General features: G+C 72.8%; 51 protein-coding genes and 1 pseudogene (1 of these 52 cut by a window edge). 22 read left to right on the top strand and 30 right to left on the bottom strand.

The window, feature by feature from the left end; translation table 11 throughout:
* The 8 genes from ACZ6H8_RS05640 to ACZ6H8_RS05605 all read right to left on the bottom strand — a co-directional run.
* Positions 1-1403, bottom strand: a 1403-nt coding sequence (locus tag ACZ6H8_RS05640) for a serine/threonine-protein kinase (RefSeq protein WP_464145317.1), incomplete at its 3' end; no start/stop codon positions are given.
* An 87-nt stretch (positions 1404-1490) separates the two neighbouring features.
* Positions 1491-2567 carry an L-glyceraldehyde 3-phosphate reductase gene (mgrA, locus tag ACZ6H8_RS05635; protein WP_464145316.1) on the bottom strand — a complete coding sequence of 359 codons (1077 nt, stop codon included), beginning with the start codon at positions 2565-2567 and terminating at the stop codon, positions 1491-1493.
* Between the two features lie 72 nt (positions 2568-2639).
* Positions 2640-2990, bottom strand: a complete 351-nt coding sequence (locus ACZ6H8_RS05630; protein WP_464145314.1) for a nuclear transport factor 2 family protein — start codon at positions 2988-2990, stop codon at positions 2640-2642.
* A gap of 73 nt (positions 2991-3063) precedes the next feature.
* Positions 3064-4641 carry an alpha,alpha-trehalase TreF gene (treF, locus tag ACZ6H8_RS05625; protein ID WP_464145328.1) on the bottom strand — a complete coding sequence of 526 codons (1578 nt, stop codon included), beginning with the start codon at positions 4639-4641 and terminating at the stop codon, positions 3064-3066.
* Positions 4622-5950, bottom strand: a complete 1329-nt coding sequence (locus ACZ6H8_RS05620) for a dihydrolipoamide acetyltransferase family protein (RefSeq protein ID WP_464145312.1) — start codon at positions 5948-5950, stop codon at positions 4622-4624. The genes treF and ACZ6H8_RS05620 overlap by 20 nt, the downstream gene beginning before the upstream one ends.
* 7 nt (positions 5951-5957) lie before the next feature.
* Positions 5958-6923: an alpha-ketoacid dehydrogenase subunit beta gene (locus ACZ6H8_RS05615; protein ID WP_464145326.1), complete on the bottom strand. Its 966-nt coding sequence runs from the start codon at positions 6921-6923 to the stop codon at positions 5958-5960.
* Between the two features lie 30 nt (positions 6924-6953).
* Complete coding sequence (locus tag ACZ6H8_RS05610; RefSeq protein ID WP_464145310.1) at positions 6954-8081, bottom strand: thiamine pyrophosphate-dependent enzyme; 1128 nt, start codon at positions 8079-8081, stop codon at positions 6954-6956.
* Positions 8078-9136 (bottom strand): histidinol-phosphate transaminase, encoded by a 1059-nt coding sequence (locus ACZ6H8_RS05605; protein WP_464145308.1) that lies wholly within the window; start codon positions 9134-9136, stop codon positions 8078-8080. Before ACZ6H8_RS05605 ends, ACZ6H8_RS05610 begins: the two co-directional genes overlap by 4 nt.
* Before the next feature lie 108 nt (positions 9137-9244).
* On the opposite strand from ACZ6H8_RS05605, the gene ACZ6H8_RS05600 reads away from it, so the two are divergent.
* Positions 9245-9652, top strand: a complete 408-nt coding sequence (locus tag ACZ6H8_RS05600; protein ID WP_464145306.1) for a phage holin family protein — start codon at positions 9245-9247, stop codon at positions 9650-9652.
* Positions 9653-9795: 143 nt separating this feature from the next.
* Entirely contained in the window at positions 9796-10743 is a 948-nt protein-coding gene (locus tag ACZ6H8_RS05595) for an NADP-dependent oxidoreductase (RefSeq protein ID WP_464145304.1), read from the top strand.
* Positions 10744-10756: 13 nt separating this feature from the next.
* Here ACZ6H8_RS05595 and ACZ6H8_RS05590 read toward each other — a convergent pair whose 3' ends face one another.
* Positions 10757-12211 carry a hypothetical protein gene (locus ACZ6H8_RS05590; RefSeq protein WP_464145301.1) on the bottom strand — a complete coding sequence of 485 codons (1455 nt, stop codon included), beginning with the start codon at positions 12209-12211 and terminating at the stop codon, positions 10757-10759.
* A complete protein-coding gene (locus tag ACZ6H8_RS05585) occupies positions 12208-12480 on the bottom strand; it encodes a hypothetical protein (RefSeq protein ID WP_464145300.1) in 273 nt (90 codons plus the stop codon). The genes ACZ6H8_RS05590 and ACZ6H8_RS05585 overlap by 4 nt, the downstream gene beginning before the upstream one ends.
* A gap of 115 nt (positions 12481-12595) precedes the next feature.
* Between ACZ6H8_RS05585 and ACZ6H8_RS05580 the strand changes: the two genes are divergently transcribed.
* Positions 12596-13114, top strand: a complete 519-nt coding sequence (locus ACZ6H8_RS05580; RefSeq protein ID WP_464145324.1) for a low molecular weight protein-tyrosine-phosphatase — start codon at positions 12596-12598, stop codon at positions 13112-13114.
* 23 nt (positions 13115-13137) lie between these two features.
* Here the strand turns inward: ACZ6H8_RS05580 and ACZ6H8_RS05575 are convergent, their stop codons facing one another.
* Complete coding sequence (locus ACZ6H8_RS05575; protein ID WP_464145299.1) at positions 13138-13677, bottom strand: CGNR zinc finger domain-containing protein; 540 nt, start codon at positions 13675-13677, stop codon at positions 13138-13140.
* Between the two features lie 26 nt (positions 13678-13703).
* Here ACZ6H8_RS05575 and ACZ6H8_RS05570 point away from each other — a divergent pair, with 26 nt between their 5' ends.
* From ACZ6H8_RS05570 to ACZ6H8_RS05555, 4 genes are all read left to right on the top strand, one after another.
* On the top strand, positions 13704-13925 hold the full coding sequence (locus tag ACZ6H8_RS05570) for a hypothetical protein (protein ID WP_464145297.1): 222 nt from the start codon (positions 13704-13706) through the stop codon (positions 13923-13925).
* Between the two features lie 52 nt (positions 13926-13977).
* On the top strand, positions 13978-15357 hold the full coding sequence (gene purB / locus ACZ6H8_RS05565; protein WP_464145295.1) for an adenylosuccinate lyase: 1380 nt from the start codon (positions 13978-13980) through the stop codon (positions 15355-15357).
* Positions 15354-15956 carry a GNAT family N-acetyltransferase gene (locus ACZ6H8_RS05560; protein ID WP_464145292.1) on the top strand — a complete coding sequence of 201 codons (603 nt, stop codon included), beginning with the start codon at positions 15354-15356 and terminating at the stop codon, positions 15954-15956. The genes purB and ACZ6H8_RS05560 overlap by 4 nt, the downstream gene beginning before the upstream one ends.
* Positions 15957-16102: 146 nt before the next feature.
* Positions 16103-16270, top strand: a complete 168-nt coding sequence (locus ACZ6H8_RS05555; protein ID WP_464145290.1) for a hypothetical protein — start codon at positions 16103-16105, stop codon at positions 16268-16270.
* A gap of 15 nt (positions 16271-16285) precedes the next feature.
* Here ACZ6H8_RS05555 and ACZ6H8_RS05550 read toward each other — a convergent pair whose 3' ends face one another.
* From ACZ6H8_RS05550 to ACZ6H8_RS05540, 3 genes are all read right to left on the bottom strand, one after another.
* Entirely contained in the window at positions 16286-17017 is a 732-nt protein-coding gene (locus ACZ6H8_RS05550; protein WP_464145289.1) for a hypothetical protein, read from the bottom strand.
* A gap of 76 nt (positions 17018-17093) precedes the next feature.
* Positions 17094-17675 carry a dihydrofolate reductase family protein gene (locus ACZ6H8_RS05545; protein WP_464145287.1) on the bottom strand — a complete coding sequence of 194 codons (582 nt, stop codon included), beginning with the start codon at positions 17673-17675 and terminating at the stop codon, positions 17094-17096.
* 78 nt (positions 17676-17753) lie between these two features.
* Positions 17754-17924: an SRPBCC domain-containing protein gene (locus ACZ6H8_RS05540; protein ID WP_464145285.1), complete on the bottom strand. Its 171-nt coding sequence runs from the start codon at positions 17922-17924 to the stop codon at positions 17754-17756.
* On the opposite strand from ACZ6H8_RS05540, the gene ACZ6H8_RS05535 reads away from it, so the two are divergent.
* Entirely contained in the window at positions 17908-18471 is a 564-nt protein-coding gene (locus tag ACZ6H8_RS05535; RefSeq protein ID WP_464145283.1) for a TetR/AcrR family transcriptional regulator, read from the top strand. The two genes, ACZ6H8_RS05540 and ACZ6H8_RS05535, sit on opposite strands and share 17 nt — an antisense overlap.
* A gap of 21 nt (positions 18472-18492) precedes the next feature.
* On the opposite strand, the gene ACZ6H8_RS05530 is transcribed toward ACZ6H8_RS05535, so the two are convergent.
* Together ACZ6H8_RS05530 and ACZ6H8_RS05525 are read right to left on the bottom strand one after the other, a co-directional pair.
* Entirely contained in the window at positions 18493-19155 is a 663-nt protein-coding gene (locus ACZ6H8_RS05530) for a cache domain-containing protein (RefSeq protein WP_464145281.1), read from the bottom strand.
* Positions 19152-19970 carry a FadR/GntR family transcriptional regulator gene (locus ACZ6H8_RS05525; RefSeq protein WP_464145279.1) on the bottom strand — a complete coding sequence of 273 codons (819 nt, stop codon included), beginning with the start codon at positions 19968-19970 and terminating at the stop codon, positions 19152-19154. Before ACZ6H8_RS05525 ends, ACZ6H8_RS05530 begins: the two co-directional genes overlap by 4 nt.
* Before the next feature lie 33 nt (positions 19971-20003).
* Between ACZ6H8_RS05525 and ACZ6H8_RS05520 the strand changes: the two genes are divergently transcribed.
* The 4 genes from ACZ6H8_RS05520 to ACZ6H8_RS05505 are packed head-to-tail and all read left to right on the top strand — an operon-like array spanning position 20004 to position 24005.
* The gene (locus tag ACZ6H8_RS05520; RefSeq protein WP_464145277.1) at positions 20004-21077 is read left to right on the top strand and encodes an ABC transporter ATP-binding protein; all 1074 of its coding nucleotides are present in this window, start codon (positions 20004-20006) and stop codon (positions 21075-21077) included.
* A gap of 24 nt (positions 21078-21101) precedes the next feature.
* Positions 21102-22277, top strand: coding sequence for an extracellular solute-binding protein (locus ACZ6H8_RS05515; RefSeq protein WP_464145276.1), 1176 nt, complete (start codon positions 21102-21104; stop codon positions 22275-22277).
* 28 nt (positions 22278-22305) lie between these two features.
* On the top strand, positions 22306-23199 hold the full coding sequence (locus tag ACZ6H8_RS05510; protein WP_464145274.1) for an ABC transporter permease: 894 nt from the start codon (positions 22306-22308) through the stop codon (positions 23197-23199).
* An 8-nt stretch (positions 23200-23207) separates the two neighbouring features.
* Positions 23208-24005, top strand: a complete 798-nt coding sequence (locus tag ACZ6H8_RS05505) for an ABC transporter permease (RefSeq protein ID WP_464145271.1) — start codon at positions 23208-23210, stop codon at positions 24003-24005.
* Between the two features lie 21 nt (positions 24006-24026).
* Here ACZ6H8_RS05505 and ACZ6H8_RS05500 read toward each other — a convergent pair whose 3' ends face one another.
* Entirely contained in the window at positions 24027-25022 is a 996-nt protein-coding gene (locus ACZ6H8_RS05500) for an alpha/beta hydrolase (protein ID WP_464145269.1), read from the bottom strand.
* Positions 25023-25166: 144 nt separating this feature from the next.
* Here ACZ6H8_RS05500 and ACZ6H8_RS05495 point away from each other — a divergent pair, with 144 nt between their 5' ends.
* From ACZ6H8_RS05495 to ACZ6H8_RS05485, 3 genes are read left to right on the top strand one after another with little or no spacing between them, the layout of a single operon-like run.
* Positions 25167-25889 carry a WXG100-like domain-containing protein gene (locus tag ACZ6H8_RS05495; RefSeq protein WP_464145266.1) on the top strand — a complete coding sequence of 241 codons (723 nt, stop codon included), beginning with the start codon at positions 25167-25169 and terminating at the stop codon, positions 25887-25889.
* A gap of 2 nt (positions 25890-25891) precedes the next feature.
* Positions 25892-26461, top strand: coding sequence for an HNH/ENDO VII family nuclease (locus tag ACZ6H8_RS05490; protein WP_464145264.1), 570 nt, complete (start codon positions 25892-25894; stop codon positions 26459-26461).
* Positions 26462-26506: 45 nt separating this feature from the next.
* Complete coding sequence (locus tag ACZ6H8_RS05485; protein WP_464145262.1) at positions 26507-26851, top strand: DUF2185 domain-containing protein; 345 nt, start codon at positions 26507-26509, stop codon at positions 26849-26851.
* A 78-nt stretch (positions 26852-26929) separates the two neighbouring features.
* On the opposite strand, the gene ACZ6H8_RS05480 is transcribed toward ACZ6H8_RS05485, so the two are convergent.
* The 8 genes from ACZ6H8_RS05480 to ACZ6H8_RS05445 all read right to left on the bottom strand — a co-directional run bounded on the left by ACZ6H8_RS05480 (position 26930) and on the right by ACZ6H8_RS05445 (position 32348).
* Positions 26930-27469, bottom strand: coding sequence for a hypothetical protein (locus tag ACZ6H8_RS05480; protein WP_464145260.1), 540 nt, complete (start codon positions 27467-27469; stop codon positions 26930-26932).
* 111 nt (positions 27470-27580) lie between these two features.
* Positions 27581-28396, bottom strand: coding sequence for a sulfurtransferase (locus tag ACZ6H8_RS05475; protein WP_464145259.1), 816 nt, complete (start codon positions 28394-28396; stop codon positions 27581-27583).
* Complete coding sequence (locus ACZ6H8_RS05470) at positions 28393-28992, bottom strand: hypothetical protein (protein WP_464145258.1); 600 nt, start codon at positions 28990-28992, stop codon at positions 28393-28395. The genes ACZ6H8_RS05475 and ACZ6H8_RS05470 overlap by 4 nt, the downstream gene beginning before the upstream one ends.
* Positions 28993-28996: 4 nt before the next feature.
* On the bottom strand, positions 28997-29230 hold the full coding sequence (locus ACZ6H8_RS05465; RefSeq protein ID WP_464145256.1) for a hypothetical protein: 234 nt from the start codon (positions 29228-29230) through the stop codon (positions 28997-28999).
* Complete coding sequence (locus tag ACZ6H8_RS05460; protein WP_464145254.1) at positions 29227-29832, bottom strand: hypothetical protein; 606 nt, start codon at positions 29830-29832, stop codon at positions 29227-29229. Before ACZ6H8_RS05460 ends, ACZ6H8_RS05465 begins: the two co-directional genes overlap by 4 nt.
* Before the next feature lie 64 nt (positions 29833-29896).
* Positions 29897-30472, bottom strand: coding sequence for a pyridoxal 5'-phosphate synthase glutaminase subunit PdxT (gene pdxT, locus ACZ6H8_RS05455; RefSeq protein WP_464145252.1), 576 nt, complete (start codon positions 30470-30472; stop codon positions 29897-29899).
* Complete coding sequence (gene pdxS / locus ACZ6H8_RS05450; RefSeq protein ID WP_464145251.1) at positions 30469-31368, bottom strand: pyridoxal 5'-phosphate synthase lyase subunit PdxS; 900 nt, start codon at positions 31366-31368, stop codon at positions 30469-30471. The genes pdxT and pdxS overlap by 4 nt, the downstream gene beginning before the upstream one ends.
* A gap of 128 nt (positions 31369-31496) precedes the next feature.
* The gene (locus ACZ6H8_RS05445) at positions 31497-32348 is read right to left on the bottom strand and encodes a thioesterase family protein (protein WP_464145249.1); all 852 of its coding nucleotides are present in this window, start codon (positions 32346-32348) and stop codon (positions 31497-31499) included.
* Positions 32349-32456: 108 nt separating this feature from the next.
* On the opposite strand from ACZ6H8_RS05445, the gene ACZ6H8_RS05440 reads away from it, so the two are divergent.
* Complete coding sequence (locus tag ACZ6H8_RS05440) at positions 32457-32936, top strand: VOC family protein (protein ID WP_464145247.1); 480 nt, start codon at positions 32457-32459, stop codon at positions 32934-32936.
* Positions 32937-32939: 3 nt separating this feature from the next.
* Here the strand turns inward: ACZ6H8_RS05440 and ACZ6H8_RS05435 are convergent, their stop codons facing one another.
* Together ACZ6H8_RS05435 and ACZ6H8_RS05430 are read right to left on the bottom strand one after the other, a co-directional pair.
* Positions 32940-33506, bottom strand: a complete 567-nt coding sequence (locus ACZ6H8_RS05435; RefSeq protein WP_464145245.1) for an NUDIX domain-containing protein — start codon at positions 33504-33506, stop codon at positions 32940-32942.
* Positions 33507-33529: 23 nt separating this feature from the next.
* Entirely contained in the window at positions 33530-34411 is an 882-nt protein-coding gene (locus ACZ6H8_RS05430) for a DNA-formamidopyrimidine glycosylase family protein (protein ID WP_464145243.1), read from the bottom strand.
* 111 nt (positions 34412-34522) lie between these two features.
* On the opposite strand from ACZ6H8_RS05430, the gene ACZ6H8_RS05425 reads away from it, so the two are divergent.
* The 6 genes from ACZ6H8_RS05425 to ACZ6H8_RS05400 all read left to right on the top strand — a co-directional run bounded on the left by ACZ6H8_RS05425 (position 34523) and on the right by ACZ6H8_RS05400 (position 39096).
* Entirely contained in the window at positions 34523-35629 is a 1107-nt protein-coding gene (locus ACZ6H8_RS05425) for a type III polyketide synthase (protein WP_464145241.1), read from the top strand.
* Positions 35626-36321, top strand: coding sequence for a methyltransferase domain-containing protein (locus ACZ6H8_RS05420; RefSeq protein WP_464145239.1), 696 nt, complete (start codon positions 35626-35628; stop codon positions 36319-36321). Before ACZ6H8_RS05425 ends, ACZ6H8_RS05420 begins: the two co-directional genes overlap by 4 nt.
* Positions 36318-36653: a hypothetical protein gene (locus ACZ6H8_RS05415; RefSeq protein WP_464145238.1), complete on the top strand. Its 336-nt coding sequence runs from the start codon at positions 36318-36320 to the stop codon at positions 36651-36653. Before ACZ6H8_RS05420 ends, ACZ6H8_RS05415 begins: the two co-directional genes overlap by 4 nt.
* A 9-nt stretch (positions 36654-36662) precedes the next feature.
* Positions 36663-37487, top strand: a complete 825-nt coding sequence (locus ACZ6H8_RS05410; protein WP_464145236.1) for a nitroreductase family protein — start codon at positions 36663-36665, stop codon at positions 37485-37487.
* Between the two features lie 9 nt (positions 37488-37496).
* Positions 37497-37769 (top strand): YciI family protein, encoded by a 273-nt coding sequence (locus ACZ6H8_RS05405; RefSeq protein WP_464145235.1) that lies wholly within the window; start codon positions 37497-37499, stop codon positions 37767-37769.
* Between the two features lie 85 nt (positions 37770-37854).
* Positions 37855-39096 (top strand): amidohydrolase, encoded by a 1242-nt coding sequence (locus ACZ6H8_RS05400; protein WP_464145233.1) that lies wholly within the window; start codon positions 37855-37857, stop codon positions 39094-39096.
* A 6-nt stretch (positions 39097-39102) separates the two neighbouring features.
* Here ACZ6H8_RS05400 and ACZ6H8_RS05395 read toward each other — a convergent pair whose 3' ends face one another.
* The 3 genes and pseudogenes from ACZ6H8_RS05395 to ACZ6H8_RS05385 all read right to left on the bottom strand — a co-directional run.
* A complete protein-coding gene (locus ACZ6H8_RS05395; protein WP_464145232.1) occupies positions 39103-39564 on the bottom strand; it encodes a nitroreductase/quinone reductase family protein in 462 nt (153 codons plus the stop codon).
* A gap of 45 nt (positions 39565-39609) precedes the next feature.
* Positions 39610-40941, bottom strand: coding sequence for an FtsX-like permease family protein (locus tag ACZ6H8_RS05390; protein WP_464145230.1), 1332 nt, complete (start codon positions 40939-40941; stop codon positions 39610-39612).
* A gap of 230 nt (positions 40942-41171) precedes the next feature.
* Positions 41172-41215, bottom strand: a pseudogene (locus ACZ6H8_RS05385) (ABC transporter ATP-binding protein) (its annotated part continues 625 nt past the right edge of the window); the annotation flags it as partial.

Below are 41215 nucleotides of genomic sequence, written 5' to 3'. Positions count from 1 at the left end.
GTGGGCGGCTGCGTGGGCTCCTGCGTCGGCTGCTGCGTCGGCTGCGGTGCGGGCTCGCTCGTCGCGGGGGTCGTCTCGGTCGGCGTCGGGTCGGTGGAGGGCGACGGGTCGAGCGTCGGGGCCGGCGAGGGCGACGCCGGCTCGGACGGCGTCGACGAGGGTGACGCGGGGGCATCCGTCGGCACCTCGGCGACGTCTGCGGGCGCGCTCGGGGTGGGATCGCCGCCGGGGAGCGCCTGCAGCGCCACGACCCCGAGCGCGACGACGACGACCGCGGCCGCCCCCACGAGCGCGCCGACGAGGATGCGGCGTCGACGGCGGGCCGCGGGGTCGACGCCGTCGGCGTCGACGACGGGAAGCACGCCCGTCGGCGAGTCGCCCTCGAGCGGCCGGGCGAGGTCGGGCACGGTCGCATGAGCCGTCGCGACACCCGCAGCGGCGCCCGCTCCGAGCGCGGCCGTCTGGCCGGTGGGCAGCGGCAGCGCCGCGGTGACGCCGGTGGTCGTCGCCACGTCCGAGCCGGCGATCGGGACGACGCGCGTCGGCACGCGGTCGGTCGCGAGCGCGGCGAGCTGCGTGCGCAGCGCATCGGTCGTGGGGCGCGCGTTCGGATCACGCGACGTCATGGCGCGCAGCAGCGCCGCCCACCGCTCGTCGACCGTCGGCGGGATCACGGGGTCGCGCAGCATGCGCGCCGTGAGCGCCTCGATCGCGGGCCCCGGGAACGTGCGCTCGCCCGTGATCGTCTCGAGCAGCACGAGGCCCAGCGCGTAGACGTCTGCGGACGGCCCGACGTCGCCGCCGGTCGCCTGCTCCGGGCTCAGGTAGGCGGCCGTGCCCAGCACGGCGCCGGTCGCGGTGATGCGATCGCCGCCGTCGACTGCGGCGATGCCGAAGTCCGCCAGCCGCGCGTCGAACTCGTGCTCTGGCAGTGACGATGGCGCGAGCAGGATGTTGGAGGGCTTCACGTCGCGGTGCACGACGCCTGCGGCGTGCACGACGGCGAGGGCCTCGGCGAGGTCCTGCGCGAGACGCAGCAGCTCGGCGTCGGCGATGGGCCCATCCGCCCGTCGCTGGCCGAGGGTGGGCCCGTCGACGAGCTCCATGACGAGCACGATGGCGTCGAGGCCGTCGGACGTCAGCGGCACGGCGTCGTAGATCGTGACGAGCGCGCGATGGCTGAGCGTCGCGAGCAGGTCGATCTCGAGGCGCTCCCGCTCGCGCGTGGCGGCGTCGGAGCCCGCACCCGCGACGACCTTCAGCGCGACGTCGCGGCCGAGCACCTCGTCGCGCGCGCGGTGCACGGTCGCCGAGCCGCCGCGGCCGATGCGCTCGCCCACCAGGTAGCGGTCGGCGAGCAGCGCTCCCGGCGCGAGCGGATGCGACGCGTCGCGCATGTCCATCGGCGAGTCCTCCTCGTGCCCCGCGCCGAGCATAGGCGTGGCACGCGCACGCCGCCCCCGGTTGCGCGGAGGCGGCGGACGTGTCTGCTACCGCTTCGCGGACTCCTGCCACACCTTGAGACCCACGTCGACGCCCTCGACGAGCTCGTCGATGCGGGCGAGCTCCTCTGCCGTCAGGGCAGGCGCCTCGAGCGCGGCGAGGTTCTCGTCGATCTGCTCGGCACGCGAGGCGCCGATGAGGGCGGAGGCCACGACGTCGTCGCGCAGCACCCACTGCAGCGCGAGCTGCGCGAGCGACTGCCCGCGCTCCTTCGCGAGGTCGTTGACGGTGTTGAGGATGCGCACCGTCTCCTCCGGCAGCGGCTCCTGCGAGAGCGAGCCGCGCTGCATGCGCCGCTCGGCGGTGCCGTCGCCCAGGTACTTGCCCGTGAGCAGGCCCTGCGCGAGCGGCGTGAAGGCGATGGCGCCCATGCCGGTGCCACGCAGCGCATCCGTGAGCCCATCCTCGACCCAGCGGTTGAGCATGGAGTAGGCGGGCTGGTGGATGACGAGGGGCGTGCCGAGACGGTCGGCGATGGCCTTCGCCTCGCTCGTGCGCTCTGCCGAGTACGACGAGATGCCGACGTAGAGCGCCTTGCCCTGCCGCACGAGCGTGTCGAGCGCCCCGATGGTCTCCTCGAGCGGGGTGACGGGGTCGGCGCGGTGCGAGTAGAAGACGTCGACGTGGTCGATGCCCATGCGGGTCAGCGACTGCTCGGCGCTCGCGAGGATGTACTTGCGCGAACCCCACGAGCCGTACGGGCCGGGCCACATGGGGTAGCCGGCCTTCGACGAGATGATGAGCTCGTCGCGGTAGCGGCCGAGGTCCTCGCGCAGCATGCGGCCGAAGTTCGTCTCGGCGGAGCCGGGAGGCGGGCCGTAGTTGTTGGCGAGGTCGAAGTGGGTGATGCCACGGTCGAACGCGTGCCGCAGCAGGGCGCGCTGGTCGTCGAACGGGATGTTGTCGCCGAAGTTCCACCACAGACCCAACGAGATCGGTGGCAGGTACAGCCCCGAGGTGCCCACCTGGCGGTACTCGGCGCCGCGATAGCGGTCCGGTGACGCCTGGTAGGGGCGGTGCAGCTCGTAGGTGTCGGGGTTCCAGCGGGGTGCGTCGTCGCTCATCCATCCGACCCTAGCGAGGCGAGGGGGCGTCGCGGGGGCCGGTTGCGCTCCTGGCGCAGCGGTTGCGCCCGCTCAGTCGCGCCGCACGTACCACTCGGTGAAGTCGCAGGCGCGGCCGAGCTCGTCGAGCCGCACGACCCAGAGGTTGTCGTAGGTCGCGCCCTCGAGGTACGTCGTGACGCCCTGGATGACGGCGACGTCGCCCTGCTCGGCGACGGTGTGCCACTCGAACGTCCACGATCCCGGCGCATCCGCCTCCTCGTGCCACATGCGCACGATGGCCTCGATGCCGATCGCCGGCTCGTCGTCGGAGGGGTAGCCGCGGTAGATCGCGTCATCTGCGAACGCGCTGCGCAGCACGTCGTCATCCTCGGTGCGCCACGCCTCGACGTAGCGCTGCACGAAGTCCTCCGCGCGCGTCATCGCATCGCCTCCCTGTGCCGAGCGCATCGAGCGGCATCGGTCGCGCGCCGCGGCGTCGCACGGGTGCGACGCATCACGCCGTCGCCGAGCGCTCGGCCAGCAGCGCAGCCGTCACGCCGTTCGTCCAGCCGAAGCCGTCCTGCAGCTCGTACTCGCCGCCGCCGCCGATGCCGCCCGCGTCGCCGACGATCTCGTACTTCTCGATGAGCTTGTGCTCGCGGTCGAAGACCGACTGCACCGTCGCGAGCCACCGCGTCGCGATCTCGTCGCCCAGCGGCAGGTCGTAGCGACGGAAGCCCGCGATCGCGAGCCACTGCAGCGGCGCCCAGCCGTTCGGACGATCCCACTGATCGCCCGTCTCATGCTCGCTCGTGCCGAAGCCGCCCGACCGCAGCAGTCGCGCCCGCACGGCCTCCTCGGTGCGACGTGCCTGGTCGTCGCTCGCGCAGCCGACGAACAGCGGTGCGACGCACGCGCCGTTCACCGAGGCCCGCTGCGCGCCCAGCTGCAGGTCGTGGTCGAGGTAGACGCCGTCCTCGTCGTTCCAGAGCCACCGATCGATCGCCGCCGCCCGCGCATCCGCAGCCTCCGCGAACGACCGCGCGGAGGTGACGTCGCCGTCGGCCTCGCTCAGCCGCGCCAGCAGCCGCTCGAGCACGAGCAGGAACGCGTTGAGGTCGACCGGCACGATCGACGTCGTGCGGATCGTCGCGAGATCGCCGGGCTCGTCGTTCCACCGCGACGAGAAGTCCCACCCCGACGCAGCCCCCGCGCGCAGGTCGCGGTACACGTCGTGCGCGGGACGGTCGGAGGCGCGCGCCGTCGCGACGTCCTCGCGGTACGACTCCTCGCGCGGCGTGTCGCGGTCGTCCCAGTAGCGCTGCAGCACCGCGCCGTCCGGCATCGCGACGCAGTGGCGATGCGTCTCCCCCGGCCGCAGCGCATCGGCGCCGTCGACCCACCAGGTGTGCTCCCGTCGCAGCGCGTGCAGCATGTCGAGCGGATCCGCGGCGCCCACCGTCTCGGCGAGCTCGACCATGCACGCGAGCATCGGCGGCTGCGACCGCGTCAGGTAGTAGGTGCGGTTGCCGTTGGGCACGTGGCCGTAGCGCTCGATGAGCGACGCGAACGATGCGAGCGCGTCGCGGATCGCCTCGTGGCGGCCGCTCGCGGCGAGCCCGAGCATCGAGAAGTACGTGTCCCAGTAGTACAGCTCGCGGAAGCGACCACCGGGCACGGGATACGGCTTCGGCACGTCGATGAGCGAGCCGAGCCTGCGCGGCGTCATCGCATGCGTCAGCGGATCCCACAGCCGCTCGATGTGCGTCGCGAGGTCGTCGGATGCGTGCGGCTCGAACGTGCTGTGCGCCTCGACGGGCTCGTCGAAGCGCTCCGCGACGAACCGCGCGAGGTCGAAGCCCTCGTCATGTCGATGCCTGCGGTAGTCGCGCAGGATCTGCTCGGGATCCTCGAGCGGCACGCAGTCGACGAACGTCTTCGAGTCGGGGAAGACCTCGCTCGTCTGCACCGCCAGGAACAGCTCCTGGTAGCGGTCGGCGGGCGAGAGGGTGTCTGCGGGCATCGATGCCTCCTGGCGTGGGTCGGCGTCGGCCGGCGTGGGGCTCGCGCGCTCAGTCGAGCAGCAGCGCAGGCTCCTCGAGCACCGACGCGACGTCGGCGACGAAGCGCGAGATGATGTCGCCGTCGATCGCGCGGTGATCGAACGAGCCGCCCACCGTCGTGACGTAGCGGGGGCGCACCTCGCCGTCGACGACCCACGGCTTCTGCTTGATCGTGCCCAGCGCGATGATGCCCGTCTCGCCGGGGTTGAGGATCGGCGTGGCAGTGTCCATGCCGAACACGCCGATGTTCGAGATCGTGATCGTGCCGCCACGCAGGTCGGCGGGCGGCGTCTTGCCGTCGCGCGCCGTCACGGTGAGCTGCTCGAGCGCCTTCGCGAGCTCGAGCAGCGACATGTGCTGCGCATCCTTCACGTTCGGCACGAGCAGGCCGCGCGGCGTCGCCGCCGCGATGCCGAGGTTCACGTAGTGGTGCACGACGAGCTCGTCGCCCGTGAACGTGGAGTTCACGCGCGGGTTGCGGCGCGCAGCCCACAGCACGGCGCGCGCCACGATGAGCATGGGCGACAGCTTCACGCCCGCGAAGTCGGTCGACTGCTTGAGCCGCTGCACGAACTCCATCGTGCGCGTCGCGTCGACGTCGACGAAGACGCTCACGTGCGGCGCCGAGTACGCCGACTCGACCATCGCCGCCGCGATCGCCTTGCGCACGCCCTTCACGGGGATGCGCTCCTCGCGTCCGCCCTCGTACGCGGCAGGCGTCTCGAGGTTCTTGAAGACGCTCGCCTGCTCGGCGGCGCGCACGACGTCGTCGCGCGTCACCTCGCCCGCGAGCCCCGTGCCGACGAGCGCGGCGAGGTCGACGCCCAGGTCGCGCGCGAGCTTGCGGATCGGGGGCTTGGCGATGATGGGCGACGCGGATGCCGCGGGCACCGACGCGGGACGCGCAGGCTCGGTGCGCGCCGGCGGCTGCTCGATCGTGCGCGGCTTGCGACGGCGGGTCTGCGCGTCGCCGCGCACGCCGTAGCCCACGAGCACGGCGCCGGGCTCGTCGTGGGTGATCGACGCGTGCGCGTCGGCGACGGCCTCGCTCGTCTCGAGCGCCGACGGGTCGACGGGTGCCGACGCGGCCTCGACGTCGGCGGCGTCGGCGATGCGGATGATCGGCGCACCCACCTCGACGGTGTCGCCAGGTTCCGCCAGCAGCGCCTCCACGCGGCCCGCGAACGGGCTCGGCAGCTCGACGAGCGACTTCGCCGTCTCGATCTCGAGGATGACGTCGTTGACGGCGACCTCGTCGCCCACGGCGACCTTCCAGGCCACGATGTCGGCCTCGGTCAGGCCCTCGCCGGGATCCGGCAGTCGGAACTCCTGCATCATGCCTCCATCAGTAGGCCAGCACGCGGTCGACGGCGTCGAGCACGCGATCGGCGTCGGGCAGGTAGACGGCCTCGAGCGCGGCCGGCGGGAACGGGGCGTCGAAGCCCGACACGCGCAGCACGGGCGCCTCGAGCGAGTAGAACGCGCGCTCGTGGATCGTCGCGGCGACCTCCGAGCCGACGGAGACGTGTCCTGGCGCCTCCTGCGCCACGACGACGCGGCCCGTGCGCTGCGCCGACGCGACGATGGGACCGAAGTCGATGGGCGACAGCGACCGCAGGTCGATGACCTCGCAGCTCGTGCCCTCGCCCTCGGCGATCTGCGCGGCCTGCAGCAGCACGTGCACCATGGCGCCGTGGCCCACGAGCGTCACGTCGGAGCCCTCGCGTGCGACGACGGAGCGGTGCAGCGGGCTCGGCGCCGCCGACGTGTCGACCTCGCCCTTCGCCCAGTACTTCGCCTTCGGCTCCATGAAGATCACCGGGTCGTTGCCCTGGATCGCCTGCTGGATCATCCAGTACGCGTCGTTCGCCGTCGACGGGCTCACGACCCTGAGTCCCGCCGTGTGCGCGAAGTACGCCTCGGGGCTCTCCTGGTGGTGCTCGACCGCGCCGATGTGACCGCCGTAGGGGATGCGGATGACGACGGGGAACGACTGGGTGCCCAGGTGCCGCGACGTGAGCTTCGCCAGCTGCGACACGATCTGGTCGAACGCCGGGTAGACGAAGCCGTCGAACTGGATCTCGCACACCGGCCGGTAGCCGCGCATCGCGAGGCCGATCGCGGAGCCGACGATGCCCGACTCCGCCAGCGGGGTGTCGATGACGCGATGCGCACCGAACTCGGCCTGCAGGCCGTCGGTGACGCGGAACACGCCGCCGAGCGGGCCGATGTCCTCGCCCAGCAGCACGACCTTGTCGTCGGCGGCCATCGCGGCGCGCATGCCTGCGGTGAGCGCCTTCGCGATGGGCATCTGCGTCGGCTGGGTGGTCTGCGTCACGGGTCAGTCCTCCCCGAACGACGACTCGAACTCCGACAGCGCGAGCTTCTGCTGCGCCAGCGGAGCGTGCGGATCCGTGTAGACGTGGTCGAAGATGACGTCGCTCGCCGGCGACGGCGCCTCGAGCGTGCGCCTGCGCACGTCGGCGGCGACGTCGGCGGCCTCCTCGTCGATCGACGTCAGCAGCGCATCGTCGACGCCCTGCCCGCGCAGGTGGGCAGCGAGACGGGCGATGGGGTCGCGGCGCTGCCACGACGCCTCCTCCTCGCTCGTGCGGTAGCGGGTGGGGTCGTCGCTCGTGGTGTGCGCACCCATGCGGTACGTGTCGGCGGCGATGTAGCCGGGGCCCTCGCCGGCGCGCGCAGCGTCGAGCTCGGCACGGCCGACCGCGAACGCGATGAGCGGGTCGTTGCCGTCGATCCAGTGCGCACGATGCCCGAAGCCCGCAGCCCGCTGGTGCAGCGGCGTGCGCGACTGCACGCGCGAGGGCACCGAGATCGCCCACTTGTTGTCCTGCATGTACGTCACGAGCGGCGCGTCGAACGTCTTCGAGAACACGAGGCCCTCGCTCGCGTCGCCCTGGCTCGAGGCGCCGTCGCCGTAGCAGACGAGCACCGCCTCGTCGCGGGTCACGTCGCCCGTGCCGACGGTGCCGTCCATCGTCGCGCCCATCGCGTAGCCGGTCGCGTGCAGCGCCTGCGTCGCGATGACGAGCGAGTAGAGGCGGCACCCGCGCGTGCGCGCCGGATCCCATCCGCCGTGCTTCGCGCCGCGGAACACGTCGATGATCTGCGACCACTCGACGCCGCGCACGTGGGCGATCACATGCTCGCGATACGACGGGAAGACGGTGTCCTGCTCGCGCATCGCGAACGCCATGCCGACCTGGCCGCCCTCCTGGCCGACCGACGGCACCCACAGGCCCAGCTTGCCCTGACGCTGCAGGTTGCGCGCCTCCATGTCGACGGCGCGCGTGTGCACCATCGCTCGATGCATCGCGATGCGATCGTCGGTCGAGAGCTCGTCGGCGAGCGCATGCCATCGCTCGGTGGCCGCCTCCAGCACGAGCGCGCCGTCGGCGTCGAGCAGCCGCAGCGGCTCGGCGACGTCGGAGTCCGCCAGCAGGGTCATGCGAGCTCCCGGATGCGGCGGATGGCCTCGACGATGCCGTCGTGCGCCTCCCGCTCCGCGACCGTGATGCGCACGCCGTCCGGGAACTGCCGCGCCACGATCCGCACCGACTCGAGGATCTCGGCGATGGGGCCCGCCTGCTGCGGCGTCGCCGCCACCCACAGGAAGTTGCCGTGCGCCTGCGGCACGGACAGCCCCTCGTCGGCCAGTCGGCGCTGCAGCGCGTCGCGATCGTCGGCGAGCTGCTCGACGCGGGCGAGCAGCTCGCCCTCGGCCTCGATGCTCGCGATCGCGGCCGAGGTCGCGAGCCCCGTGACCGACAGGGGGATGCCGGCGAGCGACGCGGCACCGATGATGGTCGGATCGCCGATGGCGTAGCCCACGCGCAGCCCCGCGAGGCCGTACGCCTTCGAGAACGTGCGCAGGATCACGACGTTGTCGTGGCTCGCCTGCGCTGCGAGGCCGTCGACGGTCGGCACGCGCACGAACTCGACGTACGCCTCGTCGAGCATGACGAGCACGTCGGAGGGCACCTTCGCGATGAAGGCGTCCCACGCCTCCTGCGTCACGATCGGGCCCGTGGGGTTGTTGGGGCTGCAGACGAACACGGCGCGCGTGCGCTCGGTGATCGCCGCCGCCATGGCGTCGAGGTCGTGCTCGGCGGCGTCGGTGAGCGGCACCATGACGGGCGTGGCACCCGAGACCTGCACGAGCAGCGGGTAGGCCTCGAACGAGCGCCACGCGAAGACGACCTCGTCGCCGGGGCCCGCGACGGCGGAGACGAGCTGCATGATGCCCGACACCGAGCCGTCGGAGACCATCACGCGCTCGGGTGCGACGCCGTGCTTGGCCGCGAGCGCCGCGACGAGCGACGGTGCGCCGGCAGCCGGATAGCGGTTGACGGTCGCGACCTGCTCGACGATGGCGTCGACGACCGACGGCAGGGGCGGGAAGGGGTTCTCGTTGCTCGAGAGCTTGAAGCCACCCTCGGGCGCGGGTCGCCCCTGCTTGTAGGCCGGGATCGCCCGGATGGCATCTCGCAGTCGCACAGGCACGGTCCCAGCGTATGGGGAGGGGCGTGCATCGCGCGCATGTCCGTCACCGGTCGCGCCACGTCACCCGCCTCGCCCGCCTCGCGGAGGTGGCGGTGCGATGATGGGCGCATGCGCTTCCTGCTGCGGCTCGCGGGCACCGCCCTCGCGATCTGGATCGTCACGCTCATCGTCCCCGGCATCCACATCGTGCCGTGGGAGCCGGGTGCCTGGGGCGAGGTGTCGACCCTGCTGCTCGTCGCCGTCGTCTTCGGCGTCATCAACGCGACGGTCGGCAACCTCATCCGCATCGTCGCCTTCCCGATCTACCTGCTGACGCTCGGCATCGCGGCGCTGTTCGTGAACGCGCTGCTGCTCATGTGCGTGCACTGGCTGTCGGAGGCCGCGGGCTTCGGCCTCCGGCTCGACGGCTTCTGGTGGGGCTTCGTCAGCGCGATCCTCATCTCGTTCGGCACGTGGCTCGTCACCGTGCTCACGCGTCCGCTGTGGCGCAAGGACCGCAAGCGCGACAGGGCCTGATCTCGGAACGGGGCCTGATCTCGGAACGGGGCCTGATCTCGGAACAGGGCCTGATCGCGCACCAGGGCCTGACCGCGCGAGCGGCGCGGCTCCCGCGCCGCAAGGGCTGGAATTCCACGCCGCCTCGGTCGTTGGATGCAGGCATGAGCGACTCCGAGACCCCCACGATGCAGGCCGTCGTCTACGACGACTTCGGCGGCACCGACCAGCTGCACCTTCGCGACGTGGCGGCCCCGACGCCCGGGCCCGGCGAGGTGCGCATCCGCGTGCGGCGCGCCGGCGTGAACCCCGTCGACTGGAAGGTGCTCTCGGGCGGGCTGCGCGGCCTCATGCCGCACGTGACGCCCATCGTGCCCGGCTGGGACGTCGCCGGGGTCGTCGACGCGCTCGGCCCCGACGTGCCCGAGCTCGCCGTCGGCGACGAGGTGCTGTCGTACGCCCGCAAGGACTGGGTGCAGCAGGGGACGTTCGCCGAGCTCGTCACCGTGCGGGTCGTCGACGTGGCCCGCAAGCCCGCGGAGCTCTCGTGGGACGCGGCGGGTGCGCTGCCGCTCGCGGGGCTCACGGCCGAGCGCGTGCTCGACGCCGTCGAGGCCGGCGACGGCGACACGGTGCTCGTGCACGGCGCCTCCGGTGGCGTCGGCACGCTCGCGGTGCAGCTCGCGCGGCTGCGCGGCGCCCGTGTGATCGCGACGGGATCCCCCTCGGGCCACGACCGACTGCGCGCGCTGGGTGCGGAGCCCGTCGCGTACGGCGACGGCCTCGTCGACGCGGTCCGCGCGCTGGCGCCCGAGGGCGTCGACGCGGTCGTCGACCTCGTCGGCGGCGTCATGGAGCAGACGCTCGCGGTGCTGCGCGAGGGCGGCAGGCACGCCTCGATCGCCGACCACGCCGCAGACGAGCACGGCGGGCGCTGGGTGTGGGTGCGCCCGGACGGCCCCCGCCTCGAGGCGCTCGCGCAGCGCGTCGCTGGCGGCGAGGTCGACGTCGAGATCGCGGGCTCCTTCCCGCTGTCGGACGTCGCAGGCGCCTTCGAGCAGAGCCAGTCGGGCACGACGCGCGGCAAGCTCGTCATCCACGTCTCCGACTGACCCCGAGTCGCGCTCACCGCTCGACGGTGAAGCCGATGGCGCCTGCCGACTCGGCGCCGTCGGTCGCGGCGGCGACCTCGCTCCAGACCGCGAGCGCGAGGTCGTCGCCGGAGGTGTCGAGGTGCGCTGCGGTGTCGGCGTACGCCTCGGGATGGTGGCCGCCTGCGGTGACCTCGGCGAGCGGCTGCCCTGCGGGGTCGTAGCGGTCGGTCTCGATCGCTGCGAGGTCGGGCGAGGCCTCGAGCACGACGCGGTCGCCGCCGTGCATGCCGCCGAGCGCGGCGACGAGGTCGGAGTCGTGCTGCACGGCGACGGCGGTGGTGCCTGGCGGCACGGGCGTCGCACCCACCGGTGCGCCGAACGTGACGACCGCGTCGACCTGGAAGCGGCCGTGCGCGGCAGCCGCTGCCACGGCCGCGCCGCCCTGCGAGTACCCGAACATCTGGATGACGTCGCCCGAGTCGGCTCCGGCTGCCACGAGCGCCTGCTCGATCGCGGCCGCGCTGCCCACGAGCGGCCCCTCCCCCGTGTTGGCGGCGTTCTCGATGTTGGCCGTGAGGTCGTACGCCGTCGTCGGGTCGTCGATGGCGAACGAGGCCGTGCCGCGCGCGAGCACCTGCCACACGATCGTGCCGTCGGGCTGCTCGTAGCGCTGCACCTCGACGACGGGCCCGTCGGCGGAGAGACGCTCGAACGCGCTCGAGTAGGAGTCGACGGGCGGCTGCACGGCAGGGGGCGTCGCCGTCGGCTCCGCACGCGTCGGCACGGCGCCAGGTGGGCGCGGAGCGTTGCCGGTGACGAGGAGCGCGATCGCGAGCGCGACGCCCGCACCCGTGGCGAGGCCCTCCTCGTCGCCTGCGAGCTGCGAGACGAACGGCAGCAGCGGATTCGTGACCCCGAGGCCGGCGAGGCCGGCGAGCGCCTCGTCGACCGACTCGACCGCGAGCGCGAGGGCGTCGACGAACGCAGGGTCGTTCAGCAGCGCAGGCAGCAGCGGGGCGAGCGGCGCGAGCGCCTGCGCCGCGAGGTCGACGAGCAGGTCGCCGAGGGGCGTCTGCGCGAGCCCGGCGCCCACGAGGATCGTGGGCAGCGTCACCGGCAGGCTCGCAGCCCCCAGGAGCAGCCCGCCGAGCACGAGGGTGCCGAGGCCCGTCGCGGCGGCGGCGCCCGCGAGCTCGACGGCTGCGGACGCAGCCTGCTCGGCGGTGCCGTACGCCCACGCGGCGAACACGATGGCCGCGCGCACGTCGGCGAGGTGCGCGCGGGCGACGACGCACGCCATCTCTGCCTCGTCGGCGAGCGCGATCGCGCGCACGACGGCTGCCTGCGCGTACGGGACGCCCTGCGAGACCGGCGGCGACGTGCGGCCGCGCAGGATGCGCAGCGCGCGCTCCAGCTCGACGTCGACGGCGTCGAGCGCGGCGGCGAGGTCGTCCCCGACCGTGGGGCTCCACGCGGTGACGCTCACGGCAGCTCCGCCGCGACGGCGGCGACGGCCGACACGAGCGGGTCGCGTGAGGCGACGACGTCGGCGCGCAGCAGCGCCGAGCGCTGCTCGAACGCCTCCGACGCCGCGCCGAGCCACTCGAGCGACGTGCGCGGCAGCGCGTCGAGGGCGAACCGCGTCGCGCGGCGCGCGAGCACGAGCTCGTCGGAGAGGCGCTGCAGCGATGCGAGCGCGGCGGTGCGCGCCACGGCGGCGATCGGATCGTCTGGCTGCGTGGTGGCGAGATGCATGCGCGGCACCCTGCACGACACGCGCGGCGCACCCCGGCCTCCTGCACGCTGGCTGTGGATGGGGACGGTTCCGCGCCGTCTGTGCGGGATCCTTGCCATGATGAACCTCGTGACCATGGACCGGGCGTTCCTCGACGCATCGCGGTTCCGCATCTGCTTCGTGTGCACCGGCAACATCTGCCGGTCGCCGATGGCATCGGCGGTGCTGCGTCGGCTCGCCGCCGAGCACGGCGTCGCCGACCGCATCCTCGTCACGAGCGCGGGCGTCAGCGACTACCACGTGGGCGAGACGGCCGACGAGCGCACGATCGCCGCCCTCGCGCGCGGCGGCTACCCCGCATCCGACCACCGCGCGAAGCACTTCACGCGCAAGTGGTTCGACCGGTTCGATCTCGTCATCGCGCTCGACCGCGGGCAGGAGCGCGTGCTGCGCCAGCTCGCACGCGACGACGAGGCGCGCTCGAAGGTGCGTCTGCTCATGGCCTTCGAGGCCGACCCCGCCACGCTCGACGTGCCCGACCCGTACTACTCCGAGCCCGAGACGTTCGATGCGGTGCTCGCGCAGATCGAGTCGGCCTCGCGCAGGCTGTTCCGCCAGATCCACCCCGTGCTCGCGGCGACGAAGCGCGCCTGAGCCGGCGCCGCTGCGCGGGCTCGTCAGGCGCGCACGCGGGCGCGATGCCTGCGCACGCCGTCGCGGTTGGCGCACCGCACCGAGCAGTACCGCTGCGTGCCGTTCCTCGTGACGTCGACGACGACGTTCGTGCACGCGTCGCCGGGCGCGAGGCCAGCCGCGCACCTGGCCATGCGGTGCATGCCGCGGGTCGAGACGTGCAGCGCCGTGCCGACGGCGATGACGGCGCGCAGCACGTGCGGCAGCGTCTGCAGCTCGTCGCGGTAGTGCAGGTGCCAGCCCTCGCCGTCGTGGTCGGTGAGCCTCGGGTAGGCGGCGACAGATGCCATCTGCGCGTTGAGCAGGGCGGCCCGCTCGCCGTCGGTGGCCGCGTCGACGATCGCGAGCCAGTCGTCGACGACGCGTCGCGTCGCGGCGTGGTCCTCTTCGGATGCCGGGGTGAAGTCCATCGTCATGCCGGCCACGCGTGCCCGCGCCACGATCTCGGCGCGGTCGGCCGGCCAGTCGTTCGCGAGCGAGGCCGCAAGCCGCACCGCGTACTCGCCGTAAGGGTTGAGATGCACAAGGCCATTACAGCAGGCTCGACGCCATGACCGCCACGCGCTCCCTCCTCCCCGACGCCCACCGCGCCGCCACGCACGAGCACGGCTGGACGACCGAGTCCCTGCATCGCACCTCCGAGGGCGGCGTGCGCTACGTGCGGTGCGCCACGTGCGGCGCCCGCCGCGTCGACCTCGTCCGCACCGCCGCCGTGGTGCCGGAGCCCGTGAGCGCCGTCGTCGCCGCGACGGCATCCGACGCGGTGGGATGATGGAGCACGTCCCCGCGCGCTCGCGCCCGACACGATCACCCCCGAGGACGTCATGACGCTTCCCCCGCAGCCCGTCTCCCCGCTCGATGGCCGCTACCGACGCCAGGTCGGCGCGATCGGCGAGCACCTGTCGGAGGCGGCGCTCAACCGGGCCCGCGTGCACGTCGAGGTCGAGTGGCTCGTGTTCTGCGCCGAGCGCGGCCTGTTCGGCACGCCTGCGATCGCCGAGGCCGACGCCGAGAGCCTGCGCGCGTGGGCCGCGGGCTTCGGCCAGGCCGAGATCGACTGGCTCGCCGAGAAGGAGGCCGTCACGCGGCACGACGTCAAGGCCGTCGAGTACCTCGTGCGCGACCGACTCGCGAGCCAAGGGCTCGACGCGCTCGCCGAGGCGACGCACATCGCGTGCACGAGCGAGGACGTCAACAACCTCTCCTACGCCCTCACGATCCGCGATGCGGTGCACGAGGTGTGGATGCCGGCGCTGCGCGAGGTCATCGGCCGCCTGTCGGGCCTCGCCGTCGAGCACCGCGACCAGCCGATGCTCGCCCACACGCACGGGCAGCCTGCGACGCCGACGACGCTCGGCAAGGAGATCGCCGTGTTCGCGTGGCGTCTCGAGCGCATCGCCGGGCAGATCGAGGACGTCGAGGTGCTCGGCAAGTTCGCAGGCGCCACCGGCACGTTCTCGGCGCACGTCGTCGCCGACCCGAACGCCGACTGGCCGAGCCTCGCGAAGGAGTTCGTCGCCGGCCTCGGGCTCACGTGGAACCCGCTGACGACGCAGATCGAGTCGCACGACTGGCAGGCCGAGCTCTTCCAGCGCATCAGCCACGCAGGCCGCATCCTGCACAACCTCGCCACCGACGTGTGGACGTACATCATGATGGGCTACTTCACGCAGATCCCCGTCGAGGGTGCGACGGGCTCGTCGACGATGCCGCACAAGATCAACCCCATCCGGTTCGAGAACGCGGAGTCCAACCTCGAGCTCGCGAGCGCGCTGCTCGAGTCGCTCGCCGCGACGCTCGTCACGAGCCGCCTGCAGCGCGACCTCACCGACTCGTCGACGCAGCGCAACGTGGGCGTCGCGCTCGGCCACTCGCTGCTCGCGCTCGACAACCTGCGCGCGGGCCTCGGCGAGATCGCCGTCGCGCCCGCGCGCCTCGCCGCCGACCTCGACGGCAACTGGGAGGTGCTGGCCGAGGCGATCCAGACCGTCATCCGCGCCGAGGTGCTCGCGGGCACGTCGTCGATCGACGACCCCTACGCACAGCTCAAGGGCCTCACGCGCGGGCACCGCGTCGGGCAGGCGGAGCTCGCCGAGTTCGTCGACGGCCTCGACATCTCGGATGCGGCGAAGGATCGCCTGAAGGCGCTCACGCCTGCGACGTACGTGGGCCTCGCGCCGGAGCTCACCGACCTGGCACCGTGACGCCGCCGATCGCGAGGGGCCCCGAGCGGTCGGATCGCCTGCGCATCGCCGGCGAGCGGTGCGTGCTGCGCGACTGGGCGCTCGCCGACGCCGAGCCGCTGCGCTCGCTGCTCGACCCGCGCGCGACGTGGCACGACACGAACGGGCCGTACCTCGGGCGCCCGACGGCCGACGACATGGTGCGCGTGCGCGACGGCTACCTCGCGCTCGCGGCGATGCCCGCCGATCAGGTGCCCACGCCGCGCGCGTCGCTCGCGATCGCCGATCCCACCACCGATGCCGTGCTCGGCTGCGTCTCCTGGTACTGGGAGAGCCGCGCGACCGACTGGCGCCGCATCGGCATCGTGCTCTATGACGACGCGGCCCGCGGCCGCGGCATCGGCCGCGAGGCGCTCGCCATGTGGACCGACCACCTGTTCGCCGTCACCGACGCGCTGCGCCTCGACCTCGCGACCTACTCGGGCAACGTCGGCATGCAGCGCGCGGCCGAGGCGGCCGGCTTCACGCTCGAGGCGCGCATGCGCTCGGCCCGCCGCTGGTCGGGTGGCGTGCACGACGCGCTCGTCTACGGGGTGCTGCGCGAGGAGCGCATGCGCTGACGCGCTGACGCCCCATTCCTCCCGTCCCTGAACCTCCGGAAGGATCTCAACATGAGCACGCCGCTCGACGACTGGAGCGCCGATCTCGCGGCGCGCACCGCACCGAGGTCTCGCGCAGCGCTCGAGGCGCTCGTCGATGGCCAGCCATGCTCCGTCGCGAGGGCTTCTTCGATCGTTGGCCGAATGCGGTCGTGGTCCTCGAAGCGGTGGATGCCGCCGTCACGAACGACCAGCGCCGGGCATGGATCCGTGCGATCGACACCGCGGGGCACGCCGACGAGCACGAGCAGTGGTTGGAGGATCCGAGCTCGTGACCGGAGCGCCTGGAGTCACGCGCGCCAGATGATCGGGTCGACCCAGTACGGGTCCGTGCTCGAGCCGCCGTTCGGCACCGTGCCGTCACCGTAGAAGTACGCGCCGACGACCTCGGTGCCGGGCAGCGCCAGCGCGACGGTGCAGGTGTCCTCGGCCGTGCCCACCTGGGCGGCCGTGACCATGAAGTCGCCCGAGCATCCCGGTGCATCCCCGCCGAAGTCGAGCACGCCCGCGGCACCCTGCCCATCCGACTGGATGCCTGCGATCGTGCCGCCCACGATGCCGTCGATCGCGCGACCGAACAGCGCGACGACCTCGACGCGTCCGCGGACGTACCAGACGCTGCCGCCGCCCTGGTACGCCTCGGCGTCGTCGATCCCCTGCAGGTACGCGTCGTCGCCGCGCTCGATCGCCGTCACCGTGTAGCGCAGGATGCTCCAGGCCTCCGACTCCTCCAGCACGCCCGTGGCGTTCCGCACGAGCATCGAGTCGCCGATGGCGAGGCTCGTCCCCGGCGGGGTGGAGTCGGGGAGCGGCACGGGGTTGGCAGAGTCCTCCCGCGGCACCGTCGGCGTGGGGGTCGGCGTCGCAGAGGGCGTCGGCGAGGGCGTCGCGGATGCGACGGGCGTGGCCGCCGGCGTCTCCGTCGGCGATGGCGCGGGCGTCACCACGCAGCCGGCGATCGCGAGCGTCGCGGCGAGCGCGACGGGCATGACGAGCAGCAGCCGGTGGAGACGGTGAGGCACCCGTGCACGATACCGACCGAATGCGCGCATCCCTCTCGGGTCGCGCCGAGCCTCGCCTGGGCGCGCGGGCCCGTCGTCAGCGATGGAGCGTGGGCCGGTAGACGACCTCCAGCGTGCCGCCGTCGAGCGTACGGCTCTCGAGCAGCTCGAGGTCGAGGTCGTCGGCCCCACGGAGGATGGGGCTCGCGCCCGTGCGGCCGGTGATCGCCGGGAAGATCGTCACCTGCAGCCGGTCGACGAGGCCGGCACCCATGAGGGCCCAGTTGAGCGACAGGCTCGCCTGCGATCGCAGGGGCACGTCCGACTCCTCCTTAAGCCGGCGCACGATCTCGACGCCGTCGCCGGGCTCGATCGTGGCGTCCGGCCAGCCGAGCGTGTCGCGCAGCGTCGAGGACACGACGGTCGTGGGCATGCGCATGAGCAGCTGGTTCCACTCGTCGAGCGCGTTCGGGTCGGTGCCCGCGCCGAGGATGCTCGCGACCTCGCGGAACGTCGTCGCGCCGTAGACCATGCGCTGCGGCTCGGCGAAGAGCGCGACGCGGTGCGCGAGCAGCTCGGGGCCCTGCTTGCCCCAGTACCCACCCCAGTCGGACCCCTCGCCGAGCGATCCGTAGCCGTCGAGCGTCGAGAAGACGTCCCAGGTGTACTCCACCGCCATGCTGCTCCCGTCGACTCGGCTCACCCTAGGCCGAGCGACCCGACGACGGAAGCCCGTGCTCGACCGTGACGATGCCGATCAGCCGGCCGTCCGCAGCGCTGCGTCGAGCGCATCGAACGCCTGCATCCAGCCGTCGTGCACGCTGCCCTCCTGCCCGCGGTCGTCGGACGCACCCTCGACGCGGAACGTCATCCGCGTGCGACCGCCCTCCCCCTCCGCCAGCTCGATCGCGATGATCGCAGTGCTCACGAGCGATCCCGACGCACCGATCGCCGCCGTCGGGGCTGCCGCCGGGGTCAGCAAGTCGGCGCTCTATCGCCGCTATGCCAGCAAGGACGCCCTGCTGCGGGCCGTCGCCGAGGACGTCACCGAGCGGTACGTCGCCCTCATCGATGGAGCCCACCGGCGCCTGGACGAGTCGCTCGATCCGCGCCAGGCGCTCGAGGACTTCCTCGCCGATGCCGCCGATGCGGGCAGCCACCCGCTGATGACCGCCATCACCGGCCGATTCGAGCCGACCGCGCGCGACCGCGAGCGCTCGGCCGAGGGGTGGCGCGAGGGCGAGCGGCTCGTGGCACGACTGCGCGATGCCGAGGCACTCGGGCCCGAGATCGGCTGGCTGGATCTGAACAAGCTGCTCGAGGGCCTCAGCCGCATCCGCAGCCCTCGACCCGAGCGCACGCCGCAGCTGCGCCGACGGTCCGCGGCCATCGTCGCCGCAGGCCTCGCGACGGATGCGCCGCTGCCCGGAAGTGCCGTCGAGACGACGGACTTCGGACCGGCGACCGACCGTTGAGGTGCGTGCGGAGCAGTGCCCCTATGGGCGGGGCACCGCCACCGACAGCCGCGTGCCTGGCACGGGCTCGACGTCGTAGCGCGCGAGCACGTCGTCGCGGATGCGCCGCTGCACGAGCACCGACGAGTCCGTGGACGCGGCGACGCGACCCTCGGCCGTGACGACGAGCGCCCCCTCCCCTGCCGACCGCAGCGCATCGCCGACCGCACGCTCGAAGGCGGGCACGGTCACGTCGGCGCCCACGACTCCCGCGAACGCCCCGGCGACGTCGAGGGGAGCGGTGAACGTGAGCGTCGCCTGATCCGTGCACAGCAGGTCGACGTAGGGCCCCGTCATGTGCGGTTCGCCCGAGTCGGCCGGCACGCGGTACCACTCGATCTCCTCGTACGAGCGCACGTAGCCGCCATCGGTCGCACCCGCGTCGAGCCTGCGCACGTCGCGCGCCGCCCCGATCGCCTGCCACCAGGCCATGAGCGGATGCCCGACGCGAGCGGGCGCGACGACGAACCCCCCGCCGAACACGACGGGACGGGCTGCGAGCTCCGCCGACACGACGCGCTCGACGACCGCGGTCGCCGCGACCGGATCGAGGGCGATGGCCGCGTCGGCGAGCACGCCCAGCAACCTCGCCACGACCGCGTCGGCCTCGCCGACGACCTGCCGAACCGCATCGACCGCGCTCATGAGAGCCTCCGCTTCGCCTCGAGCAGCCATCGCACCGCGCGATCGCACCCCGCCTCGACCTCGGCGCGCGCACGCACGCCATCACCGTCGCGGATCGCCGCGACCAGCCGCTCGCCGCCGCCGCGCGCCGCATCGCGCTCGTCCGCCTCGTGGAGGCAGGCCCACAGCAGCGGGCCGTCTGCGTGCTGGAACCGCACCTGCTCGCGCGCGAGCCGCACGGATCGGCTCAGCGCGACGACCTGCAGATGGAAGCCCCCGACGCCGCGGCGGGCGGTGAGCTCGTCGCCGAAGTCGATCGAGGCGAGGTCGCGAGCGAGCGCATCGACCTCGAAGGCGGACGCCTCCTCGGCGGCGAGCGCGGCGGCCGTGCCCTCGATCGCGACCGCATGCACGCCGAGGTCGGCGAGCTCGGCGCTCGACAGGTCGCGAATGCGCCGCTCGACCGCCTCGAGGCGGTCGCCCTCGTCGAGCGTCACGAACGACCCGCCGCGCCTGCCCCGCTGGGTCGTCACGAGGCTGCGGTCGCGAAGATCGGCGAGCGCCTCCCGCACGGTGGAGGGCGAGACGCCGAAGCGCTCCGCCAGGCGCGACTCCGCGGGCAGCCGCTCGCCGGGATGCAGCATGCCGAGCACGATGGCCTCCTCCAGGCGCGCCGTCACCGCCTCGGCACGGCCGACCTCGTCGATGGGCGCGAACACCGCGGAGCGCGCCAGGGTCGCCGGCTGCTCCATCGACTCCCCCGTCTCGGCTTCGTGACGCGATCGTAACATCGCCGACTTCCAAACCTCTGGTTCCACATGTTTGATGATGCTCATGTCACAGCGTCCACACAGCACGAGGGAGCAGTCGTGACCGATGCGCAGCTGCCGGCCATCCGTCTCCGCGGCCTTCGCCGCGAGTTCGGTGCGGTCACGGCCGTCGACGGCATCGACCTCGACATCGCCGGCGGCGAGTTCTTCTCGATGCTGGGCCCGTCGGGCTCCGGCAAGACCACGGTCCTCCGGCTCATCGCAGGGTTCGAGGTGCCGACGGCCGGCTCCGTCGAGCTCTTCGGCAAGGACGTCTCGGCGGACGCGCCCTACGACCGGCCCGTGAACACCGTCTTCCAGGACTACGCCCTCTTCCCCCACATGTCGGTGCTCGAGAACGTCGCGTACGGCCTGCGCGTGCGCGGCGTCGGCAAGGCGGAGCGCGTCCGCCGCGCCACCGAGGCCCTCGAGCGCATGCGCCTGGCCGACTTCGCGACCCGCCGCCCCACGCAGCTCTCCGGCGGTCAGCGACAGCGCGTCGCCCTCGCGCGCGCCATCGTCGTCGAGCCGCGAGCGCTGCTGCTCGACGAGCCGCTCGGCGCGCTCGACCTCAAGCTGCGCGAGCAGATGCAGGTCGAGCTGAAGCAGCTGCAGCGCGACCTCGGCATCACGTTCGTCTTCGTCACGCACGACCAGGACGAGGCGCTCACCCTCTCGGATCGCATCGCGGTGTTCGACGCCGGGCGCATCCAGCAGGTCGGCGCCGCCGTCGACGTCTACGAGCGACCCGCGACGCCCTTCGTCGCGACGTTCGTCGGGACCTCGAACCTCTTCGACGACGCGCAGAGCCGCGCCGTGCTCGGCCACGGCGGCATCCACGCCATCCGGCCGGAGAAGGTGGAGATCCGCCGCGGCGAGACGGGGGACGGCATCGCAGGCACCGTCGCCGAGGTGATCTACGCCGGCGCGAGCGTGCGCTGCGTCGTCGACACCGACGCCGGCATCCGGATGACCGTGCTCGAGCAGTCGTCCTCCGGTCACGCGAGCGTCGCACGCGGCGACCGCGTGCGACTGGCGTGGGCCGACGCCGACGTGCGCGACCTCGTCGAGCCCGCCGTCGCCGAGCCGGCGACGGACCCCACGCACCCCTCACCGGCCACGGCATCCGCCTAGGCCACACCACAGCAAGGAGACATCATGCACAAGCGTCGTCATGCAGCGCTCGGTGCCGGTCTCGGCGTCGCCGTACTCGCGCTCAGCGCGTGCGGCGCGTCGGGCGGCGGCCCCGCAGCCGAAGGACCCGCGACCGAGCTCGGCGACACCGACGGCGGCGAGGTCTCGATCCTCGCCTGGCCCGGCTACGTCGAGGACGGCACCAACGACCCGGCCGTCGACTGGGTGAGCCCCTTCGAGGAGGCCACCGGCTGCTCCGTCACCTCGCAGACCTACGGCACGAGCGACGAGGCGTTCAACCTCACGCGCGAGGGGGGCTTCGACGTCATCGCCGCCTCCGGCGACCTGACCCTCCGGCTCATCGCGTCCGACGCGGTGCAGGAGCTCAACACCGACCTGATCGACTCGTACGACGCGATCTTCCCGTTCCTCAAGGAGCAGGAGTGGAACTCGGTCGACGGCGCCGTCTACGGCATCCCGCACGGCTACGGCGCGAACCTCCTCGCCTACAACACCGAGGTCTTCAGCGAGGCGCCGACGTCGTGGTCGGTCGTCTTCGACGACGCGGAGGCGAACACCGGCAGCATCACGGCATACGACTCGCCGATCTACATCGCCGACGCAGCCGTGTACCTCATGACGCACGAGCCCGACCTCGGCATCGAGAACCCGTACGCCCTGGACGAGGACCAGCTGGCCGCGGCCGTCGACCTGCTCGAGGGCCAGCGCGAGCACATCGGCGAGTACTGGAGCGACTACCTGCTCGAGGTGCAGGGGCTCGAGGCCGGCTCGATCGTGGCGGGCACGACCTGGCAGGTCGTCGTCAACTCCCTCGCAGAGGGCACCCCGGTCGACGTGGTGCTGCCCGAGGAGGGCGCGACCGGCTGGAGCGACTCGTGGATGGTGTCGGCAGGCACCGAGCAGACGCCCTGCGCCTACGCGTGGCTCGATTGGATCGCGAGCCCCGAGGGCAACGCCATGGCGACCGAGTACTTCGGCGAGGCGCCGAACAACCCCGGTGCCTGCGACTTCACGCAGGACCCGGGCCACTGCGAGTCGTACCACGCCGGCGACGAGGAGTACGCGTCGCAGATCTACTACTGGACGACGCCGATCGCCGAGTGCCTCGACGGTCGCACCGACGTCGAGTGCACGGACTACGCGGCGTGGACCGAGGCGTGGCAGCAGATCCAGGGCTGACGCCCGGATCGGCACCGCACCACCGCACATGACCACGACCGCACCGGCGACGGCCGCCGCACCCCCCGAGACGGGGGTGCGGCGGGCGTCGCGCGCACTCGACCGGCATCCCAGGGTCGGCCTCGGCATGCTGCTGGGACTGCCGCTGGGATGGCTCGTCGCCGTCTACGTCGTCAGCCTCGGCTTCCTGCTGATCACCGCCCTGTGGCAGACGGACCCGTTCACCAACGAGGTCCGCATGGATTGGACGCTCGACAACGTCGCACGCGTCGTCTCGCAGGAGCTCTACCGAGCCGTCACGTTCCGCACGCTCGGCACCGCCGTGCTCGCCACGATCATCGACGTCGCGATCGCGCTGCCCGTGGGCTACGCGATGGCGAAGGTGTTCGGGCCTCGTGCGCGGGCGGCGCTCGTCATCGCCTTCCTCATGCCGCTGTGGGCGTCGTACCTCGTGAAGGCGTACGCGTGGCGGTCGATCTTCATCGAGGGCGGGCTGCTGTCGTCCCTCGGCATCTCACCGGGCTTCGGCGAGATCGCGACGGTCGTGACCCTCTCGTACATCTGGCTGCCCTACGTGGTGATGCCGATCTACGCCGGCTTCGAGCGCGTGCCCGACTCGCTCGTGGAGGCGTCGAGCGATCTCGGCGCCCGCAACCTGCGCACGTTCGCCTCCGTGGTGCTGCCGCTGATGTACCCGGCGATCATCGCGGGCGCGATCTTCTCGTTCTCCCTCACCCTCGGCGACTACATCGCCGTGCGGATCGTGGGCGGATCGACGCAGTTCCTCGGCACGATCATCTACGACAACGTCGGGGTCGCGGGGAACGTGCCCATGGCCGCAGCCGTCGCGCTCGTGCCGATCGTCATCATCCTGCTCTTCCTGCTCGCCGTGCGCCGCACGGGGGCGCTGCGGAACCTCTAGGAGGCGCGATGCGCATCTCGAAGCCCGTGCGAGCGACGTTCGTCGCGATCGTCGCCATCGCGCTCGTGTTCGTCTACCTGCCGCTGGGCATCGTGCTCGCGAACTCGTTCTCCACGAGCCAGTCGCTCGCGTGGCCGCCGCGCTCGCTGACGCTCGAGTGGTGGGGTCGCGCGGCGACGAACGCCGGAGCGTGGCAGGCCGTGGGCACGTCGGTGCTCGTCGCCGTCTGCGCCACGGCGATCGCGCTCGTGCTCGGCACCGTGTGCGCCATCGCGCTCGACCGCTACGCGTTCTTCGGCAAGGAGGCCGTGAACCTCCTCGTCGTGCTGCCGATCGCGCTGCCCGGCATCGTCACGGGCATCGTGCTCAACAACCTCTTCCGCACGGGGCTCGGCCTGCAGCTGGGGCTCGGCACGCTCATCCTCGCGCACGCGACGTTCTGCATCGTCACGGTCTACAACAACGCCTTCGCTCGGATGCGGCGTCTGAACGGCAACCTCGTCGACGCGTCCGCCGACCTCGGCGCCGACCGCTTCACGACGTTCCGGCTCGTGACGCTGCCGCAGCTGCGGTCCGCGCTGTTCGCGGGCGCGCTGCTCGCGTTCGGCCTGTCGTTCGACGAGATCATCGTGACGCAGTTCACGGCGGGGCCTGGCGTCACGACGCTGCCGATCTGGATCTTCCAGAACATGTTCCGCCCGGGGCAGGCGCCGATCGTCAACGTCGTGGCGGTCGTGCTCGTCGTCGTCTCGATCGTGCCGATCGCGCTCGCGCAGCGCCTCGAGTCGCGGGCGGCCGCGCGCTGACGCGGCACGGGCTTCAGCGCATCAGCGCAGCGCGACCATGCCCTCCACCCAGCGCTCGAGCCGCGCGTAGGCGTCGGCGCGCGCCTCGCGTCGCGAGATGAACACGTCGTGCAGCGCCCCGTCGATGCGCTCGATCGTCACCGACGGCCCCAGGTGCAGCGCGGCTCTCGCGACCTGGTCGACCGTGAGCACGGTGTCGACGCGCGTGAGGTCGTCCGACCAGCGCGTCGGCAGGATCGACCGCGTCGACAGCAGCACGAGCACGGGCACGTCGATCGCGAGTCCCGCGGCGACCTTCGCATGGCCGGCGAGCACCGCGCGGATCCAGCCCGCGTGCGCCGTCATCGCGAACTCCGGCCGCCACGCGTGGTCGACGACGTACGGATCGTCGTCGTCGAACGTCTCGCGCTGCGCACGCGCGTAGTAGCCGAGGTCGATCTGCGGGGCGGGCGCGAGCGGCGACAGACGTCCACGCAGGTCGGCGACAGGGGTGATGGCCGCGCGCGACCTGGCGCCGAACTGCAGCTCGAGCCACGGCGCGTTGAGGATGAGGGCGCTCGCCACCCCCGGATGCCGATGCGCCCAGAGGCTCAGGGTGAGGCCGCCCGTGGAGTGCCCCATGAGCACGAGCCTGCGACCCTCGCTCGCGCCGCCCTCGCGCATCGCGTCGAGCGCCGCCGCGATGTCCTCGTCGTAGGTGCCGAGGTCGGCGACGAAGCCGAGCGTCTGGCTGGGCCGGATGCTGCGACCGTACTTGCGCAGGTCGAGCGCGAAGAACCGCGCCCCGCGGTGGGTGAAGAACCGCGCGAGACGTCCCTGGAAGAAGTAGTCCGACCAGCCGTGCACGTAGAGCACGTCGACGTCCTCGAGGTCGCGCTCGGCCTGCCAGAACCTGCGACGCTGCGGCAAGGCACGCACGAGCGTCGCGACGACGTCGCCCTCGTCGTCGACGCCGAGCGCGAGCGTGCGCTGCTGGAAGCCGTCGCCGAGCACGTCGTCGCGCCAGCCGCCCTCCATGCCGCCACGATACCGAGGCGACCTGGGCGGGCAATGGGGGGCGTCCTCAGCCGGTCCCACGCTCGGGAGGAGGGCAGTTCTCCCCATGGCGCCGTGCCGCGAACGGGCCTACGGTCGTGCTCAAGACAGTGGAGGAGGTGGCTCGTGGCGATCACGATCCCCAGCGAGCTCGCCTGGGTGCTCCAGATGCTCGGCTACGAATGGCCAGAGGTCGACGAGGACGAGGTGCAGAAGGGCGCGGTGCTGCTGCGCCAGTTCGGCGAGGACATGGACGTGGCCATCCAACGCGCCGACGCCATCATCCAGGACCAGATCAAGCCCGCCTACAAGGCGAACGCCGGCGACGCGTTCGTCGCGGCGTGGGATGAGGACAAGTCCTCGAACATCCAGGGCTACATCGCGCTGCTCGACCCCGCATCGACCGGCATGGACGTGCTCGCGGACGCGGTCGTCGCGCTGAAGCTCAAGGTCATCGCCGAGCTCGTCATCACGGCGGCGCAGATCGCGGCCGCCATCGCGTCGGCTGCGTTCACGCTCGGACTGAGCGCCGCAGCGAACGTCGCGATCATCGCGGCTCGCAAGAAGGCGCTCGACTTCCTCACGAACATCGCGGTCGACCAGGTCATGCAGCAGATCTTCGAGCTGCTGACCGATCCCCTCACGAGCCTCGGCCAGCAGCTCACCCAGGCCATCCAGGACGCGCCGGTGGTGCAGGGCGCGATCGCCGAGAAGGAGGCCTTCGAGGCCGACATGGCGGCGCTCGAGGTCGCCGCCGACGACCTCGAGACCAACGCCAACGACCAGGAGCGACTCGTGGACGAGTTCGTGACGCAGTTCATGTCGCTCGAGTTCTCGACGGCAGGCTGACCATGAGCAAGAGGATCGACACCGACATCGTCAAGACGACGGTGTTCCGCTCCGTCGACGACGCCGGTCAGGCGATCGTCGCCGGCATCCGCCGCAAGAAGTCGAAGACCAAGCAGGACCTCGACACCCTGAAGAACTGGGATCGCGCCCAGCGGGGCAAGCGGCAGACGCGCTACCAGTACGACGCCGACGGCAACCGCATCCCGTACTCCGACCCCGGCCGACGACCCAAGTACGACAAGGGCCAGGTCGACAAGGTGTGGGATCGCAGTCGCGCCGACCAGATCAGGGACATCGAGTCCGGCAGGTTCCCGAAGGACATGCCCGGGCCGAACGAGATGTGGGTCAAGGACATCGACGGCAGGTACGTGCTCGTCTCGCGGACCGACCCGGGTGGCGGCCCGCGGCCGTGGCACATGGGCCACAAGACGGGGCAGGAGTACCGCGACCTGCACCAGCAGTACATGTCGGGCGACATCAGCAAGCAGGAGTTCCTGGATCGATATCGTAATCCCGACAAGTACGAGGTGCAGGATCCGGGCAGGAACTCCTCGCACCAGGACGAGGCGTGACGTGCGACCGTGCCGAGCGGCCGCGCAGGCGACGGGAGTGACGCGATGAGCGAGCGAGCCGGCTACATCGAGGGCGCGGGCGCATGCCTCGCCACGAAGAACGTGCTGCGGCGCGCGGGCATCGCGTGGCTCGAGCGCAGCGAGCCGCGCGATCCCGTCGACAACGGCTGGCGCTTCATGAGCGCCATCGACTCGAGCGCCTACCTCTCGGACCCGGCCAACTGGGAGATCGTCGACTTCAACGCGATCGTCGAGCTCGAGCCTGCCGTGCTCGCCGTCTGGCAGATGCCCGTCGGCACCGACCTGCGGCTCATCCAGGACGACGCAGGCTTCCACTTCGTCGACGACGAGACCGGGCGCCGCATCCCCGACTCCGAGCTTCGCGGCTGACGCCGAGACGCCGAAGGGCCCCGCTGCGCACGGCAGCGGGGCCCTTCGGCGTTCGACGGTCGCGCTCGGCCGGTGCGCTCAGGCCTCCGGCTCGATGCCGAGCCGCTGCTGCAGCTCGGGGATGCGCCACTCGGCCGTCGCGATCGCGTCGCGCAGCGTCTTGCGCGGGCGACCCTTGCGGTTCACCGCGACCTCGAGGTCGATCGTCGTCGCCGCCTGGATCGCGTCGATCACGACGCCGACGCCGTCGAGCGACGCCATGCCCGAGTCGATCATGACCAGCAGCGGCGGCCCCTGACGCTTCGAGAGCGCGTTCACGTCGGCGCCGCCCTCGATGAGCCGAGTCACGAGCGCCGCCTCGCGCTCGAGGTCGTGCTCGCGCGTCGAGAACAGCATGTGCAGCGCGTTGACGCCCGAGTCGAGCGCGACCGACGCGTCGGCGCCGTCGTCGAGCACCCGCTCGGCGATGCCGACGCGTGCCTCGAGATCGGGATTCACCATCGCGCCCAGCAGCACCGTGTATCCGGTCGAGAGGGCGAACGTGGCGTCCTCGGGCGAGTAGTCGGCGAGGAAGGTCTCGAGCGACTCCTCCTCGGCGCGGTGTGCGGGGTTCGGCATCGCTTCCTCTCGACGGTCGTGCGCGGATCGGTCCGCACGCTAGCACGCAGGCGTGGCGCGTCGCCGCCGTCTCGGTCGTCGACCACGACCCGGCCGGGCGGCCGCCACGCGTCAGTCGCCGACGGCGACGGGGCGGCCCGACTCCGGGCGACCCCACTCCGACCACGAGCCGTCGTAGACGCGCACGTCGTCACGGCCCACGAGCGTCGCCGCGAGCGCGACGACGCACGCCGTCACGCCCGAGCCGCACGTGGTGATGATGGGGGCGTCGCCTGCGGCCTCGTCGATGCGGTCTGCGAGGCTGCCGACCTCCTGCAGCCGACCGTCGCACTCGAGCGCCGCGAACGGCAGCGACACGCTGCCGGGGATGTGGCCGCCGCGAAGGCCCTTGCGAGGCTCGGGGGCGATGCCCGCGAAGCGGTCGAACGAGCGTGCATCGAGCACGACGGCCTCGTCGGCGGCGATCGCGCGCGCGACGGCGTCGGCTCCGACGAACGCGTCGTCGCGCCACCGCACCGTCACGTCGCCGGGCTCGTCGGCGCGTTCGCGCGTCGGCTCCACGGCACGGCCGCCACGCGTCCACTCGGGCAGGCCGCCGTCGAGCACCGCGGCGTCGATGCCGGCCGCCTCGAGCATCCACCACGCACGAGCGCTCGAGAAGACGCCCTGCGCGTCGTACGCGACGACGCGATCGCCGTCGTCGATGCCGAGCTCGCGCAGGCGCCGCTCGAACTCCGCAGGGTCGAGCATGTCGTGCACGCCGTCCGTGTCGTGCCGCGACATCGACCCGTCGAGGTCGAAGCGCAACGCGCCCGGGATGCCGTTGGCGCCTCGGAAGCCGCCGACGGAGGCGTCGACGACGACGACGTCCGGGTCGTCGAGGTGCCCGGCGAGCCAGGTCGCGGACACGAGGTCGGGAAGGGTCATGGATCCACCTCATCGGGGAAGGACGTGATGATGCTGCTCGAGGCGAGACCGTAGCCGACCGTGACGATCCACGCACGCTCCACGCCGCCGGCGTCGCCGACGAGCTCGATGCGCACGTCGTAGTTCACGATGTCGGAACGGTAGCCCTCGACGCTCGTGGGCGCCTCGAGGGCCTGGTCGATCGCGAACCACGCGACGTCCTCCCACGACGAGCCGACCTCGTCGGCGAGCTCGCCGAAGTCGCCCGTGTGGCCGTCGGCGATGTGCCGCCAGCCCGCGCCGTCGGCGTTGCCGCACGTGAGCGTCGCCTCGCCAGCCTGCACGTCGAGCTGGGCCCACGCGGCGCGGTCGAAGACCTCGAGCACCTCGCGCCCCGCGACGCCGTCGCAGGCCTCGGTGCCCGGCACGTCATCTGCGACGGGGTCGAAGACCGCAGCGGCCGTCTGCAGGTACGGCGGCTGCGGTGCCGCAGCCTGCGGCGAGGCATCCGGTGCCGCGGCGACGCCGGGGCCGCTGCAGCCCACGAGCGATGCTGCCAGGAGCGCGCCGAAGGCGGCCTCCCGCATCCGACGTCGCACGACGGCGCGACCGGGCATGGCGTCAGTGGCCCCGCGGCCGGTCGTCGTCGCGATCCTCGGGCTTCGGCGGCTGCATCGCGAGGGTGAGCGTGGCGATGACGACGAGCGACACGATGAACGCGATGCCACCGACCACGAGCGCGTGGATGGGCTCGCGGATGACGAGCAGCACGACGAGCGCGGAGAAGATGCCGATGCCGCCCGCGAACGCGAGGTACTCGACGGGCTTGAGACGGTCGCGACGCGACGGGGTCATGCGGTGGCCCTCCCAGCGTCCCTCGCGACGATGCGCGCCGAGTAGGCGGCGATGCCGTGGAAGACGCCGACGATGATGGCGTAGGCGCCCACGAGCCCGACGAGCACGACGTCGTGCGCGGGCAGGAGGGCGAAGACGATGGCGGCGACGAGCGTGAACGCCGCGACGAAGCGCCAGTCGGCGGCGATGCGACGTGCCGGCGCGTCTGCGGTGGCGCGCAGCGTCCACCACGCCCAGCCCTCGACGGCCGCGGTCACGAGCGCCCACGCCGCGACGACGACCTTGAGCGCGACGCCCGAGGGGGCGGCGAGGGCGAGCGCCGCAGCGGCGACGCCGGCCGCGATGCCCGCGGCGCCGGCGAGGGTCGGGAAGCGGCGCACCGTGGCGTAGACGGAGCCGCGCAGCACCAGCAGCGCGACGCCCGTGCCGAGCGCGAGCACCGCGAACGCGACGAGTCCGACGAGCGCGTCGTGCGACTGCAGGAACGTCACCGCGACGCCCACGACCACGGCGGGCACGGCGCGTGCGGCCGGCAGCTGCCACACGGGGCGGTCGCTCGGCGTCGACGGCGCCTGGCCGCCATGCTGCTCGATCGTGCTCACCACATCCCAGGGTATCGCCCTTCCCGAGGTGGCCCGGCCGGACGTCGAGCACGCCGCACCCACGTCAGCCGACGAGCTCCAGCACCCTGCGGTGCACGCGGTCGTCGCCTGCGAGCTCGGGGTGGAACGCGACGCCGATCGCCGCGCCCTGCTCGACGGCGACGATGCGCCCGTCGTGGCGGCCGAGCACCGTGACGCCCTCGCCGACCTCCTCCACCACCGGCGCTCTGATGAACGATGCCGCGACGGGCCGCTCGCCGAGCGCAGGCATCGCCACGGACGTCTCGAACGAGTCGACCTGGCTGCCGTACGCGTTCCTGCGCACCGTGACGTCGAGGCCGCCGAGCGTGCGCTGCCCGGGCGCAGCGTCGAGGATGCGGTCGGCGAGCAGGATGAGGCCCGCGCACGTGCCGAGCACGGGCATGCCGCCTGCGATGCGCTCGCGCAGCGGGTCGCGGAGGCCCAGGATGCCCGTGAGCCTGTCGATGACGCTCGACTCGCCACCCGGGATCACGAGGGCCGCGACCGCGTCGAGCTGTGCGGCGCTGCGCACGGGTGTCGCGTCGGCGCCGAGGCCCCGCAGCACGGCGAGGTGCTCGCGCACGTCGCCCTGCAGCGCGAGCACGCCGACGCGCGTCACCAGCCGCGCTCGGCCAGGCGGTGCGGCGCGGGCAGGTCGGCGACGTTGATGCCGACCATCGCCTCCCCCAGTCCGCGCGACGCGGCGGCGATCGCCGCGGCGTCGTCGAACTGCGCCGTGGCCTTCACGATCGCTGCGGCGCGGCGCTCGGGCTCGCCGGACTTGAAGATGCCGGAGCCGACGAAGACGCCGTCGGCGCCGAGCTGCATCATCATCGCGGCGTCGGCGGGCGTGGCGACGCCGCCCGCGACGAACAGCACGACCGGCAGGTGCCCCTCGCGCGCGACCTCCTCGACGAGCGAGTACGGCGCCTGCAGCTCCTTGGCGGCGACGTACAGCTCGTCCTTCGACAGCGACGCGAGCGCGCGGATCTCCTTGTGGATGGTGCGGATGTGCCTCGTGGCCTCCGACACGTCGCCCGTGCCCGCCTCGCCCTTGGAGCGGATCATGGCAGCCCCCTCGGTGATGCGCCGCAGCGCCTCCCCCAGGTTCGTGGCACCGCACACGAACGGCACGTCGAACGGCCACTTGTCGATGTGGTTGACGTAGTCGGCGGGGCTCAGCACCTCGGACTCGTCGATGTAGTCGACCTCGAGAGCCTGCAGCACCTGCGCCTCGACGAAGTGGCCGATGCGTGCCTTGGCCATGACGGGGATCGACACCTCCGCCTTGATGGCGTCGATGAGGTCGGGGTCGGACATGCGGGCGACGCCGCCCTGCGCGCGGATGTCGGCGGGCACGCGCTCGAGCGCCATGACGGCGACGGCGCCCGCGTCCTCGGCGATGCGCGCCTGCTCGGCCGTGACGACGTCCATGATGACGCCGCCCTGCAGCATCTCGGCGAGGCCGCGCTTGACGCCGTCGGTCGCACGTGCGGGAACCTGATCTTCGCTCATGGCTCGGACGCTACGCGCGTGCGTGCATGCCACTCGGCCCGGAGTGGTCGCGAGTGGCACGCGCGACGCATGCCACTTCGACTTCTCAGGTTCTCGGCCGCGTGCGAGGCGAGCAGCGGCCGAGCACCTCACACGCTCGGATCGAGCGGCGAGAGCAGCAGCGACTGCGCGATGCGGCCCACGGGCCCCTGCTCGTCGTGCACGACCGCCTGGCTGAGGCCCACGCCCGCCGAGCCGACCGACGACTCCGCCTCGATGCCGACCCACTCGCCCGTCGGCCGCTCGAAGAGGTGGATGGCGAGCTCGGTGTTGATGAACGTCCACGCCCGCGTGTCGAGCCGGGCACCGATGCCGTTCGCCGCGTCGATCGGCAGGATCGTCCGCAGCGACGCGCTGGGCTGCTCGCCCGCGACGAACGGCATCCGCAGCCGAGCCCACGCGACCGTCGGGGCGCCGCGCTCGCCGAACGGCGTCGCGAAGCGCCAGTCGAGCGAGCCGACGAAGCCCGCGAGCCACAACGGCGGCACGGGCGCGTCGCGCAGCGTCGGCGCACCCTCCGGCGGCAGCGCGAGCCGCCGCCCCGCGCGGTAGGCGACGGATGCGGTGTCGGCGGAGCGCAGCCGCCACCCGCGCCCGCGCGCCGCCGCGCGCCACGCACCCGACCGGTCGCGCTGGCGCACCTCCGCCTCCACGAGGTCGGCCGACCTGCCAGAGCGCACCACCTCGGCCCGCACCGCGACCTCGTCGAGCGTCACGGGACCCAGCAGCTCGACCGCGAGTCGAGCGAGCATCCACCCGTCGGCACCGGGCGCGCCCTCGCACGCGCGCCACAGCAGGCCCGCGACGGGGCCGCCGTGCTGGATCCCCGCGCTCCACGGGCTGCCCGTGTGCGCCGTGGGCTGCAGCAGCTCGGCGCCCTCGTGCTCGCCGGCAGGCACGAAGTAGGCGTCGTCGGATGCGGTGCGTGCGTCGTCGCTCATCGCCCACCATCCTGGCCCGCGAGCACCCCGTCGGTCGAGCGGCGAGCGTCAGGCGCCCGTTGCGCCGACCCGTGGTGCGTGCGGCGGCGCAGGGCTAGCGTGACCGCCATGGGCATCCGACTCGAGAACGTGGGCATCGCCGTGCGCGACCTGGAGGGGGCGATCGCGTTCTTCGTCGACCTCGGCCTCACCGTGCTCGGCCGCGACGAGGTCAGCGGCGAGTGGGCATACACCGCCGTGGGACTCGACGGCAACCACGCACGCATCGCGATGCTGCAGACCCCAGGCGGACAGGGAACGCTCGAGCTGTTCGAGCCGATCCATCCGGCGGGCGTCGAACGCGAGCCCGCCATGGCGAACGACATCGGCATGCACCGCGTCGCGTTCCAGGTCGACGACCTCGAGGCGTCGCTCGCGATCGCCGCCCGGCACGGGTGCGAGCCGCTGCGCGGCATCGCGAGCTACGACGACGTGTACCTGCTCACGTACCTGCGCGGCCCGAGCGGCATCCTCGTCATGCTCGCGCAGGACCTCCGTGCCGGGCAGGTCGACGCGGACGCATCCGCGCGCGCGGCGGAGCCTGCGTGAGGGCTAGCCGATGCGGCCCAGGTGCACCGCGACGTGCAGGAGGGCCGCGAGCGTCTCGGCGTCGGAGATCTCGCCGGATCGCACCATCGCGAGCGCGTCGCCGAACGGCACGCGACGCACGCGAGCGATGCCCTCCTCCGCCTGCGTCGCGACGGCATCCCCCTCGGTCGGGTGCAGGCCGCGGGCGAGGAAGACGTGCTCGGGGGCGTCGCAGATGCCGTTGAGCGACGCCATGCCACCCACCAGGGTCCAGTCGTCGGCCACGAGACCCGTCTCCTCGGCGAGCTCGCGACGGGCGGCGACGAGCGCATCCTCGCCATCGGTCGACCCTGCAGGCACCTCCGTCGACCACCTGCCCGTCGTGTAGCGGAACAGGTCGACGAGCACGACCTCGTCGGCGTCGGTCAACGCCACGACGAACACGGCGGGGTTCGCGACCTCGACGACCCCGTAGATGCCCGTGCCGCCATCGGGCCGCACGACCTCGTCCTCGCGCAGCCGCAGCCACCGGTTCGCGTACACCTCTCGGCTCGAGAGGGTCTGCCAGCCGGTCGCGCGCTCGTCGGTCACGGCACCATCCTGCCCGCGCCGCCCTACTTCAGCAGCCGAGACAGCACGCGGTCGGCGAGCAGCCTGCCACCCGTCTGGCACGTCGGGCAGTACTGGAACGTCGAGTCGGCGAACTCCACCTGCCGCACCGTGTCGCCGCACACGGGGCACGCCTCGCCCGTGCGCCCGTGCACGCGCATGCGGCTGCGCTTCTCGGACTTCAGTCTCGACGCCGGCACGCCCTCGCGAGCGGCGACCGCCTCCTGCAGCGTCTCGCGCATCGCCACGTACAGATGGTGCACGTCGTCTGCGCCCATCGACGCCGGCGTGAAGGGCGACATGCGCGCGACGTGCAGGATCTCGTCGGAGTAGGCGTTGCCGATGCCTGCGATGCGGCGCTGGCTGCGCAGCACGCCCTTGATCTGCGCACGGCCCGCCGCTGCCAGCACCGCGGCGAACGCCTCCTCGGTGAAGTCGTCGGTGAGCGGATCCGGTCCGAGCGTCGCGATGTCGTCCACGTCGGCCGCCTCGCGCACGACGTGGATCGCGAGGCCCTTCTTCGTGCCCGCCTCCGTGAGGTCGAACCCGGCATCGTCGTCGAGCATGAGCTGCGCCGCGAGCGGCCCCTTGCCCATGCGCGGCCGCGTCTTCGGCGCCTCGTCGCGCCATCGCAGCCATCCTGCGCGTGCGAGGTGGATGCACACGTGCAGGGTCGCGGGCTCGTCGCCGACCGTCGCGACCGCGAGGTCGAGCCACTTGCCGTGCCGTTCGACACCCGTGACCTCGCCGCCGTCGAGGGCACGCACGGGCGGATCGAACGTCTTCAGCGCCGAGATCGCGTACGTGTCGAGCCTGCGCACACGCCTGCCCACGAGGCGCCCGCGAAGGTCGTCGGCGAGCGCCTGCACCTCTGGCAGCTCCGGCATGCGTGCAGTCTGCCGCGCACCGCCGACACGCGCGACCCCTGGCGCTCGCTGCCGAGGGCGCGCAAGGTGGTCAGCAGCATCCGCATCAGCGCGGGTGCACGAAGGGGATCCGTGGCACCGTCCGCACCTGCCATCTGCGCCATCGGCACGGCCGTGCCGCCCGCGCGTCTCGAGCAGACGGTCGCCCGCGACCTCCTCGCACGGCAGCCAGGGCTCACGCGGCTGGGCGCCAGGCTCGTCGGGGCCGCGTTCGACGCGTCGGCGATCGACGCGAGGCACGTGGTGCTCGACGAGCTCGTCGACGCCACCGACTCCCCCTTCCTCGACGCCGCCAGCGGCGAGCTGCGAAGCCCCAGCACGCGTGTGCGCAACGCTCGCTTCGCCGATCGGGCGCCGGCGCTCGCGCTCGAGGCCGCCGCGTCGGCGCTGGCAGACGGCGGCATGGCGGCGCACGAGGTCACCCACGTCGTCACGGCATCGTGCACCGGCTTCTTCGCACCCGGCATCGACCACCTGCTCGTGCGCGACCTCGGGCTGCCGCCGCAGACCCCGAGGCTGCACGTCGGCTTCATGGGCTGCTACGCCGCGTTCCCCGCGCTGCGCGCCGCCGACGCCATCTGCCGCGCCGACCAGGACGCGGTCGTGCTCGTCGTCTGCGTCGAGCTGTGCTCCCTGCACCTGCGCTCGTCGAACGACCCCGACACGATCGTCGCCTCCTCGGTCTTCGCCGACGGCGCCGGCGCCGCGCTCGTCACCGCCCGGCCGACGCCGCGCTCGCTGCGCATCCTCGCCCTCGCCTCCACCATCGCACCCTCGAGCGAGGAGGAGATGGCGTGGACGATCGGCGACGAGGGGTTCGAGATGGTGCTCTCGGGCGCCGTGCCGAGGCTCATCGGCGCCCACGTCGTCGACGCGATCGCGCCGCTCGCGCCCGCGCGCACCGCCGCGACGTGGCCGCAGGTCGCCGGATGGGCCGTGCACCCGGGCGGGCGCTCCATCCTCGACACCGTGCAGCGCACCCTGGGCCTCGACGACCACGCGATGGCAGCGTCGCGACGCGTGCTCGCCGAGCGCGGCAACATGTCGAGCGCGACGGTGCTGCACATCCTCGCCGCGCAGCTGCGCGAGCGCACCGCGGGCGAGCAGGTGTGCGCCATGGCGTTCGGGCCCGGCCTCACGATGGAGTCGGCGCTGCTCGAGCTGCAGGAGACGCCGTGAGATCGCTCGCACGCCGCTCGCACGAGCTCGAGCGCATGGACGACCCGCACGTCGACCCCGTGCTGCTCGCCCGCACCTACCGGCAGTTCGACGCGGTCAACGCGCTCGTCTCCAGGTGGCGCGCCCTCTACGTGCGGCGCATCCGACCCGTCCTGCCCGCCGGTCGCACCGCGACGCTGCTCGACGTGGGCTCCGGCGGCGGCGACGTCGCACGCAGGCTCGCAGGGTGGATGCGCAGCGACGGCATCGCGGCGCAGATCACCGGCATCGACCCCGACCCGCGCGCCCATGCCTTCGCCACCGCGACGACCGTAGAGGGCGTCACGTTCGAGCAGGCGTCGAGCAGCGACCTCGTCGCCGACGGCCGCCGCTTCGACGTCGTGCTCAGCAACCACGTGCTGCACCACCTCGACGACGCCGACCTCGCCTGCTTCGTGCACGACAGCGCAGCGCTCGCAGGCACCCTCGCGCTGCACGCCGACCTCGAGCGCGCCCACGTGCCGCACGTCGCGTTCGGCATCGCCACCGCGCCGCTGCGCACGCGGTCGCTGCTGCACGACGACGGCACCGCCTCGATCCGCAGGAGCCACCGCGCGCACGAGCTGCAGGCGCTCGTGCCGCCGCCGTGGCGCGTCGAGCGGCTGTGGCCGTACCGCCTGCTGCTCGTGCTCGAGCCCCGGGACGCCCGATGAGCCTCGGCCGCGGCCTGGCCGTCGCCGCGCTCGCCGTCTACGGCACGACGGCGACGCTCGGCATCGGCCTCGCCACCGGCGCGTGGCGCAACGAGCGCCACCGGTGGATCCACCACGTCGGCTTCATCGGCGCCGTCGCCCTCACGTCGGCGACCGTCGTCGTCGGCATGCGCGACGACCCCGGCCGCGCGCTGCGCGCAGCTCCCGCGCTCCTGCCGCTCGCGGCGCTGCCGCGCATCTCCACCCGATCCCGCACGCATCCGATCGTCGCGCTCGCCGCCGCACCCTGGCTCGTCGCCGCCGCGGCCCGCACCGACCGCCCCCACCGCTAGGAGTCACGCATGGAGCTCTTCGACGCCATCCGCCGCAGGCGCACCACGAACGGCGCGTTCCTGCCCGACCCGGTGCGCGAGGAGCATCAGCGGCTCCTCATCGAGATGGCAGGGCGCGCGCCCTCGCAGCTCAACAGCCAGCCGTGGCGCTTCGTCATCACCGAGGACCGCGCGACGATCGACCAGGTCGCGGCGATCAGCGGCGGCAGCATGACCGAGGCGATGTCGAACGGATCGTTCTTCGAACGCTATCGACGCTACTTCCGCTTCTCGAAGAAGGAGATGGAGGAGCGCCGCGACGGCATGCTCTTCGATCGCCTGCCCGCACCGCTTCGGCCGTTCACGGGGCAGGCGATGACGCCGCGCGGGCAGCGACTCATGAACACGCTCAAGGTGCCGCAGACGCTCGGCGAGGAGAACCGCAAGGTCGTCGCCGGCTCGCCCATGCTGCTGGGCGTCATGCTCGACCGTGCCGAGCATCGACCTGGAGAGCTGTCGTCGTTCTACTCGCTGTTCAGCATGGGTGCCGCGATGGAGAACCTGTGGCTGTCGACGGTCGAGCTGGGCCTCGGCATCCAGTTCGTCTCGTTCCCCATGGAGGTGCCGGGCCAGTGGGAGCGCATCGTCGAGCTGTTCCGCGTGCCGGACGACCTCGAGCTCATGGCCGTCTACCGCATCGGCTACGTGCCCGACGAGGCGCGGCGGCCCCGCATCGACTGGTCGAGCTCGGAGCGCAAGCGGCCGTCGCAGATCGTGTTCCGCGACACGTGCGAGACCCCGCAGACCGGCTGGGACGACGCGCCCGGCGCCCCGGTGGGCCCCGGCCCCGCCTAGGCTCCAAGCATGATCGCCGTGCACCTGCGCTACACCGATGCCCCCGGCCGCCTCGAGCTGCGGCCCCGCCACCGCGAGCTGCTCGCCGAGCTCGTCGAGCAGGGCGTGCTGCTCGCCGCCGGCCCCTACGAGCACGGCGAAGGCGCGCTGCTGCTGTTCACGGCGACGCGCGAGCGCGTGCAGGAGGCGATCGACGCCGACGCGTACATGACGCACCCCGGCGTCGTCATCACGGCGATCGAGGAGTGGAACCCCGGCATCGGCGGCGTGCGCGCCGCCTGACCCGGCGAGGCATCGAGGTTCTCGGCCGCTGTGCACCGCACATGCGGCCGAGAGCCTCAACGGTGCGGAGGGGTAGGTTCGGGGCATGCGCGTGCTCGACGACCTGGCCTCCGTCCGACCGTTCACCGAGGAGCTGTACCGGCACCTCCACGAGCACCCCGAGCTCTCCGACCGCGAGCACGCGACCGCCGCACGCATGGCCGCCGAGCTGCGCGCGACCGGCGTCGACGAGGTGCACGAAGGCGTCGGCCGCTCGACGGGCGTCGTCGGCATCCTGCGCAACGGCGACGGCCCCACGATCCTCCTGCGCGCCGACATGGATGGCCTCCCCGTCGTCGAGGACGACATCGTGCCCTACCGCTCGACCCAGACCGCCGAGGTCGCGGGCGGCACGGTCGGCGTCATGCACGCATGCGGTCACGACGTGCACATGGCGACGCTGCACGGGGCCGTGCGGCTGCTCGCGCAGCATCGCGACGCGTGGAGCGGCACCCTCGCGATCGTGTTCCAGCCCGCGGAGGAGACCGTCGCGGGGGCGCGCGGCATGACGGATGCGCTGCGCGCGATCGTGCCGTCGATCGACGTCGCCCTGGGTCAGCACGTCTCGGCATACCCCGCATCGCAGGTGCGCATCACCGCCGGGCCGTTCATGGCCGCCTGCGACGAGCTCATCGTCACCGTGCACGGACGCGGCGGCCACGGCTCCCGCCCCGAGACCACCATCGACCCCGTCGTCGTCGCGGCATCCATCGTGCTGCGGCTGCAGACGATCGTGAGCCGCGAGGTGCCCTCGAGCGCGCAGGCCGTCGTGACGGTCGGCACGATCCACGCAGGCACGAAGTCGAACATCATCCCCGACACCGCGACGCTGGGGCTGTCGATCCGCACGTACGACGAGACGGTGCGCACGAGCATCCGCGAGGCCGTCGAGCGCATCGTGCAGGCCGAGTGCCAGGCCGCGGGCACGGCGCAGCCCGCGACGATCGAGCACACCCTGTGGGCACCGGTGACCGACAACGACGCTGCCGTCGTCGCGACGCTGCAGCCCGCGTTCGACGCCGAGTTCGGCGACGACTCGGTGCCGATGGAGCGCCTGTCGGGCTCGGAGGACTTCTCGGAGCTCGCCGCCGCCTACGGCGCCCCCTACGCGTTCTGGTTCACCGGCGGCATGGATGCTGCACGCTACGCGGCGGCGGAGTCGGCGGGCACCCTGCTCACCGACATCCCCTCGAACCACTCCCCCGGCTTCGTGCCGGTGCTGCAGCCCACGCTCGACACGGCCGTGCGCGCCATGACGACCGCGGTGCTCGCGCACCTCGGCCGCTGAGGCGCGTCAGGACGCGTCGGGCTGCTCGACGGGCGTGAGGCGGAAGATCGGGAACACGCGGCCCTCGGCCGTCGCCTCGTAGCCCGCGAACCCGTCGCCCGCGTCCTTGAAGGCATCCCAGAGCCGATCGCGCTCGGCGCCGACGAGCTCGGAGACGGCTACGCGTACGACGCGGATCGGCTCGCCGAGGTCGCCGGCGACCTCGAGGTCGATCTCGGCGGCGCGGCGCAGGCCGAACGTCCACGCCGGGTGCCTCGGCGACCCCGCCGCGCTCGCCACGACATGCCACGAGCCGTCCTGCCGCAACGCGAACAGCGGCGTCAGCCCGATCGTGCCGTCCTTCTTCGGGATGTGGAGCAGCCCCAGGTTCCTGCCGAAGCTCACGGGCTCGTGCACGACGCCGTCGCCCTGCCGGAACGCGTCGATGATCATGTCGTTGAAGGCCATGCTCGAGGGAACGCGCGGCATGACGATCCTCTTCCGTGGTCCGAGCGATGCACGTGGGCGCAGACGCTAGGCCGACGCGACCTGCGCCGTCGCCACCCGGCGCAGCAGCGGCCGCGTCGCGAGCAGCCCGAGCGCCACGATCCCGACGCCTGCGACCACGACGCCCGCCGTGATGAGCACGGTCACCGGCTCGAACAGCAGCGCCATGCCCAGCAACGGCACCACGAGCACGCCCGCCGCGATCGCCGAGATCGCGACGACGAGCAGCAGCGGCGACAGCACGGCCCAGCGGCGTGCGGCATCCATGGTCGACACGTCCATGCCGCCGTGGTGCAACGCCCGCGACAGCGCGCGGCCGTCGAGGATCGCCGCCGCCTGCTGCAGCCCCACCGTGCACGCGACCGTGAGGAACGAGCCCACGATCGTGATCGTCAGACCCGTGCGGATGTCGGCTGCGAGCGTCATCTCGCCACCCATGTCGGCGCTGCCCATGAGCGCGGATCCGGTGCCGGCGATGACGCCCACGAACGTCACGAGCGCGACCCCGCCCACCTGCCGCCACGCGGCCTTCGGCGACTCGAGCACCGTGCGTGCCGCGATGAGCCGTGCGGGGCTCGAGGCGCCGCGCGCCTGGATGCGCGCCTGCACGCCGAGGATCCACGGGCCCAGCAGGTTCAGCACGAGCATCGCGATGCCGAAGCCGACGCCCAGCACGGCGATCATCGCGACGACGCCGAGCGCGGCGCCGATGCTCGAGAACGACGAGAAGGCGCCCGCCACGATCGCCATGGCACCGACGGCGAGCACGATGACGATCCAGTGCACGCGAGCGGGCGTCTCGCGCCTGGCGACGCCGAGCGGCGTCACCATGACGCGACGCATCGACGACAGCGCGCTCGCCGCCGCGAGCAGCGTGACGGCCGCGACGAGGCCGATCGCCCAGCCGGCAGGCAGCAGCGCGCTGCCGCCCAACGGCTCGCCCGCGAACGGGATGAGCCCGATGAGCGGGCTCGACGCTGCCGCGGCGGCGACCCCGAGGATCGCGCCGACGAGCGCGAGCACCGTCGCCTCCGTGACCGCGAGCGCGAGCACCGTGCCGCTCGTGGCGCCCAGGAGCCTGAGCGCAGCGAGGCGGTCGTCGCGTCGGCGTGCCGAGAGGCGAGCCGCGGAGCCGCCGAGCGTCACGAGGGGCACGGCGAGCAGCGAGAGGGCGACGACGGCGAGCAGCTGGTAGAGCGGGGCATCCGGCGTGGTCCACGTGAAGAACGCGCGGGCACCGCCGACGACGATGCCGAGCAGCCATGTGGTGATGCCGAACGCGACGGCGGGCAGCACGAGCACCGCGGCACCCTGCGTCGAGGGGCGCAGCATGAGCGGCGCGAGGCGGAGGGCGCTCATGCGCGCACCTGCCAGCCGTGCTCGTCGACGCGCCCGGGGGCGGCCGGGTTCGGGATGCGGCCGCCGTCGTGCTGCGTCGGCGCTGGAGGCTGCGTCGGCGGGGCGTGCTGCGCTGGCGCCGACCATGCATGACCGGTCGCCTGCGCGGGCGCGCCCACGGCGGTCCCCGGCGCGGGCGGCGGCAGCGGCGAGCCTGCCGGTGCCACCGGTGCTGGCGCGCCGTGCCCGGCATCCACGAGCAGTCCGTCGCGCATCCGCACCACGCGGGTGCAGC

This window comes from Agrococcus sp. AC640b (assembly GCF_979255995.1).
Note: the sequence above shows the minus strand (reverse complement) of the source record. Positions and strands in the feature narration are given on the sequence as shown.

Excerpts from the sequence above, each read along its gene's own strand:
- mgrA (WP_464145316.1), bottom strand. The coding sequence starts at position 2,567 with ATGAGCGACGACGCACCCCGCTGGAACCCCGACACCTACGAGCTGCAC.
- ACZ6H8_RS05630 (WP_464145314.1), bottom strand. The coding sequence starts at position 2,990 with ATGACGCGCGCGGAGGACTTCGTGCAGCGCTACGTCGAGGCGTGGCGC.
- ACZ6H8_RS05620 (WP_464145312.1), bottom strand. The coding sequence starts at position 5,950 with ATGATGCAGGAGTTCCGACTGCCGGATCCCGGCGAGGGCCTGACCGAG.
- ACZ6H8_RS05615 (WP_464145326.1), bottom strand. The coding sequence starts at position 6,923 with ATGCCCATCGCGAAGGCGCTCACCGCAGGCATGCGCGCCGCGATGGCC.
- ACZ6H8_RS05610 (WP_464145310.1), bottom strand. The coding sequence starts at position 8,081 with ATGACCCTGCTGGCGGACTCCGACGTCGCCGAGCCGCTGCGGCTGCTC.
- ACZ6H8_RS05600 (WP_464145306.1), top strand. The coding sequence starts at position 9,245 with ATGCGCTTCCTGCTGCGGCTCGCGGGCACCGCCCTCGCGATCTGGATC.
- ACZ6H8_RS05595 (WP_464145304.1), top strand. The coding sequence starts at position 9,796 with ATGAGCGACTCCGAGACCCCCACGATGCAGGCCGTCGTCTACGACGAC.
- ACZ6H8_RS05585 (WP_464145300.1), bottom strand. The coding sequence starts at position 12,480 with ATGCATCTCGCCACCACGCAGCCAGACGATCCGATCGCCGCCGTGGCG.
- ACZ6H8_RS05580 (WP_464145324.1), top strand. The coding sequence starts at position 12,596 with ATGGACCGGGCGTTCCTCGACGCATCGCGGTTCCGCATCTGCTTCGTG.
- ACZ6H8_RS05570 (WP_464145297.1), top strand. The coding sequence starts at position 13,704 with ATGACCGCCACGCGCTCCCTCCTCCCCGACGCCCACCGCGCCGCCACG.
- purB (WP_464145295.1), top strand. The coding sequence starts at position 13,978 with ATGACGCTTCCCCCGCAGCCCGTCTCCCCGCTCGATGGCCGCTACCGA.
- ACZ6H8_RS05555 (WP_464145290.1), top strand. The coding sequence starts at position 16,103 with ATGCTCCGTCGCGAGGGCTTCTTCGATCGTTGGCCGAATGCGGTCGTG.
- ACZ6H8_RS05545 (WP_464145287.1), bottom strand. The coding sequence starts at position 17,675 with ATGGCGGTGGAGTACACCTGGGACGTCTTCTCGACGCTCGACGGCTAC.
- ACZ6H8_RS05535 (WP_464145283.1), top strand. The coding sequence starts at position 17,908 with ATGATCGCAGTGCTCACGAGCGATCCCGACGCACCGATCGCCGCCGTC.
- ACZ6H8_RS05530 (WP_464145281.1), bottom strand. The coding sequence starts at position 19,155 with ATGAGCGCGGTCGATGCGGTTCGGCAGGTCGTCGGCGAGGCCGACGCG.
- ACZ6H8_RS05525 (WP_464145279.1), bottom strand. The coding sequence starts at position 19,970 with ATGAGCATCATCAAACATGTGGAACCAGAGGTTTGGAAGTCGGCGATG.
- ACZ6H8_RS05515 (WP_464145276.1), top strand. The coding sequence starts at position 21,102 with ATGCACAAGCGTCGTCATGCAGCGCTCGGTGCCGGTCTCGGCGTCGCC.
- ACZ6H8_RS05510 (WP_464145274.1), top strand. The coding sequence starts at position 22,306 with ATGACCACGACCGCACCGGCGACGGCCGCCGCACCCCCCGAGACGGGG.
- ACZ6H8_RS05505 (WP_464145271.1), top strand. The coding sequence starts at position 23,208 with ATGCGCATCTCGAAGCCCGTGCGAGCGACGTTCGTCGCGATCGTCGCC.
- ACZ6H8_RS05500 (WP_464145269.1), bottom strand. The coding sequence starts at position 25,022 with ATGGAGGGCGGCTGGCGCGACGACGTGCTCGGCGACGGCTTCCAGCAG.
- ACZ6H8_RS05490 (WP_464145264.1), top strand. The coding sequence starts at position 25,892 with ATGAGCAAGAGGATCGACACCGACATCGTCAAGACGACGGTGTTCCGC.
- ACZ6H8_RS05485 (WP_464145262.1), top strand. The coding sequence starts at position 26,507 with ATGAGCGAGCGAGCCGGCTACATCGAGGGCGCGGGCGCATGCCTCGCC.
- ACZ6H8_RS05480 (WP_464145260.1), bottom strand. The coding sequence starts at position 27,469 with ATGCCGAACCCCGCACACCGCGCCGAGGAGGAGTCGCTCGAGACCTTC.
- ACZ6H8_RS05475 (WP_464145259.1), bottom strand. The coding sequence starts at position 28,396 with ATGACCCTTCCCGACCTCGTGTCCGCGACCTGGCTCGCCGGGCACCTC.
- ACZ6H8_RS05470 (WP_464145258.1), bottom strand. The coding sequence starts at position 28,992 with ATGCCCGGTCGCGCCGTCGTGCGACGTCGGATGCGGGAGGCCGCCTTC.
- ACZ6H8_RS05465 (WP_464145256.1), bottom strand. The coding sequence starts at position 29,230 with ATGACCCCGTCGCGTCGCGACCGTCTCAAGCCCGTCGAGTACCTCGCG.
- pdxS (WP_464145251.1), bottom strand. The coding sequence starts at position 31,368 with ATGAGCGAAGATCAGGTTCCCGCACGTGCGACCGACGGCGTCAAGCGC.
- ACZ6H8_RS05445 (WP_464145249.1), bottom strand. The coding sequence starts at position 32,348 with ATGAGCGACGACGCACGCACCGCATCCGACGACGCCTACTTCGTGCCT.
- ACZ6H8_RS05440 (WP_464145247.1), top strand. The coding sequence starts at position 32,457 with ATGGGCATCCGACTCGAGAACGTGGGCATCGCCGTGCGCGACCTGGAG.
- ACZ6H8_RS05430 (WP_464145243.1), bottom strand. The coding sequence starts at position 34,411 with ATGCCGGAGCTGCCAGAGGTGCAGGCGCTCGCCGACGACCTTCGCGGG.
- ACZ6H8_RS05415 (WP_464145238.1), top strand. The coding sequence starts at position 36,318 with ATGAGCCTCGGCCGCGGCCTGGCCGTCGCCGCGCTCGCCGTCTACGGC.
- ACZ6H8_RS05410 (WP_464145236.1), top strand. The coding sequence starts at position 36,663 with ATGGAGCTCTTCGACGCCATCCGCCGCAGGCGCACCACGAACGGCGCG.
- ACZ6H8_RS05405 (WP_464145235.1), top strand. The coding sequence starts at position 37,497 with ATGATCGCCGTGCACCTGCGCTACACCGATGCCCCCGGCCGCCTCGAG.
- ACZ6H8_RS05400 (WP_464145233.1), top strand. The coding sequence starts at position 37,855 with ATGCGCGTGCTCGACGACCTGGCCTCCGTCCGACCGTTCACCGAGGAG.
- ACZ6H8_RS05395 (WP_464145232.1), bottom strand. The coding sequence starts at position 39,564 with ATGCCGCGCGTTCCCTCGAGCATGGCCTTCAACGACATGATCATCGAC.
- ACZ6H8_RS05390 (WP_464145230.1), bottom strand. The coding sequence starts at position 40,941 with ATGAGCGCCCTCCGCCTCGCGCCGCTCATGCTGCGCCCCTCGACGCAG.